Source organism: Mesorhizobium sp. M0106 (assembly GCF_040322715.1).
GTDB lineage: Bacteria > Pseudomonadota > Alphaproteobacteria > Rhizobiales > Rhizobiaceae > Mesorhizobium.
The window spans coordinates 1-55,240 of the sequence record NZ_JAMYUA010000035.1; the positions used below are offsets into that span (position 1 = coordinate 1).

A 55,240-nucleotide genomic window follows, 5' to 3' on the forward strand; every position below is an offset into this window, starting at 1 on the left:
CCCGGTGCGCATCCTCAAGACTCGCACGCAAAACCGCCGACGGGAATCCACATTCGGACTCGACCGTCACATTCATTCCACTAGCAATATCTAGCCCGTTAAAATATGGGCGGACCACGTCGGAATTTGGCCGACCATTTATATTCAGCGGAAGCCTAAGCATTGCTAAAGCAGTTTTACCATTGATATCAAATGGGCCAGTCTTTTGAACCCCTATAAACGCAACACCGACATTCTGTTTTAGTGTCTTAGCTTCAACGATATTTAGTTCAGAGGTTAGATCACTCCGAATTATGGAAACCGGAAGTCCGTTAAGGTGCTTGGTATCGTTGGCGTTTCCAAAGCAAATCAGACTAACTCTGACGGAGGCGCCGTCAACAATCCAAGGTTCGTCCGACCAAGCCTCAAAAATTGTCATCTCATCGACGATACGATCGAGAACTCGTCGGTTTCTCCCGCCTCGAATGGAATTGGTAGCAACGAGGCCAACACGACTTGACTTGCCATTGGCGACTTGGCTTCTGGCCTTTTCGAACCACCAGCAAACCAAATCAGAAAATCGATCAACTTTTCGATCATATAGGTCTCTGATGAGTTCTGAGTATCCGTGACCCAAGCCACCGTTCATGCGCTTAACACCCAGAAACGGAGGATTGCCGACTATAAACTCTGATTCAGGCCACTCTGCTTCAACAAAGCGACATGCTTGCATTGCGTCGATCTCGCCTTCAACGGGTGAGGTTGTACCTACGCTGTCCTGTGCTGCGACTTCAGTCACCAGCGCATCCCTGCACTCGATGTTGCTCAACCGTCGCAGAATCGGATCGTCTTTGGCAAAAATGGCATTCCGGATTTTCCACTGAATGTAACCGATCCAAATCGTGGTGCGCGCCAGTTCGGCAGCGAGTGGATTTTGCTCGATGCCTCTCACAATCTCAGGTCCGACCAGCAGCAACGTATTGGAAAGCCCCATAGCCTCGGTTTCGAGTACCACTCGGTTCTCAAGGTCCTTTATTTCATGGAGTGCGAGATAGAGGAAATTTCCTGAACCGCATGCAGGATCTAGTATACGCACTGCCCGCAATCGTTGAAGAAAGGCTTCGCGGATATTTTCAGCTGCGGCCCTCAGCTTTTGAGTTGCCTTGTCCGCGGCTCTGACTTTTTCCCGTGTCCACCCGACTGGAGAAATGACATTCGCTTTATCGGCAATTTCCGCAATCCGAGCTTTCACTATTTCCCACTCGGCCAGAAGTGGCCGCACTACTACCGGCTTGATGATCATCATGATCTTTTCTGGGTCGGTATAATGGGCGCCGATCTGTGCCCGCTTGTCGGGGTCCAGAAATCGCTCGAACAAAGTGCCGAAAATGGTTGGGTCTATCTGGTCCCACTCCATCGTGCCGAGCGCCACGAGCAAATCGATCTCACCATGATGGAGTTCAAGTGCCCGCCGTCCATCAAACAGCCCACCATTGAAACGCGCAATCTCCTCGACACCATGAAAGCCGCCCGTTTCCATGGCTTCGAAAAGTTGATCCAGCATGGCCTTGGCCTTGTCGGGCCGTTTCGACGCCGACTTGAGCAGTTTCGTAAAATAATCCTCGGGCAGCAGTCTCACATCCTCGGCGAAGAAACAGAAGACGAGCTGGTTTACGAAATGGGCTACGGCCACACGGTCCGCGTTACGATGCTGCAGTCGCTCCACGATCGTGAAAAATTTCTCAGCCGCCTCGGCGGTCAGCGCGGCTCGCGTCCGCTGCGGGCGCAGCTTAGCCGGATCGTGGAAGGCCGCGTGCAGAATCCCGCGCTTTTCGACGTCGAGCAGGTCTTCCAGCGATAGCGTGTAAGTCTTGGGGACCGTATTGGTCCACGCAGTGACGATCTTGAAATGCTCTGTATCACAGGCAATATGGAGCGGCGGATTTTCCAGTGCCGAAGCATAGCGGGTAAGCTGTTCCAATGCCTGGTCAAGATTGCGCTTCCGCTTTTTGTACTCCCAAGCGAAAAATCCGCGCTTCCAGACATCTGCGAAACCGTCGCCACCGCCGGTCTTTGTCAGACCTTTTTCGAAGGCGTATTCCTTGCCTGTCCGGTCAGCTTCGGTCGGTGTCGGATGATCGAACAGATGGCACAGATCAATGAAATGCTCCTGAGCCGAGGCACGCTCGGTCAGATTGTTGCCTTTCCATTTGCGGATAAATTCATGTGGTGTCATGGCCCGACATAAGCCGATTCAGTGCGTTGCGTCACGCAATGTTATTTTACCTAAGCCTCCAACGTCGCGAGCCGACAGATAACCCCAGCCCACCTCACCCTGAATGCCGTCCGATTTGCGAAAGACAGACCGGGGCAGTTCCTCCGCCCTTCGCTATGGCTCCGGGCGTTCGTCGCTCGAAGGTCAAACGGTTGGCTTTCGTCCGCCTCCTCCCCACCCAACCGTTTCTTAATGTGTCTTCGCTACACCCAATCCCTGTAAATTGGCGGAAAACGGAGAGTATTGGGTGCGCTTTTCCGCGGCGACGACAGCCGGGCGGTTCCTGCCGCAGCGCCTTGCGCTGCGCATCAGGCCGCTGCTTGGCCTGATCGATGCCGTCCTGTTCAGCGCCGGCGCGCGCGGCGAGGCCGGCCGCATGTCGCTGATCGCCTTTTCGGTCCGCATCGTCAGCGCCGTCATCGCCTTCGTCAGCCAGGTCTTGATGGCGCGCTGGATGGGGTCGTTCGAATACGGCATTTTCGTGCTCGTGTGGGTGACGATGGTCATTGTCGGCAATCTCGCCTGCCTCGGCTTCCACACCTCGATCATCCGCTTCATTCCCGAATATCGCGAGCGCGGCATGATGGCCGAACTGCGCGGCATCGTGCGGGCCAGCCGGCTGTTCGTGCTGGTTGCCTCGACGCTGATCGCCGGCCTCGGCGCGCTCGGCGTCTGGCTGCTGTCGGCCTATATCGAAAACTATTATGTCGTGCCGTTCATCCTCGGCATCATCTGCCTGCCGATGATCGCCATGTCCGACCTGCTGCAAGGGCTGGCGCGGGCCAATTCCTGGGCGCTGTTTGCGCTGTCGCCGACCTTTCTGGTGCGGCCGCTGCTGATCCTGGCGTTCATGGCGCTGATGCTCTTGGCGGGCTATGCGCCGGACGCCAGAACGGCGATCTTCGCCGCCATCGCCGCCACCTACGCCACCACGCTCGGCCAGCTTATCGGCGTGACGTCGCGCATCGACAAAAGAATTCCGGCCGGACCGATGAAATTGCATTTCGGCCAATGGTTCATCGTCTCGCTGCCGATCTTCCTGGTCGAGAGCTTCTTCTTCCTGCTCACCAATGCCGACGTGCTGATGGTCGGCGCCTATCTCCATCCCAACGACGTCGCCGTCTATTTCGCCACCGTCAAGACGCTGGCGCTGGTGCATTTCGTCTATTTCGCGGTCAAGGCCGGCGTCGCCCAGCGCTATGCGCAGTTCACCCATGGCGAGCCGCAAAAGCTCGCCGCCTTCGCCCGCGAAACCGTGTCGTGGACCTTCTGGCCGTCGCTGGCGATGGCGCTGCTCGTGCTGGCCCTGGGCGAGCCGATGCTGACCCTGTTCGGCCCGGAATTTTCCGCCGGCTATCCGCTGCTGTTCGTGCTGGTGTTCGGCGTCGTCGCGCGGGCCGCCGTCGGCCCTTGCGAAAGCCTGCTCACCATGAGCGGCAACCAGAATATCTGTGCCGCTGTCTATGCCATGACGCTGGCCTTCAACATCGCGCTTAGCGTCGTGCTGATCCCGCTCTTCGGTCTGTGGGGCGCGGCGATGGCCACCGTCTTCGCCATGATCTTCGAGGCCGGCGCGCTGTCCTTTACGGTCTGGCGCAAGCTCGGCATCGCCATGGTCATTTTCGTGCCCGCCAAAGGAGCCGCCTGATGGCTGCCGTCCCCTTGCTCGAGGAAACCAGCGGCGGCCCGGCCGGCGCCATGGTGTCCGGCCTTGCCGGGCTTGCCCGCGAAGCCGATCCCGCCCATGTCGAGATCCTCGCCAACAACCGGCCCGAGCGCAAGCTTGCCATCTATCCGGCCTCCGCCGGCTTCGACCTGGTCGAGGAGCTCGACTATCTCTGCACCCGCACGATCGAGCCCAACGTCTTCTTCAATCCGCGCTTCCTGGCGCCGGCCATGCCCAGACTGGAGGACCGCGAGGTGCGGCTGGCCGTCATCCGCGACGGCGACCAGTACCGCAACCGGCTGCGCCTGCTGGTGCCGTTCTCGGTCGAGCGGCCGGCGGTGCCGCTCGGCGTTCCCGTCATGCGCACCTGGTCGAGCCCGTTCGGCCCGATCGGCACGCCCCTGGTCGACCGCGACGATCCGATCGGCGTCATCGAGGATTTCTTCGCGATGCTGTCCAGGCCGCATCTCAAGCTGCCGAAGGTCTTCGTGCTGCCCGACATAAGGCTGGATGGCCCGGTGGCGAGCCTGCTCGCCAGCGTCGCCGAAACGCGCGGCCTGACGCTGGTCACCACCGGCAAGGCCGAGCGCCCGGTGCTCGAAAGCGAGCTCGACGGCGAGGAATATCTGAAAGCTTCGCTGCGCGCCCACCATTATCGCGAGTTCCGCCGCCTGAAGCGCCGCCTCGCCGACCTCGGCCGGCTGGAACATCATGTTGCGCGGGGGCCGGACGAGATCCGCCATGCCATCGAAAATTTCCTGACGCTGGAGGCTGCCGGCTGGAAAGGCCGCGAGCGCACCGCCATGGCCATCGACCGCTACCGTGCCGCCTTCGCCCGCGAGGCGGTGTACCGGCTGGCCGAGCAGGATCTCTGCCGCATCCATTCGCTGACGCTCGACGGCCGCACCATCGCCTGCCTGGTCGTCTTCGTCGAGGCCGGCGTCGCCTACACCTGGAAGACCGCCTATGACGAGACGCTCGCTGCCTATTCGCCGGGCACGCTGCTGATGATCGAGGTGACCAGGCAGCATCTCGACGACCCCAACATCATGATGACCGATTCCTGCGCGGTGCCCGACCATCCGGTGATGAGCCGGCTGTGGAGCGAACGCAAGCCGATGGGCACGCTGGTGATCGGGCTGACGCCGGACGCCGACCGCCCCGCCCGCCAGGCGGCGTCGCAGCTTCACCTCTACCGCGAAACCCGCAACATGGCGCGCCTGCTGCGCAACCGGATGAGGAGCCTGCTGCGCCGGCGCTAGTGTATGGGGTCCAAAGTGGGCCCGACTGTCCGTCTCCGCACCGTCGGCTCTCTCGGGCCTAGGTCGTCAGGGTTAATTCTCCCGATCAGTGGAAAGGATTAGCATCGACGCAGTCCCAACCGGGATGAGGCGATCAATTACGGCCGCGCGTCCAGCATCACTGCCGCCTCGGTCCTGCACGGCCAGAAGAAAAAATCTGGGAGGAATGCATGATGAAAACAACTCACCTCAGGCGTGTCGGTGTCCTCACCTTGGCAGGTCTCGTTGGCGCGTGTCTGAACGCCGCCACTCCTCGGGCGGCCGAACCCGACAAAGCCGAGATCGATGCCCTGCGTAAATCGCTGTCCAGGTATGAAGACTACAAGGTTGCCATTCGCGAGCTTTATCTATCGACGGTAGGATGCGTCTTCTACAGCGGCGAAAAGGTAGAGGGGGCGATGGACTACCCGAAGGGCGCAATGGGCATCCATTTCGTCAACGTCACGACTGTCGGCCCGACCGCGGATCCGACGCGCCCCAATGTGCTGATCTATGAGCCGGTCGGCGGCGAATTGCGCCTGGTCGGCGCGGAATGGCTCGTGCCCTTGACGCCGGACACAAAGGAGCCGCCGAAGCTCTTCGGCCAGACATTCCAGGGGCCGATGGAGGGGCATTATCCGCTCATCCCGAAGGAGTTCCACCACTACGACCTTCACGCCTGGCTGTTCAAGGACAACCCGCTCGGAATGTTCAGCCCGACGAACCCGGACGTGAAATGCGACAACTATCCGTTTCCGATGCCTGAGCAGCCGACCAAGATGGTGCCGGGGCCGATGTAATAGCGGCCGGGCTACGATCCGAGCCTACCAGGAAATGCAGCCGGACCTCAAAGGCGTTATCCCAGAGGACGCTCCTGGGATAACGTCCAACCAAAAGTCCGTGCTCGGACCTTCGGACTCGTTTTGCCGTTTTGGCAATCACGACACTGCCGCGAATTCACAAAGGCGTTCCAAGGAGCCGACCGCGAAACGACGGAGGACCAAGTGAGAAGTCTGATCCGGACAGGATTGTCCGCAGCCGTTTCGGGTACGATCGTCAGCTTCGCCACGACAGTTGCATTGGCCCTGCCTGCCAGGCGGGAAGGCAAAGGCGCCCTGCAGCCCACGAATGCGACCAGCCACTGGCTCTATGGCGAGCAAGCCGCGTCGGTGCGGCGCGGCGACGTGGCGCACACGCTCGTCGGCTATGGCACGCATCACGCTTCCTCCATGTTCTGGGCATTCCTTTTCGAACTATGGCTCGCCTCGAGGCCGCCGCGTCCGTCGCTTCTGATATTTCGCGATGCGTTGGCGGCAGCGGCCATTGCCGCGGCGACAGATTATGGCTTCGTGCCGAAGCGGTTGACGCCAGGTTGGGAGACGATGCTGCCGAAGCGATCTATCGCGGCGACTTTTGCGGTGATGGCGGTCGGTCTAGCGATGGGCGGCATGATCAACAAGGAATTGCGCCGGCAGCATTAGGGACAGGGATTTGAGACAGATGCTTCGCACGGCGCGTTCACATCATCGCGACGGGCGGATCGCCGCGCTCGTCCCATTCTGCGGCATCTCCACCTCATCGGGAACCTTTCTCAAGGGACATGGTTCCGAATGTGCGGCGAAAGCGTGCTGCTCATTCCTGCTATCGCCAAGGAGATTCGACCATGAAGCTTCGCGAGTTGTTGGATCAAGTAAAGGACCTGCCGCCGGACACCTTGGTCTGTGCCGCCGAAATCGATGAAGCCTTTGCAGTCAACGTTGTTGGCGTTGAAGCTGTCGAGAGCGCCAGAATCCAAAGCCGCAAACCGGATGGCACCGAAGCTGTCGAACTCGCCAACGGGACCGACAAAGTCATCGTGATCCGCTGGTGAAAACCGGGGAAGTTGCGTTCAACAGCATGATGTTCCGCTCCACTGTGGGGTGCTGAATTGCGAATGCTGGCAGCGTATCGATGGCGGCGGTCGCCTATGGCTTGGTGGGCATGGCTTGGACGAAAGCCGCCATTTGGCGTTCGAGCGCTTTGAACGCGCTGCCGCGCCAGCTCTCGGCCATGGACGCCGATTTTGGATCAGGGAAAATTTCCTCTTCCCCTCGCGCCATGCCGTCCAGGATGCCTTTCGCGACGCTCTCCGCGGAACTCTTCGGTATATCGGCGTCTCTGCTCATGTCGGTGTCTATGGGACCGGACAGGACTGCATGAACGCTCACGCCACGAGCGCCGGCGAGAGCACGCAGCGATTGCGTCATGGAAAACGCGGCGGCCTTCGACAGTGAGTAGGACGGAATAATCGGGAACGGAACGAGAGCCGCTTCCGACAGGATGTTGACCACGGCGCCGCGCGAATGCGTGAGCAGCGGCAGGAATGCGTGGGTTACGCCATGCACGCCGAGCAGGTTGACGGCGAGGTGTCGCTCGAGCGCAGCACGATCGCCAAGATCGTCGTAGAGCCCGATGCCGGCGTTGTTGATGAGGACGTCGAGAGACCCGATCCGCTCGACAGCCGCCCCAATCTGCGCCGCGTCGGTCACGTCCAGGATCAGCGGCGTGACGCGCCAATCCGCGTGGGCCAGCGGTTTGCGCGCGCCGGCATAGACGCGCTTGGCACCCCGCCTCAATATTTCCTCGACCAGCGCCTTGCCGAGGCCGCGATTGGCCCCGGTCACGAGAACGGCTTTGTTTGTGACTTCCATTGATTTCGGCACGGCGATCTCTCCTCCTCTTGCATAAATGCAAGCCATTCGTTCTTGCATCATGCAAGTAGGGTATGATTTTCTGTTCCCACGCTTGGACGCCGTCTCCCCCGTTGCATTGCTCCAGGGCAGCCGGCGCCGTGACCAGGCGAACCTTGCAACTAGGACCCGACTTCCAATGTCGTGTAGGAGATCGGCGAAGGCCGCTCCAGGAAGGCGCCGGTTATTGCCGAAACGAAATTCTTCGCGTCCGCCGAGCGTAGAAAAGCGTCGCGCTCCTGCTTCGATGCCCAGCGCTCGACGCAGATGGTAACGTTGGGCTCGGCCTCCGAGCGAAAGACGCTATAGTCGATGCATCCGCTTTGCTTGCGGGCCGCCCCCGCCACGTCCCGCAGGGCATTCCGCACCTTGCTTTCGATGCCGGGCTTCGCCGCTGCCGTCGTCATGACGATCATCCCGGCGCCATCGCCTGCCGCCTTGCGCTCGACGGTGCGGGTATCCTCGCTTTGCGGCACGACCGTTGGGTTGGCGTTCTCTTCGCCCTTGTTGGGTTGCCCCTTGCCCGTCGAAATCAGCTCGCGGAGACTTGCGACATAGAAGCGCCACGAGTCATGGCAGACATCGTAGCATTCTTCGCTCGGCTTCAGCCCGACATGGGTGAAACGCAGCTCGGTCCCCTTTTCGGTCGGCGCGATTTCGAAGACCACGTCCGTGCCGGTCCACTCGGTCGCATCCCTGACGAAGTTGAAGTAGTTCAGAACGACGTGCCAGACGACCTTCTTGCCGGGCACAAGCTCCGTGACCTTGAACGTGCCGCGGTGGATATCCTTGAAATGATAGTAGAATATCGCACCGAGCTTGTTGGTATCGCCATCGATATCTTCGGACCACCAGGCGCGCGGATTGATAACCGCCGCAAAAACCTTTTCCGGGCTTTGCTCGACGACAAATGACGTCGTGTAATCTTCTTCCTTTTTCATGACATATCTCCTGTCTGGATCTGATTGGCTGATGGACACCCGAAATCTCGGGCGATGAAGTGGAGCGACGCTCTCTCGACCTCTGTCGCTTGCATCATGCAAGCACAATGCATACTTGCATGATGCAAGTCAATAGGGTATGTTCACACCATGCTTGGTCGTCTCTATGAAAAACAAAACTGCTCGGCCTCACGCGCCCTGGAGCTGGTCGGCGAGCGCTGGAGCCTGTTGATCCTGCGCGACGCGATATTCGGCGGCTGCACGCGCTTTTCGCAATTCCAGAAGAGCCTGGGGATCGCCACCAACATCCTGGCCAAGCGCCTCGAGGATTTCGTCGAGGCCGGCCTGATGGACCGTCGCCCGGGTGCCGCCGGCGAGCAGGCCGAATACGTCCTGACCCGGAAGGGGCTGGAATTCAAAACGGTCATTATCGCGCTGACCGAGTGGGGCGACAAATGGGTGCGGCCCGGACCCATCGTCTACTGCGACCAATCCGACGGCAAGCCGGTCGAGGTGCAATTGCGTCGCGCCGGCAATGGCAAGCGGGCCGACTTCGCCGACGTCGTGGCGGCCCTACGCTAGGCACGGCGGCGGCTCCGGCCCGCAGCACGATCCAAGACGAAGCTGTTTCGCATCGTGCCATAATGCCCGCATATCTCACCTCCCGAGGTTGCATCTGTAGGCCGGGTCTGGTGGGTAGTTCGCGGGAGGAAACATGTCCGTCGGGCAGCGATCGACTTTGCGGCAACGTCTTTTTTGCGGGACCGCGGCACGCCTGATCGCGTGCGGTGAGAAACGCCAGATTGCGCTTGGGGCTGGTCCGCGTCAGCGGAAGCTTGGGCAGCTTGCGGCAACAGGCAAGACGCAACCATTCGGTGGCCGTCGAGGGCGTCGTGGACGATCCCACCCACGCCATTAGGTTCAATAAGAAGTGGGAGGGAATTTAAAAAGTGGTGCCCCTAGCCGGGATCGAACCAGCACTCCTTGCGGAACTCGATTTTGAGTCGAGCGCGTCTACCAATTCCGCCATAGGGGCTCAGGCCGGGCGGCCTGGATGGGCGCGGACTATACGGTTGGAGGCCTGTTCGTCAACTGGCCAATTCCCGAGAACCTATCTAGCCCAAGCCTAGGCTTTCGATTTCGTCGTTGGAGGCTTCGGTCCATAGTGGGCATCTCAGCCCGTTTGAACCCTTCTACCGCAACAGCGGCCACAGAATGCCGATGAATACCGACGCCCCATCCATGAGCCAATGCGCCGTCGCCAGCGGCAGGATGCGGCGCACGCGCAGGTACACGAGGGTGATGAATGTCGAATGCGCGATTGGTGCCAAGAGCCGGTAGAGCATGAAGTGTGGGTCGAACGTCAGCGGCATCACCGCATGCTGAAACGACCAGGAAAACGCTACGACGGCAACGGCAAATCCCGTGCTTCCCGACAAGACTTGGAAACGCGGCAGAAGATAGCCGTTATAGGTGGTCTGCTCCGTAATGCCCCAGACCAACGGAAAGATCAGCACCCCGTAGAGCGCAGGCAAGAGCGGCAAAGGTCCGTATATTTGCGGTGCGTCAGGGTTGCCATAGACCAACAGGCTGCTGGCGGTGATCCCAGCGTAGATGAAAACGAGGCTCGGGAGGATGAGCGCAACGCCCAACAACAGATCGCGCCCCAAGCGGTTGCGATCGAAACCGACCAAATCGAGCAACGTGATGCCCTCGCGCCGCGCAAGGCACCAAAGGAGTCCAAGGCAGCCCGCGTCGATCAAGCTGCCATACACCGGCAGCCAAGCCCCTGCGTCGCGCCAGGGCGTCGCCGAACCGTGCGCAGCGTACACGGCCGCAACCAGGCCCTGCGCGGCAACAGCGAAAGCCGACCGCGCGAACAACATCAGGGCGGGGCCGGACCATGTCAGCGCGCCGGCAGATCGCCGCTCGAGAATGGCGGCACGGGAGTTCGGGATTATGGCTTCGCTCATGATCGATGAAGTTGGGATCGGCTTCCGAACGTTATGGTGGAAACGAGTTCAGCCAAGTCCGGTTTCCGGAGTGAAAGCAGAATGTATCGAGCCGGCCATGAGCAAAACATCATCACCGAGGGCGGCTCACATCTCCTCGAGAGCGTCGGCAATATAGCCGCCGGTCTGAAGCTTCCACAGTCGGGCATAGAGCCCGTCGCGCTCCAGCAGCGCCGATGGTTTTCCCTCCTCGACGATGCGGCCTTTGTCGAGGACGACGATCCGGTCCATCCTGGCAATCGTCGACAGGCGATGGGCGATGGCGATCACAGTTTTGCCTTCCATCAGAAGAGCGAGCTTGTCCTGGACCGCCGCCTCGGCCTCGCTGTCCAATGCGGACGTCGCCTCATCGAGAACCAGGATTGGCGCGTCCTTGAGCAACACCCGGGCGATCGCGACGCGCTGACGCTGGCCGCCGGAAAGTTTTACCCCGCGGTCGCCGACGAAAGCGTCGTAGCCGGTGCGGCCTTCGCCATCTCTGAGATCGGCGATGAAGCCGTCGGCCTCGGCCAGCATCGCGGCGCGCTCCAACGCCTCCGGCGGGGCATCGGGCCGGCCATAACGGATGTTGTCGCCGACGGAGCGATGCAGCAGTGAGACGTCCTGGGTGGCGACGCCGATGCTCTCCCGAAGGCTGGCCTGGGTCACGCTACGGAGATCCTGCCCATCGATCAGGATCGCGCCGCCCTTCAGCTCGAAGAACCTCAGGAGCAGGCTGACAAGGGTCGACTTGCCGGCCCCGGAGAGGCCGACGAGCCCGACCTTCTCGCCTGCGCGCACGGTGAGCGACAGGTCTTCGATCACCCGTTGCCCCTCGCGGTATTCGAACTGGATGTTCTTGAACTCGACTTCGCCGGCCGTGACCTCGAGCGGCTTGGCGGTCGGCGCGTCTTTTATGGTCGGCGGCGTCGTCACGACCGGCATTGCGTCGCGGATCGTGCCCACCGCCTGGAAAATCTGCTGGCCCATCTGCAGGAAGGCACGGGAGTTGGCATTGAGCCGCTGCACGATGGCGATCGAAGCGGCGAACTGACCAACCGTGACGAAGCCGGCGACAAATCCCCAGAGCCCTATGGCAACGTTGGTGAGAAAGAGGGCAACGTTGAGCAGGACGACGCCCATATCGGTCATCAGATAGATGCGCCTTTCGCGCTGCTGGGTCTCGATGGCGTTTTCCATCACGGTCCGCATCGCGCCCGCCTCGCTGTCTTCCGCCGCAAACAGCTTGACCATCTGAATGTTGCTGTGGAGGTCGGTCATGGCGCCGACCACGAGGCTTCGCCCCCGCGCCGAGCGGCGCGACCGCTCGGAATATTGGGGTACCGCCACCACCGCAATGGCGATGTTGGCGGAGATCCAGAGGAAAACCGGAAGCGCAAGCGGCCAGGACAACGCGCCAAGCAGAACGAGCGAACCGACGAGTTGCACCAGAAACAGCGGTATTCTGTAGAAGGCCACGACGATCTGCTGCTGCACGGCGGATGCGACTTGCGAAATGCGCGACGCCACCTGACCTGCGAAGAGGTCGTGGAAGAAGGCAAGATCCTGACGTTCCACCGCCTTGTGGCCCTGCCACTGCATCGCCGCCGGCATGCATACGGCCACCGTCTGCGAGTTCAGCGCATTGCCCACGAAGATGAGCAACGGCAGCACGGGGAAAACCAGCACGCCGAGCACGACCAGCGTCGGCCAGTCCTCCTGCAGGAAAACCGCCGCGCCCTTCGCGCTCACCCCATCGACGACGAACGAGGCCCCCCAAATCGTCGCAAGGTTGATCCCCTCGACCGCCATCATCAGGACGGTAATGGCCGCAAGGGTGCCGCGGAACATCCGCGCAAAATGCAGGAGCAGTGCAAACGGCCCGCTCGCAGGCAGCGGCGCGGGTGGAATATCCAGCGGACGGATGAGCTTCTCAAAGGCGCGATAAATGAAATCAGACAACGACATGGCGGCGCAAAGGGCGAAGCAGGGAGAGAGGATGCGACAGGAATCGCCGGTATTTAAACACGGATCGTGTTCGGCCGGAAAACCCACGATGTAATTGGAAACTGCCTTGACGCACTTCAGGCAGGCAAGTGTTCGACGCCATGGCTTGCTCGTCAATCAACTGGCCAAATCCCGACATCTGGGCTCGCTCAAGCCTCAGCCTTTCGATTTCGTGAAGCAGCTGCCATTGTGCAGCGCGGAAAATCTTTCTAGACAGGCGGCGCATGTCATTGAAGCGCACCTTGTCCGACGAGGTTGATGCGGGGCGCTTCCAAGTCTTGTTTGTACATGTCGTGATCCCAAGACCGCTTCTGGTTTGGGCGTGCATTAGGAGTGCCGATGCTTCGCGGACTTTACGACTGGACCTTGTCGCTGGCGGCGAGCAAATCCGCCGAATGGTGGCTGGCCTTCATCGCCTTCGTCGAGAGCTCGGTGTTCCTGGTGCCGGCCGACGTCCTCTATCTGCCGATGGCGCTGTCGCGGCCGGATCGCGCCTATCGTTACGCGCTGGTCGCCACCGTCGCCTCGGTGCTGGGCGGCATCGCCGGCTGGTTCATCGGCCATTATGCCTATGATGCGGTGGCGCGGCCGATCCTCGAATTTTATGGCAAATATGACGAGTTCGAAGCGATGCGCGTCTCATCGGGTGTCGGCTTCATCATCCTGATGCTGGTCACCTCCGGCCTCGCCCATCTGCCGCCGATCAAGGTTGTGACGATCCTGTCGGGCGTCATCGGTGTTCCTTTGCTGCTGTTCATCGTGCTGGCAATCGTGGCGCGCGGTGCTCGCTTCCTGTTTCTCGCGTGGCTGTTGCGCCGCTATGGCGAGCCGATCCGCCACTTCATCGAAAAGCGCCTTGGCCAGATTGCAGGCGCCGCCGCCGCTGCCCTGATTTTGCTCTATATTGTCGTCAAATACGCCGTCTGAACGGCATCGAACCGAATGGACTGAGTCCGATGACAGCGACCGTGAATGCCGATACCGGACGCCAGCGGCTGCGCACCGCCCTGTTTCTCGCTGTCGCCATGGCCGCCACGGTCGGCTCGGCGCTGGCCTTCCAGTATCTCGGCGGCTACATCCCCTGCAAGCTCTGCCTCGAGCAGCGCACGCCTTACTACGTCGGCGTGCCCTTGATGCTGCTGGCGGTGCTTGCGTCGGCTCTTCACGCGCCAGCCTGGGTAAGCCGTGGCCTGCTGGCTATTGGCGGCCTGCTGATGCTCTACGGCGTCTATCTCGGCGTTTATCACTCCGGCGTCGAATGGGCGTGGTGGCCAGGCCCGACCGATTGCACCGCAGCCGCCGGGCCGGTGGACACCGGCGGCAAGGGCGTGCTCGATGCGCTCGACAAATTCGTCCCGCCCTCCTGCGACAAGGCGGCGCTCCGCATCCTCGGCCTGTCGCTGGCCGGCTGGAACGCCATCGCCAGCTTTGTCCTGACGGTCGTAGCCTTCCGCAGCGCCTTCGCCCGCGACTGAGCGGCACAACGCAGAGTTCGTCCAGAAATTCGTCAGGCCGGAGTGCATGACGTGGCTTTCGAGAACCGGAGCGGAGCGTACTAGCTAAAGTACGTGAGCACCGGAAGCGCGGAAAGCTGCGTCAGGCGACCGGCATGGCGGATTTCTGCCGAACTCTATGGTTCGAGTTCGACATCCCAGTACAGATAATCCATCCAGCTTTCGTGTAGATGGTTGGGCGGGAACAGCCGGCCGTTATTATGCAAATCATGCACCGTCGGCTGGTAGGGCTTCTGCAGCGGCCACATCTTGGCGTGGGCCGGCATCATGCCGCCCTTCCTCAGATTGCAGGGCGAGCAGGCAGCGACGACATTCTCCCAGGTCGTGGCGCCGCCGCGATGGCGAGGAATGACATGGTCGAACGTCAGATCGTCCGGCGTGCCGCAATATTGGCATTGGAAACGGTCACGCAGGAAGACGTTGAAACGGGTAAACGCCGGATGCCTCGACGGCTTCACGTAAGCCTTCAGGCTGACGACGCTCGGCAGCTTCATCGAAAAGGTCGGTGAAGAGACGGCGTGTTCGTATTCGGCGACGATGTTCACCCTCTCGAGGAACACCGCCTTGATGGCATCCTGCCAGGACCAGAGCGACAGGGGGTAATAGCTGAGCGGACGGTAATCCGCATTCAGCACCAGCGCTGGAAGCCCATCCGGAGATACGGCAACCGTCACGTCGTTGACCTCCTTCACCCTAGAACCGGTCGACGCGGATACTGTAAGCCCGACATGACAGGGATGTGAAGCGGATTGTCGATCATGCCGGGTCTCAAAAACGCATGATTTCAATGCTTTTTTGCGGATTCAGGCCGGAGGCGCGGCATCCCTGCCCTTCAATTCGCGATAATAAGCCCAGAAAAGCCGCGATGCGACACCGCGCCACGGGCTCCATGATTCGGCAAGCCGGATCAGCATTTTCTCCGGCGGACGCGGGTCGATGCCGAGCGCATGGCCGACCGCGCTCTGCAATGCTACGTCGCGCGCCGGAAAGATATCTGGGTGTCCGGCGGCAAACAAAAGGTAGACTTCAGCCGTCCACGAGCCGATGCCCGGCACCTTGGTCATGGCCGCGATCGCCTCGCTTGCATCGAGCCGGCACAGGTGATCGAGGTCGAGTCCCTCGGCCACCGCCCGGGCGACGGCAACCAGGCCGCGCTGCTTGGGCCGCGACAGCCCGGCCTCGCGAAAGATCGCCTCGTCGGCGGCAAGTATCGCCTGCGGCGTCAGCGGATCGAGCAGTCTCGTCAGCCGGCCGAAGATGGCATCGGCGCTCGCGCGGGACACTTGTTGTGAAACGACGATCGAGGCAAGGCTCCTGAACCCCGGCTCCGACAGCCTGAGCGGCACCTCGCCGGCCATGCCGCGCACTTTTTCCAGGCGTGGGTCGAGCAAGCATAGCCTATCCAGCCCTTGCGCAATGTCGTCGAGACTGGCGATGCGTTGCATGTCTGCTTGTTCCAAAATCAAAAGTGCCGCACGCTTCGTCACGTGTCCCTCTGGACGCACGACGCCACCGGCGCAAAGTAGCAATTGGCGAAAGCGCCACACAACCCGATTGCCGCCGGACAATGACACTGCTGACATTCCGCTTCGCGCCGAGCCCGAACGGCGAACTGCATCTCGGCCATGCCTATTCGGCGCTGCTCAATCAGAAATTGGCAAAGGCGGCGGGCGGACGCCTGCTGCTGCGCGTCGAGGATATCGACACGACGCGCTGCACGCCGGAATTCGAGGCAGGCATTTTTCGCGACCTGAAATGGCTGGGGCTTGGCTGGGAGGAACCGGTGCGCCGCCAGTCCGAGCATTTTGCCGAATATCGGGCGATGCTCGAGCGGCTGATCAAGGAAGAACTTGTCTACCCGGCCTTCATGAGCAGAAGTGAGATCCGCGCCTTTATCGCCGACAGCGAGAAGCGTGGCCGCGACTGGCCGCGCGACCCGGACGGCGTGCCGCTCTATCCCGCCGCCGACAAGGCGTTGACGGCGAGCGAACGCGAGCGGCGCGTCGCCGAAAATGTGCCATTTGCCTGGCGGCTGGACGTCGATGCGGCAATAGCGCGCGCCGGCAAGGACCTGTCATGGGCCGAATACACGGACGAGACGCTCTCCGCGACGCGTCGTGTCGAAGCCCATCCGCAGGATTGGGGCGACGTGGTCGTGGCGCGCCGCGAAATCCCGACCAGTTATCACCTCGCCGTCACCATGGACGACGCGCTGCAGGGCGTCAGCCATGTCGTGCGCGGCCAGGACCTTTATTCCGCGACCAGCGTGCAGCGGCTGCTTCAGCAACTGCTTGGCCTGCCGCAGCCGGCCTATTTTCACCATCGCCTGATCCTCGGCCCGGACGGACGAAAACTGTCGAAGAGCCTTGGCGATACCGGCCTTGCCGCCCAGCGTAAGGCGGGCGCATCGCCCGCCGATCTCAAGTGGCTGGTCGGTCTCTAGACTAGACCGGTGAGCTCGCGGCCATCAACGGCGCTCCTTCAATTCAAATGACTCTATGGATCAACCGTTTGGTTTTGCTTGCCGGCCCGAACGGCATTAAGCAGTCGCCGCAGTCGATCCCTCACCCGAATTCATCGCGGCCTCCGGAAATGCACAGCCTCAAGCGGTTCATCCCCGCCTCTTTCGTCGTCCTGTGGGCGACCGGCTTCATCGGCGCGCGCTATGCCATGCCGTGGGCGGAGCCCTTTACGTTCCTGGCCGCGCGCTTTGTCCTGGCCGCAATCCTGCTTGTCGCTTTGATGGCCGCACTTGGTTCGAGCCGCGCCACCCGCGATGAGGCGCTGCACGCGACCGGTGCCGGCATCCTGATGCATGGCATCTATCTCGGCGGCGTGTTCTGGGCAATCCACCGGGGCATGCCCGCCGGACTTTCAGCCCTGATCGTCGGCCTGCAGCCGCTGATCACGGCAGTGCTCGCCGGCCGGCTTCTCGGCGAGGCCATCCTGCCGCGCCACTGGGCCGGTCTCGGCCTCGGGTTGATCGGCGTGGTGATCGTGCTTTGGCCGAAGCTCGGTGCGCTCGGCGGCGGCGTGACGGCCGAGACACTGGGCGCCTCGCTGGTCTCGGTACTCGGCATGAGCGCCGGCACCATCTGGCAGAAGCGCTTTGCTTCCGGCGGCGATCTGGTGGCTGCCACGTTCTGGCAATATGTCGGCGGCGCATCGGTGATGGCTCTGGCCTCGCTCGCCTTCGAGACCCGAACGGTCATCGTCAACGGCGAACTGATCTTCGCCATGGCCTGGCTCGTGCTGGTGCTGTCGATCGGAGCCATCTTCCTGTTGATGGTGATGATCCGCGACGGCGAAATGTCGAAGGTCGCCTCGCTGTTTTACCTCGTGCCGGCTGTCACCGCGGTCATCGCCTGGGCATTGTTCGGTGAGCACTTGAGCCCGCTCCAGATCGCCGGCATGGCGATCGCGACGCTCGGCGTCGGGCTGGCGACGGCTCAGCCGCCGACGCGGGCACGCGCCTCTAAATAGCGGCTGATCGCGGCGTTGAGCTCGCCACCGAGGATGAAGATCGCTGAGACGATATAGAGGAACACGACGGCGATCATGATCGAGGCGAGGCCGGCATAGGTCGTCACATAGGACGAGAAATGATCGAGATAGGCGGCGAAGATGGTCGACCCGATGAGCCAGCCGACCAGCGTGAAGATGATGCCAGGCACGATCGAAACGAAGCGGCGCTTGCCGGCCGGCAACCAGAAATGCACGGCGAACAGGCCGCCGATGATGACTACCGAGGCGATGACGTAACGCCACAGCGTGATCGTGCCCATATAGGGTTTTATCCATTCGAAATGCGACTCGGCCAGCCGTGCCAGCAATGGCGCGAAGACCAGCAGCACGCTGATGGCCAAAAACCCGGCCGTCGCGATCAGCACGAAGATGATGCTCTGCACCCGCCGGTAGATGATGCCGCGCGTTTCCGAGACACGATAGGCCCGGTTGAGCGAGGTGCGCAGCGCCTCGATGCCGTTAGAGGCGAAATATCCGGCAAGCACGATACCGTAGGTCAACAGGTCACTGCGCCGGACGGTAAGCACGTTGAGCACCTCGCGCGCGATCGGTTTGGCGATCTGCTCGGGCCATGTGTCGAACACAAGGTGCACGGCGGTGTCGGCGAAAGCCTGCGCGCCGAAAAAACTCGCCAGCGTCGTGGCGAAGATCAGGAAAGGAAAAAGCGCCATCAGCGCGGTGATCGCCAGATGGCTGGCCATTGCCCAGCCGTCGTCGGTGTTGAAGTGGCCGAGCGCGTCGTAGAGGACGCGTTTGAGGGCTACGATCTTCCGCAACAAGAACCGCGTTCCCTTCGATTGTCCCGACGCCGCGAATATGGGAAGGGTTTGCGGTAAATGACAACCCTAGGTCAAACCACCAGTCCTCCCGGAGAAGAGTTGCGCTCCATCATTGTCACAGGTGCCTCTTCCGGTATAGGCGCCTATTGCGCCCATGCTCTTAAGAAGGAAGGCTGGCGGGTGTTCGCAACGGCCCGAAAGCCCGAAGATATCGCCGCGCTCGAGGCCGATGGCATCGAGGCCTTTTATCTGGACTACACCGAGTCCGGATCGATCGAGGCGCTGGTGGCGTCGGTGCTGGAACGGACCGACGGCCGGCTCGATGCGCTCTTCAACAATGGCGCCTACGGACAGCCCGGCGCCGTCGAGGACCTGCCGGTCGAGGCTTTACGGCAGCAGTTCGAGGCCAATGTCTTTGGCTGGCATGACCTCACTCGCCGTGTCGTACCGGTGATGCGCCGCCAAGGCCATGGTCGTCTCGTTCATTGCTCGTCGATCCTCGGCCTGGCGCCGGTGCCTTTCCGCGGCGCCTACTCGGCATCGAAGCACGCTATCGAAGGGCTGATGCTGTCCCTCTACCAAGAACTCCTCGGCAGCGGAATCCATGTTTCGCTGATCGAGCCGGGGCCGGTGAAATCGAAGATCGCCAGCAACAGCCTTGCGTGGTTCCTGGCGAATATCGATCACGAGAAGTCCGTTCATCGCCTCGCCTATGCGGCGCAACTCAAACGGCTGCGGGCCGGCGGCAGCACATCGCGGCTGAAGCCCGGGCCGGAGGTGGTTTATTCCGCCTTGCATCATGCGCTTCTGTCGCGGCGCCCGCGCCCGCATTATGTGGTAACTGTGCCGGCCAGGATCGGCGCGATCCTTAAACGCATCCTGCCGTCATCGGTACTCTACCGTCTGCTCGCCAAACGCGCCTGAACGCAATCCAACCTGGAACACACCATGGCAACCGTCTTCAACATCCTCGCCGTTCTCGTCATGGTCGCCGTGGTGATCGTGCTGATCCGCGGCCTCATCAACATGATGCGCGGCGGCTCCAGCATGACCTCCAACAAACTGATGCAGACGCGCGTGCTCTTGCAGTTCGTGGCCTTGGTGCTGATCATGCTGGCGGTGTATTTCACCCGTAAGTGACGCAGCAGCCACCAGCCGGGAGGAACCCGTGGTCAAGCTCAACAAGATCTACACCCGCACTGGCGACGATGGCACCACAGGCCTCGGCTCTGGCGAGCGGCGGCTGAAATCCGACCTTCGCATCGACGCCTACGGCACGGTCGACGAGGCCAATGCCTGCATCGGCATGGCCCGCATTCATACCGCGGCAGTAAATCCGGCGATCGATGCGATGCTCGGCCGCATCCAGAACGACCTTTTCGACCTCGGCGCCGATCTGGCAGTTCCCGATAATGGCAAGCCGCTCGACTACGAGCCGTTGCGCATCATCGCCTCGCAGACCGACCGCATCGAACAGGATATCGATCTCCTCAACAAGGACCTTGAGCCGCTCAAATCTTTCGTGCTCAACGGCGGTACGCCGGCAGCGGCTGCCCTTCACCTCGCCCGCACGGTGGCCCGCCGCGCCGAGCGCATCATGGTGGCGCTGTCGCAAGATCCAGACGAGCACGTCAACCGCGAGGCGATAAGATACATCAACCGTGTCTCGGACTTTCTGTTCGTCGCCGCACGCGCGGTCAATGACAACGGAAATGCCGACGTGTTATGGGTTCCTGGCAAGAACCGCTGAAATCCGCCGAGCTGGGGACCTGATGTTCATCCCGCTTTACGACACCAACAGGCTGCGGCACATCAAGCTGCAATATGTGACCATCGGCCTGATCGCGCTCAATGTGTTGATCTACCTTATCACTACGCTTGGCGGTGAGGACTTCTCCAACGCCGCGGTGCTGGGCCTCGGCTTCATCCCGTCGGTCGTGCATGACAGCGTCGAGCTCGCTCCGCAATTCGTCGTCATTCCGGAGAGCCTGAGCTACCTGACCTATTCCTTCCTGCACGCAGATATCTTCCACCTCGGCGGCAACATGCTGTTCCTGTGGGTATTCGGCGACAATGTCGAGGATGCACTCGGCCACATCCGCTACCTCGTCTTCTACCTGCTTTGCGCCATTGCCGGCGCTTTCTTCCAGGGTCTGGTTGCTTGGGATTCGCAGGTGCCGCTGATCGGCGCGTCGGGCGCCATCGCCGGTGTGGTCGCTGCCTATCTCATCCTTTATCCGCGCGTGAAGGTGTGGGTGCTGGCCTTCGCCCGCATCCCGTTGCGTATCCCGGCCTTCATCCCGCTCATCCTGTGGATCCTGTTCCAGATCTTCATGTTTGCCCAGGGAGGCGAGGATCAGGTTTCCTGGGCCTGCCATATCGGCGGCATCATCGCTGGAGCCGTGCTGGTGCTTGTCTTGCGCAGCCGCGGCGTACCGCTACTCGCCGGCGCGGACGAGGAGCCGGCCGTGGTCGCCGGTCCGGCGCCCGTAGCCGTGGAGCCGGCGCCAAGCGACCCACAACCTGCGCAGCCGGCGCCGCGCTGGGGCCGGGGAAGCGTTTCCGGTCCGGACTGAACCGATTTGAGTGCTTCGCCGAGGATCCGAGTGCGCCCCGGATATTGACGCGCGGGATCGCCGCAACTACGGAACAGCCACCCTACTGGCGTGGCGAAGACCAGAATTCCGTCCGGAATGTCGGCTTTCGACAACTCTGAAGAGGTGCACGCTGCTATAGCGCGCCCGACGAGCGTGAAGAGACTATCGTGAAAGAGGTGACAGGCAAATGAAGATCCTTGTGCCCGTGAAGCGGGTTGTGGATGCGAATGTCAAGGTCCGGGTGAAGGCGGACGGTTCGGCGGTGGAACTCGCCAACGTCAAGATGGCGATGAACCCGTTCGACGAGATCGCGGTCGAAGAGGCGATCCGGCTGAAGGAAGCTGGCAGGGCCGAAGAGATCATCGTCGTGTCGATCGGGCCGCAGCAGGCACAGGAGACCTTGCGCACGGCGCTCGCCATGGGCGCCGACCGCGCCATCCTGGTCAAGACCGACGAGCAGACTGAGCCGCTGGGCGTCGCCAAGGTGCTGAAGGGCGTCGTCGAGGCAGAACAGCCCGGCCTTGTCATTCTCGGCAAGCAGGCGATCGACGACGATTCCAACCAGACCGGCCAGATGCTGGCCGCACTTCTCGGCTGGGCGCAGGGCACCTTCGCCTCCAAGATCGTGCTCGACGGTGACAAGGCCACGGTGACGCGCGAGGTCGATGGCGGCCTGCAGACGCTGGAACTGAAGATGCCGGCGATCGTCACGGCCGATTTGCGGCTGAACCAGCCACGCTACGCGTCTCTGCCCAACATCATGAAGGCCAAGAAGAAGCCGCTCGACGAGAAGAGCCCTGCCGATTACGGCGCCGACGTCAAGCCGCGGCTTAAAGTGATCAAGACCGAGGAGCCGGGCGGCCGCAAGGCGGGCGTCAAGGTCAAGAGCGTCGCCGAACTGGTAGACAAGCTGAAGAACGAAGCCGGCGTGCTCTAAGGAAATCCGATGAGGCCGGCCTGCAAACGGCCGGTTTCTCCGCTTCCGGTGCTCACGTACTGAAGTACGCTCCGCTCCGGTTCTCGAAACCAACCGTTTTCGGCTCGGCCTGACCGGATTTCAGGAGCCTCGGAGACGAAAGTCAGGAAAACATCATGGCTATTCTTCTGATTGCCGAACACGACAACGCTGCGCTTTCCGACCAGACCGCCAAGGCGCTTTCGGCGGCGCTGCAGATCGGTTCGGACGTGCATGTGCTGGTTGCCGGCAAAGGTGCCAAGCCGGCAGCGGACGCCGCCGCCAAGCTCCAGGGCGTCACCAAGGTGCTGCTCGCCGACGCCGACGAACTGACCGAGCGTCTCGCCGAACCGCTGGCGGCACTCGTCGTTTCGCTTGCTGAGCCATACGAGACGATCATCGCGCCGGCGACCTCGTCGGGCAAAAACGTCGCGCCCCGCGTGGCGGCGCTGCTCGATGTCGCCCAGATATCTGAAATCATCGAAGTCGTGTCGCCCGACACCTTCAAGCGGCCGATCTATGCCGGCAACGCCATCCAGACGGTGCAGTCCAGTGACGCCAAGAAGGTCATCACGGTGCGTACCGCTTCCTTCCAGGCAGCGCCCGAGGGCGGTTCCGCGCCGGTCGAGACGGTCCAGGCGGCGGCCAATCCCGGCCTGTCGAGCTTTGTCGAGAACAAGCTCTCCGAGACCGACCGTCCAGAGCTGACCTCGGCCAAGATCATCATCTCGGGCGGCCGTGCGCTGGGCTCCTCCGAGAAGTTCCAGGAGGTGATCCTGCCGGTCGCCGACAAGCTCGGTGCGGCGGTTGGCGCATCTCGCGCCGCCGTCGATGCCGGCTATGCGCCGAACGACTGGCAGGTCGGCCAGACCGGCAAGGTGGTAGCGCCCGACCTTTATATTGCCGTCGGCATATCCGGTGCCATCCAGCACCTTGCCGGCATGAAGGATTCGAAGGTGATCGTTGCCATCAACAAGGACGAGGAAGCGCCGATCTTCCAGGTCGCCGACTACGGTCTCGTCGGCGATCTCTTCGTCATTCTGCCGGAACTGCAAAAGGCGCTTTGACGCCTTCTGCCAAAGCGTATTAAATTCTGAGGGGTGGGGTAGACGAAGTCGCCCCGCCCTTTTAGTTTGCACTGCACAAAAAACGGGCCGCAAAGGCCTCGACGGGATCGGGTAATGAGCAAGATCGAGACGATCGGCATCATCGGCGCGGGCCAGATGGGTGGCGGCATCGCCCATGTGTCGGCGCTGGCGGGCTATAAGGTGCTGGTTTACGATATTTCGCCCGACCGCATCGAAAAGGGCATCGCTACGATCAGCGGCAACATGGCCCGTCAGGTCGGCTCCGGCAAACTCGAGGAAAAGCTGCGCAATGAGGCGATGGCGCGCATTTCGGCGGCACCGGCCATGGCCGACCTTGCGGGCGCCGATCTGGTGATCGAAGCAGCGACCGAGGACGAGACGGTCAAGCGCAAGATCTATGCCCAGCTCTGCCCGCAGCTCAACCCCGAGGCCATCCTGGCGACGAACACGTCATCGATCTCGATCACACGGCTGGCTTCGCAGACCGACCGGCCGGAACGCTTCATCGGCATACATTTCATGAATCCGGTTCCGGTGATGAAGCTGGTCGAGCTGGTGCGCGGCATCGCCACCGAGGACCAGACCTTCGAGGCGGCAAAAACCTATGTGAAGCAGCTCGACAAGACGATCACCGTCTCGGAGGATTTCCCGGCCTTCATCGTCAACCGCATCCTGCTGCCGATGATCAACGAGGCGATCTACACGCTCTATGAAGGTGTCGGCTCGGTCGACGCCATCGATACCGCCATGAAGCTCGGCGCCAACCATCCGATGGGGCCGCTGCAGCTTGCCGATTTCATCGGGCTCGATACCTGCCTGTCGATCATGCAGGTGCTGCATGACGGGCTGTCGGATTCGAAATACCGCCCCTGCCCGCTGCTGGTCAAATATGTCGAGGCCGGCTGGCTCGGCCGCAAGACCGGGCGCGGCTTCTACGACTATCGCGGCGAGCATCCCGTTCCGACACGCTGATCGCCTCGCTACCAGCGCACAAAAAGTCGTCCGCCGAGCGCCCCGAGCACGGCAAGGATGGCGACCGCGATCGTATACCAGGTGCCGACGAAAAGCGGCGAATCGTCAAAGCAATGAGCCGCATAGAAGGTCGCCGCCAGCCCGCCGGCAAGCAGGCCCGCGGCCGCACCGGCAGGCACCGGCCTTGTCGGCGCGCCATGGCGCAGCACCGCGAGAAAGACGGCAAGCGGGCCGATCCCGATCAACGGAATGAAGGTCAGGCAGATGACCATGTTCGTGCCGACCAGGCGCGTGCCCCAGTCGGACGCAGGCACGGCGAAGAGTTCGAGAATCACAGCCACAATCACCAGCAGCGGCGCGGCGACCATCCAGCTCACCGCCCGGCCGGTCGATGCACCGGGCGTCGACAGCCCACGCACCAGGACAAAGGCGCTGGCGGCAAGAGCAATCGTGAAGACGAATTTGGACAGGAACCGCATCGTGTGCATGGCGATCGCAATGTCGGGGCGCGGGCCGATCGTCAGCCAGAAAACCGCGGCCGCGATCACCATGGCCGCGCCGGCGGCAAGCCACCAGGCGGTGCCTAGCGGCAGCGCCTTGCTGCGGGCATCGGCGTCGAGCGCCTTGATGAAATCTTCGGTCCTCATGTTATTCCCGCCCCGCCCTGAACCGTTTGGCAATGGCGGCAAGCCCGCGGTGCAGTGACACCCGCACAGCCGTCTCGCTGATGCCGAATTTGGCCGCGGTCTCACCGATTGACCGGCCTTCGACCGATACGGCCGAGACGACGGAACGCTGTGCCGGCGGCAGGCTGTCGAGCGCCCGGTTGACGTCGCGCTCGCTCACCGTCTCCGATTCCGGCTCGGCAAAGGTCTCGGCGATTTCGTCGATCTCGATCTCGATCCGCCGACCGCGCCGCCGGAACGCATCGATCAGCTTGAAGCGGGCTATTGCATAGACCCAAGGCAGCACCGGCGCATCATGGCGCCAGGTGTGTCGTTTCACATGAATGGCCAGCAAGGTTTCCTGCACGACATCCTCGGGATCCACCCCGCCCTGCACGATCTTGCGCCGGGCAAAGCCACGAACGAGCGCGGCGATCCGGTGCAGAAAGTCGGCATAGGCCCTTTCGTCTCCGGCGATCGCGGCCCGCAGCAGCCGTGAAAGCTCGGCTTCGTCCTTGCCGCTCACAAGAGTTCACTCCCCGATATTCGCGTCTCGGCGCTGATTTGTTACGGGGCCGGCGAAATAATGTCCAAGGCAAATTAGCTGAGCATCACGAAAGTTTGCTCCTTTTGAGCGATTGAGTGGGTCAGCAATGTTGACTGCACCAGTCAGGTATTGGTAGGTGCAGCGTGCCAAGCCAAAGACCATCGAAATCGAGGACGACGCCATGAAATATGCTCTTTCCGCCCTTGCCGGTGCGACAGCACTTGCAATCAGCCTGATCGCCGGCCCGGCAATAGCAGAGGACGAGGGCATCGTCGTTTACAACGCCCAGCACGAAAACCTGACCAAGGCCTGGGCGGAGGGATTCACCAAGGAAACCGGCATCAAGGTTACCGTCCGCAATGGCGGCGACAGCGATTTCTCCAATCAGATCGTTGCAGAAGGCACCGCTTCGCCCGCCGATGTATTCCTGACGGAGAATTCGCCGGCCATGGCATTAGTCGAGGCGGCCGGCCTGTTCGCACCGGTCGACACCGAGACGCTGGCCCAGGTTCCGCAGGAGTACCAGCCGGCGAGCGGCAAATGGGTCGGCGTCGCCGCGCGCAGCACCGTCTTTGCCTACAACAAGACCAAGCTGAGCGCCGACCAGCTGCCCAAATCGCTGCTCGATCTCGCCGATCCGAGCTGGAAGGGCCGCTGGGCCGCTTCGCCCTCCGGCGCCGATTTCCAGGCGATCGTCAGCGCGCTTCTGCAGCTCAAGGGTGAGGCGGCGACGGCCGAATGGCTGAAGGCGATGAAGGAGAATTTTACCGCCTATAAGGGCAACAGCACGGTGATGAAGGCGGTCAATGCCGGCGAGGTCGAAGGCGGCGTGATCTATCACTATTACTACTACGGCGATCAGGCCAAGACCGGCGAGAACAGCAAGAACGTCGAGTTGCACTATTTCAAGCATCAGGATCCCGGTGCTTTCGTCTCGATTTCCGGCGGCGGCGTGCTGGCCTCGAGCAAGCACCCGAAGGAAGCGCAGGCTTTCCTGAAATGGGTCACCGGCAATGGCGGCCAGGACGTGCTGAAAACAGGCGATTCGTTCGAATACGCAGTCGGCAAAGGCGCCGAGTCCAATCCGAAGCTGGTGCCGCTGGCCGATCTGCAGGCGCCGAAAGTCGACCCGACGACGCTGAACTCGAAAAAGGTGACCGACCTGATGACGGCGGCCGGCTTGCTTTAGCCGGCGTTCGTCCTAAAAGGGCAACCGACTGCGCTCCTGTGGGAATTCGCTTTCCACAGGAGCGCTCTGTTTTCAAGATGGCATTTGCCTATGACCACAAGCTACCCGCGAGATTATCCGCCGCCGATCGTTTCCGCCTCCGGGCGGAGCTGGCGCAACGTCTGATCTGATGCAATCCGCGATCGATCTCGCACGCCCAGGCTTGCCGGCCGACGCCACGGCCGTGCGGGCACGTCGTTGGTCGGTCTCATGGATTGCGTTGGCTGCCGTCTTTGTCTCGCTTTTCGCGCTGCTGCCGCTTGCCTTCATCGTCTGGGTGGCGGTGCAGACCGGCTGGGAAACGGTGGCGGCGCTGGTGTTCAGGCCGCGCGTCGGCGAACTTCTGGTCAACACCAGCCTGCTGGTGGTGTTGGCGGTGCCGATCTCGATCGTGCTGTCGGTCATGCTGGCCTGGCTGACCGAGCGCAGCGATCTGCCGGGTGCCCGCCTATGGGCCTGGCTGTCGGTGGCGCCGCTCGCCATTCCGGCCTTCGTCCACAGTTACGCCTGGGTCACCATGGTGCCCAGACTGCACGGCCTGTGGGCCGGCGTGCTTGTGTCGGTCATCGCCTATTTCCCCTTCCTTTATCTGCCGGTGGCGGCGGCATTGCGCCGGCTCGATCCCGCTCTCGAGGATGCAGCGGCAGCCCTTGGTCTCGGCCCGTGGCGTGTGTTCAGGCGTGTCGTGCTGCCGCAGCTCCGGCTCGCTATTTGCGGCGGCTCCCTGCTGGTCGGCCTGCATCTCCTGGCCGAATACGGGCTCTATGTCTTCATCCGCTTCGACACCTTCACCACCGCGATCGTCGACCAGTTCCAGTCGACCTTCAACGGTCCCGCCGCCAACATGCTGGCCGGCGTGCTGGTGACCTGCTGCCTTGTGCTGCTCGGGCTGGAGGTGCTGGTGCGCGGCGAGGAGCGCTATGCCCGCGTCGGTTCGGGTGCTGCGCGCCAGCAGCAGCGCACGGGCCTTGGGCGCGCCACCATTCCTTGCCTGCTGCTGCCTGCCATTACCACGCTGCTGGCGCTCGGCGTGCCGTTCGCCACTATCGGCCGCTGGCTCATGGCCGGCGGCGCCGATGTCTGGCGGCTCGACGAGATCGGCCTGGCGCTTGGCCAAACGCTGTTCCTAGCAATTGCCGGCGCGCTGCTTGCCACCGTCGCGGCAATGCCGATGGCGTGGATTTCGATCCGCGCGCCCGGGTGGCTGCAACGCGTCCTGGAGGGCTGCAACTATATCGTCGGCGCGTTGCCCGGCGTTGTCATCGCCCTGGCGCTGGTCACCATCGCCGTGCGTATCGCCATGTCGCTCTACCAGACCCTGTTCACCATCCTGGTCGCCTATGCGCTGATGTTCCTGCCGCGCGCCCTGATTAGCCTCAGGGCGTCGATCGCACAGGCGCCGGTCGAGCTCGAACGCGCCGCCTCCAGCCTCGGCCGGTCGCCGCTCAAGGCGCTGTGGTCGACGACCATCCGCCTGTCGGCGCCGGGCGCCGCAGCCGGCATGGCGTTGGTCGCGCTGGGTATCATGAACGAATTGACCGCAACCCAGATGCTGGCGCCCAACGGCACCCGCACGCTGGCCATGGCGTTCTGGTCCTATAGCGGCGAGATCGACTATGCGTCGGCGGCGCCTTATGCCCTGATCATGGTGGCGATGTCGCTGCCTTTGACCTGGTTGCTCTACGTCCAGTCGAAGCGGATGGCCGGGCGATGAGCTTTCTCGAGCTGAGCGGCATCCACAAGCACTACGGGCCCGTCGCAGCACTTGCAGGCGTCGACCTCAGCGTGGCCAGCGGCAGCCGTACGGCAATCGTCGGGCCGTCCGGTTGCGGCAAGACCACCTTGCTGCGGCTGATCGCCGGCTTCGAGGCGCCGGACCAGGGCCGCATCGTGCTTGATGGCGAGGTGCTGGCCGATGGCGACACGGCCGTGCCGGCGCATCGCCGCGGCATCGGGCTGGTGGCGCAGGACGGCGCTCTATTCCCGCATCTGAGCATCGCCGCCAATATCGGCTTCGGCATGGGCCGTCACGAGGAAAAGCGCAGTGAGCGCATCGCCGAGCTCGCCTATGTCGTCGGGCTGGACAAAGGTATCCTGAAGCGCCGTCCGCACGAACTCTCCGGTGGCCAGCAGCAGCGCGTCGCGCTCGCCCGCGCTATGGCCATGAAGCCGCGGCTGATGCTGCTCGACGAGCCGTTCTCGGCGCTCGACACCGGCCTGCGCGCCTCGATGCGCAAGGCCGTGGCCGAGCTCCTTGAAACCGCCGGCATCACCACCATCCTGGTCACCCACGACCAGGCCGAGGCACTGTCATTCGCCAGCCAGGTCGCGGTGATGCGCGACGGCAAATTCTCGCAGGTCGGCACGCCGCGCGAGCTCTATTTCAAGCCGAAGGACAGGATGGTCGCCGAGTTCCTTGGCGACGCCATCGTCCTGCCGGCAAGGATCGCCGATGGCTTCGCCATCTCGCCACTCGGCCGCATCGCTGTCGACAGCTCGGAGCGGCGCGACGTCGCCCGCATCATGCTGCGGCCGGAGCAGGTGTTGCTTAAACGCACATCGCGTGAAGGCATGTCCGGCACGCCGGACATGCTGTTCGGCGAGGTGACGGAATCGGAGTTCGCCGGCTCGATGTGCACCATCGCGGTGCGTCTGTTGAACAGCCCCGATCCGCCCGACGCCGCCGCCATCGGCAATACGCCGTTGATCCTGCGCAAGCCGGGCATGGACGCGCCGGCGATCGGCGAGATCGTCCGGCTGACCGTGTCGGGCAAGGCGCATGTGTTTGCCTGAACGGTTTTGCGCAAGGCCGACTTCAATCGACCCGTTTGCCCGCCTGATCGAACCAATGCAGCTTTTCGGACCTGGCCACGACGCGCAATTGGTCGCCTGGCTTGGCGCTGGCGCGGCCTGAGACGCGCACCACGATGCGGCTGCCGGCTGCCACGCAATGGAGAAAGCTTTCGGCACCGACCGGTTCGACCGCTTCCACTGTTGCCGGCAGTGCGAGCGCGCCGGCCGGCGCCTCTGCCGCGAAGGTGATGTCGGCGTCCTCCGGACGAAAGCCTAGTGTCACTGCCTTGCCCTGTCGGGGCGCCAAGCCAATCACAGTACCGTCCGCCAATACCGAGCTTGGGGAGGCCCCTGTGAGCGCCAGCAGATTCATCGGCGGTGCGCCTATGAACGAAGCGACGAAGGTCGAGGCCGGTTTCTCGTACACATCAAGCGGCGCGCCGGTCTGCTCGACCAGGCCGGCGTTCATGACGACGAGGATGTCGGCCAGCGTCATCGCCTCAAGCTGGTCGTGCGTGACATAAACCGAGGTGACGCCAAGCGAGCGCTGCAGATTCTTGATCTCGATGCGCATCTGCCCGCGCAATTTCGCATCGAGGTTGGACAGCGGTTCGTCGAACAGGAAGACCTTCGGGTTGCGCACGATGGCGCGACCCATGGCGACGCGTTGGCGCTGACCGCCGGAAAGCTCGCGCGGGCGCCGGTCGAGCAGCGCCGAAAGCTCCAGCACCTTGGCAGTCGAGCGTACCCTGCTGTCGATCTCGTCATTCGGCGTGCCGCGGTTGCGCAGGCCATAGGCCATGTTGTCATAGACCTTCATATGTGGGTAGAGCGCGTAGTTCTGGAACACCATTGCGATGTCGCGCTCGGTCGGGCCAATGGCGTTGACCACCTTGCCGTCGATGGCGACTGTACCGGCAGAAATCGTCTCCAGCCCGGCGATCATCCTCAGCAGCGTAGACTTGCCGCAGCCGGAGGGGCCGACCAGCACGCAAAGCTCCTTGTCGGGAATGGCGATGGAAACGCCCTTCACGGCCTCGACGCCGCTGGGATAGATTTTCCTGACATCCTTCAGATCCACGGTCGCCATCGGCTTCTCACTTTTCGGATTCGACCAGACCGCGCACGAACCAGCGTTGCATCAGCACGACCACCAGGATCGGCGGCACGATGGCCAGCATTGCCGTGACCATCACCAGGTGCCATTGGGTGTCGGCATCGGCGAAGGAAACCATCTTTCTCAGCGCGATGACGATGGTATTCATGTCGTTGCTGTTGGTGACGAGCAGCGGCCAAAGATACTGCGTCCAGCCATAGATGAAGAGGATCACGAACAGCGCGGCGATGTTTGTCCGCGACAGCGGCACCAGAATATCGAAAAAGAAGCGCCATGGCCCGGCACCGTCGACACGCGCCGCCTCCACCAATTCGCCCGGTATGGTCATGAAGAACTGGCGAAACAGCAGCGTTGCGGTGGCTGAGGCGATCAGCGGGACGATCAGGCCGGCATAGGTGTCGATCATGCCGAGATCGACCATCACCTTGTAGGTCGGCAGGATGCGCACCTCGACTGGAAGCATCAAGGTGATGAAGATCAGCCAGAAGAAGGTCATGCGCAGCGGAAAGCGAAAGAACACGATCGCGTAGGCCGACAGGATCGAGATGAAGATCTTTCCCACCGCAACGCCGAGCGCCATGATCATGGTGTTGAGGAGCAGCCTGCCGACGCTGACCCCGCCGATACGACCGATGCCGCCGAACAGCGCCTCGCTGTAATTGTTCCATAGCTGGCCGCCGGGCAAGAGCGGCAGGGGCGGCCTGAGGATCGTTTGCAGCGTGTGCGTCGAGGCAACGAAGGTGTAGTAGATCGGAAAAGCCACGATCAATAGGCCGAGGATGAGCACGGCATGGGCGATGAAGGTGCGGAGCGGGGACTGGCCGATCATCGCTGCCCTCAGCCGTAATGGACTTTGCGTTCCACATAGCGGAACTGGATCGCTGTGAGCGCAATGACGATGGCCATCAGGATGACCGACTGCGCCGCCGAATCGCCCAGGATCAGATTGACGAAGCCGTCATTGTAGACCTTGTAGACCAGCGTCTCGGTCGTCTTGCCCGGCCCGCCGCCGGTGACGGCATGAACGATGCCGAACGTGTCGAACAGGGCATAGACGGTGTTGACGACCAGCAGGAAAAAGCTTGTCGGCGCAAGCAGCGGGAAGACGATGGTCCAGAAGCGCTTGGTTTCGCCGGCGCCGTCCATGGCCGCCGCTTCGATCAGCGTTTTCGGCACCGCCTGCAGGCCGGCGACGAAGAACAGGAAGTTGTAGCTGATCTGCTTCCAGGCAGCAGCCGACACCAGCAGGATCATGGCGTGGGTGCCGTTGAGTAGCGGGTCCCATACGATGCCGAGGCTTCTCAGCAAATAGGCCAACGAGCCGATCGAGGGATTGAACAGGAAAAGCCAAAGCATGCCGGCAATCGCCGGCGCCACGGCGTAAGGCCATATCAACAGTGTGCGGTAGAGGCCTTTGCCGCGCACGGCCTTCTCGGCCATGACCGCGAGCAGCAGGGCCACAACCATGGCAACGATCGCGGTCGCAAGAGAGAACACTACTGTGACCTTGATCGAGTTGAGGTAGGCCGGATCGGCCAGCACCTTCCGGAAATTGGCAAACCAGACAAACCGGCTCCTCAGCCCGAACGGGTCTTGCCTGAGCATCGACTGGTAAAGCGCCTGACCGGCCGGCCAGTAAAAGAAAACCAGGGTGATGGCGAGTTGTGGCGCCACCAGCAGGTAGGGCAGGACCTTGTTGGGAAAGACGACGCGTGGAGACAGGCTGATTTCCCTCGCTATCCAGGTATCGCCCACGCGAGCTCGCGCGGGCGATATTCCAACCGACTAACCGAGATAATCCCGTCAGTTCTCCAGCGCTTCCTTGATCGCGGCGTTGCCGCGCGTGAACGCATTGTCGAGCGCCTGCTGAGCGGTTTGTTGGCCGGCCAGCATCTTCTCCAGCTCCTCGTTCTGGATATCGCGCACCTGCGGCAGATTCGGCAGGCGCACGCCCTTCGAGTTGTCGGTCGGCGCCTTGCCCGTCATCTGCAGGATGGGTGTCTCGCGGCCGGGGTTTTTGTCATAGAAGCCTGATTTCTTAGTCGCCTCGTATGCCGCAAGCGTCACTGGCAGGTATCCCGACTTCTGGTGCAGATATTCCTGCACATCGGTCTTGGACAGATAGGCAAAGAAGGCCGCGACGCCCTTGTATTCCTCGTCCGACTTGTTGCCGAACACCCACAGGCTGGCACCACCCGGCGTCGTGTTCTGTGGTGCGCCCTTGGCGTCGGTATCATACGGAAGCTGGCCGATGCCATAGTTCATGCCGGACTTGACGATATCGCCGAGGCCGCCCGACGATTCGGTGAAGATGCCGCATTCGCCGGCGAGGAATATCTGCTTGGCTTCGGAGGTGCGTCCGCCATATTTGAACGTGCCGTCCTTGGCCAGGTCAGCTAGCGCCTGGAAGTGGTTGACGAAAATCGGCGCATTGATCTTGAGTTCGACATCACCGCCGGCCAGGCCATTCTGCTGGGTGGCCCAAGGCACGTCATTCCACGCCGCGAAATTCTCCAGGTGGATCCAGGTCAGCCAGGTCGAGGTATAGCCGCAAGGGGCGGCGCCGCTCGTCTTGATCTTCTTGGCAGCTTCCCACACCTCGTTCCACGTCTTGGGCGGATTGTTCACGTCGAGGCCTGCCTTCTGGAAGATGTCCTTGTTGTAATAGAGGATGGGCGAGGAAGAGTTGTAGGGGAACGATAGCATGGTGCCGTCCGGCTTCGAATAATAGCCTACGATGCCGGGCAGATACTGGCTCTTGTCGAAAGTCATCCCGGCGCCGGTCATCACATCGGCCACCGGCTTTATCGCACCCTCGGCCGCCATCATCACGCCGGTGCCGACGTCGAACACCTGGAGGATATCGGGCGCCTGGCCGGCGCGGAAAGCGGCGATGCCGGCATTCAGCGTCTCCGGATAGGTGCCCTTGAACACCGGAACGAGCTCATAGTCGCTCTGGCTGGCGTTGAAATCCTTGGAGATCTTGGCGACGACCTCGGCGTTGGCGCCGGTCATGGCGTGCCACCAGCTGATCTGCGTGACGGCGAAGGCGGAGGTGGTGGAAAGCAGGGTCAAGGTGGCGGCGATACCGGCCGCAAAGCCGAAGAACTTCATGTTTCATCTCCCGTTTGTCATTGGCGAAAGGGGGCACCTCCGCAAAGCCAATATGTGGCGCTGATGACAATCGGACAACGGTTTTATTGCGGATCAATGAACATCACTCCTTCCTAAAGTGCACTCGCTACCGAAACCGGGCGCCAGAAATCACATCGCCGTCTTTTCGGCGCAGCGGCTTCGGTTTTCCCCCGAAAAGACCCGCCTCATGGCCCGCGGGTTAACCATTCGTTAAAATCTCCAAGAACTAATCAGTCACACCTCCGCTGTTAGTTTTGGCAGACCGAGTGAACCAGGATGCTGACGGTCTATAATTGTATTGTAAGTCAGCACGATCCGAGACTGGTTGCGCTTGCCGCACTCGTCTGTGGAATTTCTTGCTTCTCAGCGGTTAATCTCCTTAAGCATGTCGGCCGATCGACCGAGCGAAACCGGCTTGTCTGGCTGATGATCGCCGCGGCCTCGACCGGGTTCGGCATATGGGCGACGCATTTCATCGCCATGACCGCGTTTACGCCGGGAATACCGAACGCATACAATCCGGGATTATCCGCCTTTTCGCTTGCCGCCGCCGTTATCATGACCGCGCTTGGCATGTGGGTCGCCACCTTGCGCCGCGGCATCGACCATTTCCTCGTCGGTGGCGCCATTCTTGGCGGCGCCATCGCGACGATGCACTACATCGGCATGGCAGCTTTCGAGGTCGAAGGCCGGGTCGTATGGAACCTGCTCCTTGTCGCGATATCGCTTCTGGCCGGCGTGACCCTCGCGGCACTGGCGCTCCTTGTCGTCTTGCGCCGTCCGTCAGCGCTCGCGACTTTCGGCGGCGCCGCGCTGTTGACGCTGGCGATTTGCAGCTTGCATTTCATCGCGATGGCCGCGGTGTCGATCATTCCGGATTCCTCGATTGAAATATCCGAACATTCCATCGAGCCCATTTCCCAGGCCTTTGCCGCAGCGGTCGCCAGCCTGATAATCCTTGTGCTATCGGGTGCCGCTCTGTGGATCGACCTGCGCTTTCACCGCCAGAAGCTCGAGGCCGATCGCATGCACGATCTCGCCAATGCGGCGGTGGAAGGTCTGATGGTTTGCGATGGCACCCGCATTGTCAGCGCCAATGACAGTATGGCGAAGCTGACCGGAACAGCGACAGCCACCCTGAACACGATGCAATTCGGCGAGCTTTTCGACGGACAGAGCGCAGCCGATATGTCCGGCTTCGGCGAACAGGCGCAGGAAGCGAAGTTAAGGGGCAGTGAGGGGGCGAGAATTCCTGTCGAGCTGATCGCCAGGAAAATCACCTACTGCGGCAGGCCTCATACGGTGCTTGCCGTTCGCGACATCCGTGAGCGCAAGAAGGCAGAACAAGAGATCCTCCGCCTCGCGCATTTCGATCCGCTTACCGGGCTTGCCAATCGGCGGAGCTTTTCTTCCCGGCTGGAAGCAGAATTCGCCTCGATGGATCGTGGCGGCAAGGATGGACATCTGGCGCTCCTGCTGCTTGACCTTGACCGGTTCAAGCAAGTCAACGACCTCTATGGCCACGGGGCCGGCGATGCTATGCTGCAGAAGCTGGCGCACTGCATTTCCGGCATCCCGCGCCACGGACAGATGCTCGCGCGTCTCGGCGGCGATGAATTTGCCATCATAGCTCCGAACCTCCCCGACCCCCTGGCCGCAGGCCGGATAGCCGAGGACTTGCTGGCGGCGATCCGAGAGGAAAACAGGGTTTCGGTCGGCTCCGGCCTCGTCTCGGCCAGCATCGGCATCGCCTTCTTTCCGCTGGATGCCGAAGACCAGGCCGGCCTGATCAGCCATGCCGACACGGCACTCCATCGCGCCAAAACCGAAGGCCGGGACACTTATCGGTTCTTCGAGATGGCCATGGGCACCGCGGCCCGCGACAAGCGCGTGATGGAGCATGAATTGCGCCAAGCGATCGCCCGCAAGGAGTTCCACCTCGTCTATCAGCCGCAGAAGTGGATCCGCGGCGGCAGGATGATCGGCTTCGAAGCCCTGGTCCGTTGGCAGCACCCTGAGCGGGGTGACATTTCTCCGGCTGTTTTCATCCCCGTGGCCGAGGACAGTGGCGCTATCGCGCAGATAGGCGACTGGGTGCTGACGACGGCTTGTAACGATGCTGTTCGCTGGACAAACCCGCTGATGGTCGCCGTCAACGTCTCCGCCGTGCAACTTCACAATCCGAACTTCAGCCGCAAGGTGCACGACGCATTGACGAGATCCGGCCTGGCCCCCGGCAGGCTCGAACTGGAGATCACCGAAACGGCCCTGGTGAAGGACATGCCGCGCGCGCTGGCAACCTTGAGGCAGGTCAAGGCGCTTGGCGTGCATGTGGCGATGGACGATTTTGGCACCGGCTATTCTTCGCTGTCCAACCTCAGCGCCTTTCCCTTCGACAAGATCAAGATCGACGGGTCGTTCATCAAATCGGTCGACAAGAACGCGCAGTTCGCGGCGATCGTTCGCGCCGTGCTGGGGCTTGGACGCGGTCTCGGCCTACCGGTTCTGGCAGAAGGCATCGAGACGCCGGGTGAATTGCAGTTCCTGGACGCCGAGGCTTGCGAGATCGGGCAAGGCTACTACCTCGGCAAACCGGCTCCGATCGAGACATTCGGGGAACTGACGGGCGTGGCCGCTCCGGCAATCCGCACCGCCAGCCGACGCGGCGCAAGCATTGCCGTGCTCAAGCCGCGCCTGCGCACGGTCTGAGCCTATCCCGGCTGAAGCGCCGCCTCGACCAGACGCTTGGCATCCGGCCCCGACCATTCGGCCGGGCCATTCATATGGGCGATCAGGCAGCCTTGCCCATCGATCAGCATGGTGACCGGCAGACCGAGCGCCAGGCCGCGCGTCTTGACGTCGTTGAACAGCGCCATCGTGGCATCGCGATAGTAGCCGAGCGACTTGACGCCGGTGTCCTCCAGGAACTTCTTCGGTTTGGCATCGTCGCCGGCATCGACGTTGACGGCAACAACCTGAAACGCATCGCTGCCCATCTCCTTCTGCAGCGCATCGAGCGCCGGCATTTCGGCGCGGCAAGGTGCGCACCATGTCGCCCACAGATTGAGCAGCACCGTCTTGCCGGCATGATCGGCGATCGTCGTCGGCTTGCCGTCGGGGCCGTTGAAGGCGAGGCTTTTCAGCGATTGCGGCGGATCCGCCGGCAAAAGCGCAGCAACCTGGCCGGTGGCAGCAGCGGCGATCTTCTTGGCACGGTCGGTCTTGGCGGCGCAGGCGACGTCGTCCTTGCCGCCGCCGGCGGCCACTTGCGCGGGCGCCTTGTTGCCAGAACTGCTCTCCCTGACATATACCGCGACCGCACCGGCCAGCACGCCCGCAACCAAAGCGGCGAGGATGAGACGCAAAGCCGGGAAAAATCTATTGCCGTCTGCCATTTTTCAAAAACTGCTCCGGAGCACGGGTTATAGCGATGAACGACAAGAAGGCCAGCAACCAGATGTGGGGCGGACGTTTTGCCTCGGGTCCGGCCGCAATCATGGAAGCGATCAACGCGTCGATCTCGTTCGACCGCAAACTCTATGCGCAGGATATTCGCGGCTCGATCGCCCATAGCCAGATGCTGGCGCAAACGGGTATTATTTCGGCGGCCGATCAAGAAAAAATCGCTCACGGGCTGAACACGATCCTCGCAGAGATCGAGGCCGGCACCTTCGAGTTCTCGACCAGACTGGAAGACATCCACATGAATGTCGAGGCCCGTCTGGCCGATTTGATCGGCCCCGCCGCCGGCCGCCTGCATACCGCCCGCTCGCGCAACGACCAGGTGGCGGTCGACCTCAGGCTGTGGGTCAAGGACGAATGCTTTCGTGTCGCCGAGGCGCTGAAGGGCCTGATCACGGCGTTCCTGGATCGGGCCGAGGAGCATGCGGCAACGGTGATGCCGGGCTTCACCCACATGCAGGCGGCGCAGCCGGTGACCTTCGGCCACCACTGCATGGCTTATGTCGAGATGTTTGCACGCGACCTGTCGCGCGTCCGCGATGCGATTGAGCGGATGGATGAAAGCCCGCTCGGCGCCGCCGCCCTTGCCGGCACCAGCTTTTCCATCGACCGGCACCAGACGGCGAAGGCGCTTGGCTTCCGCGAGCCGATGCGCAATTCGCTCGACAGTGTTTCGGACCGCGATTTCGCGCTCGAGTTCCTGGGCTTGGAGGCGATCTGCGCGACGCATCTGTCGCGGCTGGCCGAAGAGATCATCATCTGGTCGACGCCGCAATTCGGCTTCGTCAGGCTATCGGATAGTTTCTCGACGGGTTCGTCGATCATGCCGCAGAAGAAGAACCCGGACGCTGCCGAACTGGTGCGCGGCAAGACCGGCCGCGTCACCGGCCATCTCGTCGGCCTGCTGACGGTGATGAAGGGCATGCCGCTGACCTATGGCAAGGACATGCAGGAAGACAAGGAATCCGTCTTCGACGCGGCCGAGACGCTCGACCTGATGCTGGCGGCAATGACGGGCATGGTGCGCGACATGACGGTGAACACTGCTGCGATGAAAAAGGCGGCCGGCGCCGGCTATTCGACTGCGACCGACCTCGCCGACTGGCTGGTGCGCACGCTCGGGCTGCCGTTCCGCGAGGCGCACCATATCACTGGCCGGGCGGTGGCGCTGGCCGAGGACAGGAAGATCGGGCTCGACAGGCTTTCGCTGGAGGATCTGCAGTCCATTCACCCCGGTATTAGCGCCGACGTGTTTTCGGTTCTTGCCGTGCAGAATTCTGTAAAGAGCCGCACGAGCTTCGGCGGCACCGCGCCGTCCGAGGTGCGCAAGCAGATCCGCTACTGGAAAAAGCGGCTCGCCAAGGCGTAAGACGCGGGGTGCAATGGCCGCAAAACTCGGCTAGAAGCGGCTGCGGGCAACAGTTTCGGACGGATGGCACGATGACCGGAAGCAGGATTTTGGTGACGCTGACGCTGCTGGCGGCAATGGCCTCCGTTGCGGCCTGCGGCAGGAAGGCTGCGCTCGACACGCCGTACGCGGCAGCCGTGCAGGCCCGCAAGGACGCCGAGAAGGCCAAGCAACCTTTGCCGCCGGAGCCGGAAAAACCTGTCGAGGACAAGAAATTCATCCTCGACCCGCTGCTCTGATTTCGGACCAATCTCGTGAACCATTTCGACTACCGCGACGGCGCGCTGCATGCCGAGGACGTGGCGATATCAGACATCGCCGCCAGCGTCGGCACGCCGTTCTACTGTTATTCGACGGCGACGCTGACCAGGCATTTTCGCGTCTTCACCGAGGCCTTTGCCGGGCTCGATGCTCTCGTCTGCTATGCCATGAAAGCGAATTCCAACCAGGCCGTGCTGAGGGTGCTGGCAAGGCTCGGCGCCGGCGCCGACGTGGTCTCGGAGGGCGAATTGCGCCGCGCTTTGGCGGCCGGCATCCCGGCAAGCAAGATCCTGTTTTCGGGCGTCGGCAAGACCGCGCGCGAAATGGATTTTGCGCTCTCGGCCGGCATTCTCTGTTCCAACGTCGAATCCGAACCGGAGCTGGAGCTGCTGTCGGCCCGCGCCACCGCGCTGGGCAAGATCGCGCCGATCTCGCTGCGCATCAATCCGGATGTCGACGCCAGGACGCACAAGAAGATTTCGACTGGGAAGGCCGAGAACAAGTTTGGCATTCCGTGGCAGCATGCGCGGAAGGTCTATGCGCGCGCGGCTGAGCTGCCGGGCATCAAGGTCACCGGCATAGACACCCATATCGGCAGCCAGATCACCGAATTGCAGCCCTTCGACGACGCCTTTGCGCTGCTGGTGGAGTTGGTCGGCGCCTTGCGCTCCGACGGTCATGCCATCGAGCATATCGATGTCGGCGGCGGCCTTGGCATTCCCTACCGCGTCGACAACAACCCGCCGCCTTTGCCCGATGCCTATGCCCAGATCGTCAGGAAGCATGTTGCCAAACTTGGGCTGAAAGTGATGTTCGAGCCAGGCCGGCTGATCGTCGGCAATGCCGGCATCCTGGTCTCGCAGGTGATCTTCGTGAAGGAGGGCGACGCCAAGAACTTCCTCGTCGTAGACGCCGCGATGAACGACCTGATCCGGCCGACGCTTTACGACGCTTTCCACGACATCAGGCCGGTGGCGCAGCAGCCGGCCGCTGCACCACGCATGAAGGTCGACGTCGTTGGCCCGGTTTGCGAGACCGGCGACTATCTCGGGCTCGACCGTGACCTGCCCCGGCTGAAATCCGGCGACCTGATCGTTGTCTCCACCGCCGGCGCCTATGGCGCCGTTCAGGCCGGCACCTACAATACCAGGCTGCTGGTACCGGAAGTGCTGGTCGACGGCGACCGCTTCCACGTTGTGCGCCCGCGCCAGACCTATGACGAGCTGATCGGACTGGACTCGGTGCCGGACTGGTTGGAGTAGAACTCTGCAGCTACAGCCGGTGCTGAATGAGCGCCCTGGTCTCGGCGATTCTGTCCTCATTCCGGCGATAGAATATCCACTGCTTGATGCGCTTGCTGCGCAAAAGCCCTGCCTGGGTGAGCACGCGCATATGCTCGCTGAGCGTTGCCTGGGTGATCCCCAGCTTTTCCGCGATCAGCAGCGCGCAGACGCCGTCCTCGACCAGATCGCCGTCCGTCTGCGGCGGAAAATGCGCGCGCGGGTCCTTCAGCCAATCGAGGATCTGCAGCCTGCGCTCGTTGGCGATTGCTTTGAAAACGTCGACCTCTTGCATTTAGGAACTTTGCCAAGTTACTAAGTAATGTCAACTCTGAATGTCAACTCTGGGAGTGAAAGCATGCTGCACGGCCACACGATCACACGCCAGCGCATTGCGGCGATAGAACCCCGCATCCGGCCCTTCGTGCGCCACACGCCGGTGCTACGCGTCGACATGGCCGATTTCGGCCGCCCGCCTCTGCCTGTCGACCTGAAGCTTGAGTGCTTGCAGCATTCCGGCTCATTCAAGGCACGTGGTGCGTTCACCAATCTCCTCGAACGGCCGGTTCCTGCGGCCGGCGTCGTCGCCGCATCGGGCGGAAACCACGGTGCCGCCGTCGCCTATGCCGCCATGCGGCTCGGCCACAAGGCGACCATCTTTGTTCCCGAAGTGAGCCCGCAGGCCAAGCTGGACCGCATCCGCGGCTACGGCGCCGAGCTGATCGTCGGCGGCGCCCGTTATGCCGAGGCGCTGGCCGCCAGCGAGAGCTTCGCCGAAAAATCCGGCGCGCTGCAGATCCACGCCTTCAACCAGGAGGAGACGCTGGTCGGGCAAGGCACGCTCGGCCTCGAGATCGAGGCCGACCTGCCCAAGCTCGACACCCTGCTGGTCGCCGTCGGCGGCGGCGGGCTGATCGGCGGCATCGCTGCTTGGTTTTCCGGCCGCATCAGGATAATCGCGGTCGAGCCGGAGGGTGCGCCGACGCTTCATCGCGCCTTCGAGGCGGGCCGACCCGTCGACGCGCCGGCTGAGGGCATCGCCGCCGATTCGCTCGCGCCAAGGCGTGTCGGCGAAATGATGTATCCTATCGCCGAGGCATTCGTCGAGCGCTCGATCCTGGTCGGCGACGACGACATTATCGCCGCCCAGGCGGCGCTGTGGGACCGCGTGCGAATCATCTCCGAGCCGGGCGGTGCGGCCGCCTTCGCGGCGCTCCTGTCCGGCCGCTACGCACCGGCTGCAGGCGAGCGCGTTGCCGTACTGGTCTGCGGCGCAAACGCTAATCCGGCGAAATTCTGACAATATCCGGGGCATTATTGTTCACGTTTTGGGGAACCGCCTCGCCTTCGCCGTGTTTGTTGGTATCCTTAGGGAGATGTGCATCCGCTTGGACGCACGAAGTACGCGCTAAGATTTTAGGTCTTCGCATCGTGCTTCCCGAAAATCGACTTTTCGGGCCCATGCGATAGACTCGTGAGGCCTGGGCTATCCCGCCCGGCCAGGAAGGGCCGATGACACAACGACCCATTTTCACCAGCGATCGCAGTCTGGCCAGGCGCCTTGCCTTGAGCCGGCTGGGGACGCAGGTCTCGATAATCGTCGAACGCGGCTGGCCATTGCTGCTGCCACTGATCATCGTCGCCAGCCTGTTCCTCAGCATTTCGTGGCTCGGCCTGTTCCCATTTTTGCCCGATCTGGCGCGGATCGGTCTTATTACGGCATTCGGCGTCGCAGCGCTTGCCGCACTCTATCCACTGCGTTTCTTCCGCACGCCATCCAGTGCCGAGGTTGACCGCCGCATCGAGGCGGCCAACCGATTGCTGCACAGCCCGGTGCAGGTCCAGACCGATCGCCCGAGCGGCAAGGAAAGCATTTTTTCGCAAGCCCTGTGGCGCGAGCATCAGCGGCGCATGGCGGACCGGCTGGGCGAGCTTGGCGGCGACGTGCCGCGCACACGCGTGCCGGAACGCGACCCGTGGGCGCTGCGCGCCGTTGCCGCGCTTTTGTTGGTCACTGCCTTTGCCTTCTCCTTCGGGCCATCGGGCGGCAGGCTGAGCGACGGTTTTGTTGCCCGTGCCGCCCGCGACGTCGTGCCGCCGCGCATTGATGCCTGGGTGACGCCGCCGGCCTATACCGGCAGGCCGCCGGTATTCCTGAACGCCCCGGTCCTGGCCAACAACGCCACTCAAGCGCCGCCGACCTTCACGGTTCCGGAGGGCAGCGATGTGTCGCTGCGCGTCACCGGCGGTTCGGGCGAGGAAACGCTGAGCTACGCCGACACCGGCGGCAACACCCGCGCCATCGATCCGACAGGGCCGCAAGCCGCCAAGACTGAGGCAAGTCCGGCAACGCCTTCCACCGTGCGCCAGTTCAGCGGCAAGTTAACGGCCGACGGCACGCTGACGCTGCAGTCCAGCGACGGCGAGCTCGGCCGCTGGGCCTTCGCCATAATTCCCGACAAGCCGCCGCAGATCCGCTTTGTCGGCGAGCCGAAGCGCGCCGTCAACGGCGCCTTCGAACTCAACTACCAGATCGACGACGACTATGGCGCGGCCTCCGCCAAGGCGGTTTTCGCATTGGCCGATCCGCAAGCGCCCAACGCGCATCCGCTCTATGGCCCGCCGGAAATGCCGCTGACGTTGCCGCGCCGCGGCGGCAAGGCCAATGCCGCTAAGACGACGAAGGACCTGACCGACCATGTCTGGGCAGGTGGCAACGTCAAGCTGTCGCTTGTCGCCACCGACGGTGCCGGACACACGGCGACCAGCGAAACCAAGACGCTGGTGATGCCGGAGCGGCCATTCTCCAACCCGTTGGCGCGGGCTGTGGTCGAGCAGCGCCGCATACTGGCGCTCGACGCCTATGCCAAGGACCGCGTGCTCGACCTGATGGATGCAATCACGCTCAGGCCGGAAGACACGTTCGACAACATGGCGCACTACCTCGCCATCATGAGCGCCCGCACCCGGCTGAAGATGGCAGACAGCGACGACCAGTTGCGCGACGAGGTCGCTTACCTCTGGGAGATCGCGCTCGGCATCGAGGAAGGCAATCTGTCGGCGGCCGAGAAGCGGCTGCGCCAGGCGCAGCAGGCGCTGCAGGATGCGATCAAGAACGGTGCCAGCGACCAAGAGATCGAGAAGGCGATGAAGGAACTGCGCGAGGCGATGAACCAGTTCCTGCAGGAATTCGCGGCGCGGGCGCAGCAGAATCCGAATGCGCCACAGATGCAGCAGAACGGTCAGGAACTGCGCCAGAGCGACATCGACCGCATGATGGACCAGATCGAGAACCTGGCGAAATCCGGCAATCGCGACCAGGCGCAGCAATTGCTGTCCGAGTTGCAGGACATGATGAACAATCTGCAGGCAGGCCGCCAGCAGCAAGGCGGCCAGCAAGACAGCGAGATGCGCCAGCAGATGGACAAGCTGGGCGAGATCATGCGGCGCCAGCAGGAGATGATGAACGACACTTTCCGCATGGACCAGATGCAGCGCGGCCAGCAACAGCGCGGGCAGAACCGCGACGAGCAGCTCGGCGAGAACGGTGAGCCAGGCCCGATGGGCGAAGAGGGCAAGCCCGGCCCGGGTGACGACCGCGATCCGCTCGGCCGGCCGAACCCGATGACGCCGCAGGAATTTGCTGACGCGCTGAAGCAATTGCAGGAAGGCCAGGGCAAGCTGCAGAGCGAACTCGATCAATTGAGGAAGAGCCTCGAAGGCATGGGCCTCGACCCCAATGAGGGGTTTGGCGAGGCCGGCAAATCCATGGGCAATGCCGAACAGGCGCTCGGCGAGGGCGAAGGCGACCAGGCCGTCGGTCACCAGGGCCGCGCATTGGAAGCCTTGCGCAGGGGCGCCAAGGACATGATGAAGCAACTGCAGGCGATGCAAGGCGACCAGGGCGGCAACGGCCAGGGCGGACGACAGCAGAATGCCGACCGTGACCCGCTGGGGCGGCCCCGCACCAGCGAGGGTCCCGATGACGGAAGTTCGGTGAGAGTGCCCGACGAGATAGATGTGCAGCGTGCCCGCCAGATCCTCGAAGCGATCCGCAAGCGGCTCGGCAACGCACTCAGCCCCGATATCGAGCGCAGCTATCTGGAGCGGTTGCTGGAGCTGAAGTAAGGCTGCCCCCCAATATTCGGAAGATCGCCGTGCGGTCCGTGGAGGCCGCCACCGCCGGACTGAGCGGCACGTTTTAACGGTTGGTGAACGCCTCGCGGATCGCCTCTTCCATGCCGTCGATGGCCTCGCCGGAAGCGTTCGGATTGCGCCGCAGCACCACGTTCGAGGAATCGATGTCGCCGAACCCGTCGGCGGCCGCAAGCTCGCGGCAGCCGGCCGGGATGTTGCTGCGCGAGATCGGCGCGATCGCCAGCCCGGAGGTGACGGCGAGCCGCAGGCCGCCATTGGTATCGCTGGTGTAGGCGACACGATAGGCAAGATCGCGCTGTTCCAGCGACTTTATCGCGAAATCCTTGCACCAACCGGCACGGTTGTAGAGCGCGATCGGCACCGGCCGCTCCTCATGCATGTGATGCAGCTCCGACGTCACCCATACGGTCGGGTCATGCATCAGCACCTCACCGCCTGACAGATCCTGCCATTCGAACACCACCGCCAGATCGAGCTCGCCGGCGGCGAGCGCCGCGATCTGCGCACCGGAATGCGCGTAGCGGACGGTGATGTCGACCTGAGGATGGCGCTTGGCAAAGGCGCCGAGTGCCCGCGACAGGATCGCGTGGCCATATTCCTCCGGGATACCGATGCGCACCGGCCCGCCAAGCGGCGCCGCGACCATCGATGCCGCCGTCTCGTCGAGCAGTGAAACGATGCGCCTGGCGTTGGCGATGAGTTCGCCGCCGCGCTGCGTCAACGCTACACCGCGCGACCCGCGCTCGAACAGGCTGTCGCCGATCATGCCTTCGAGCCTCTTCATCTGCATCGAGACCGCCGACTGGGTGCGGCCGGCCCGCTCCGCCGCTTTGGTGAAATTGCCGGTGTCGGCGACCGCCACGAAGGTGCGCAACAGGTCGCTGTCGAGATTGGGTCGCATGTGCCCGCCATAAGAAAATCTGATTGCTGGCATCATTCCAATTCGTTTGCAACATGTCAAACGGCGGACGATAGTCGGCTTACCCATTGGATATGCGGCCGCGAAATCGGCTGCGGACCAATCAAAAGTCCTCACTCGTACCCGCTGCCCGAAACGGTGGCGGGTTCTTTTTACCCGGATGCAGGCCTGCTTTCGGCCGCGCACGCGGGAGACAGGAGCGCCTATGCAGAATCGGCTTGTGCTCGGCATCCTCAGCCTCTGTCTCGGCGTGCTGGTCTTTTCGCTGCAGGACCCGCTGGTCAAGGCGGTGTCGAGCCACTATCCGGTCACCGAGGTGATGGCGATCCGCTCGATCGTCGCCCTGCCGATCCTGGTTTTCCTTGTCCACGCCGATGTCGGATTGCAGGCGATCCTGTCGAAGCGGTTCGGCATGCTGACGATGCGCGCCTTCATCCAGTTCACCTCCTACACGGCCTACTACCTGGCAATCGCCGCCCTGCCGCTGGCTGACGCGGTGGCGCTCTATTTCATGGCGCCGCTGTTCATCATGGCGTTGGCCGGCCCCTATCTCGGCGAACGCGTGTCCTGGCAGGCGCTCGCCACCGTCCTGGTCGGCATGCTCGGCGTGCTGGTGATGGTGCGCCCGGGCGCCGGTTTGTTCGACTGGGCAGCGCTGCTGTCGCTAGGTTCGGCTCTGCTCTACGGTTTCTCGCAGCTGATGGCACGCAAGATCGGCGACACCGAATCCTCGACTGTCATGGCTTTCTATCAGAACGGCGCCTATCTGGTCGGCGCCGCCTTGGCGGCGGCATTGTTTTGGCTGGCAGGCATTGACCACGCCGTGCATCCGAGTCTCGAATTCCTCGTCCGGCCATGGGTCTGGCCGGCGACGCCGGATCTCCTCAAGATGGGGGCATGCGGCTTCGTTGCCTCGGCCGGCATGATCCTGTTGTCGCAGGCCTACCGGCTGGCGCCCGCCAACAGCGTCGCCACCTTCGAATACACCGGTATCATCTGGTCGCCGCTATGGGGTTTTCTGTTCTTTGCCGAAGTGCCGCGACCAGCGACGGCGGCAGGCGCAGCCCTCATCATCGGCGCCGGCCTGTTTGCGCTCAATGCCAGCCGGCGCCGGAGCGGCGCGCCAGCCATTACGGCGACCTGCGACCCCGCCTGAAGGCGGTCGGCCTTGGGCTTAGGCGAAGCAGGCGAGCGCCTGTTCGACGCGGGCGCGGATTTCAGCCAGCGTGAACGGCTTTTGCACGACGTCGAGAATAATGCCGTCCAATTCCTCGGCGCGCTCGCGCTGGTCGGCATAGCCGGTCATCAGCATGATCTTCATCGCCGGGAACTGCGCTGCTGCCGCCTTGGCCATCTCGATGCCGTCTATTTCCGGCATGCGGATGTCGGACAGCACAAGGTCATAGCTCCCTTGCGCCGCCCGGATCAGAGAAAGGCCATGTGCGCCGTCGGCGGCAACAGTGACATTGTGCCCGGCGCGCTCGAGCGCGCGAGCGGCGAGAGTGCGGACGGATTCATCGTCCTCGACGATCAGGAGCTTTGCCATGGGCAGGATATTTGGCGAGGAAAAGTTGATGTTTCCTGAAAGCCAGGAAGGCCATGAGGCCTTTTCAAAATTCGCTCCGGCGAGGCATATGACGTGGCTTTCGAGAACCGGAGCGGAGCGGACATTCAAGTCCGTGAGCACCGGAAGCGCAGAAAACCGCGTCAGATGACCGCCGGAGTAGAATTTTCAAAAGGCCTCAGGCGTCGCCCTTGACGATGCCGACGAACGGCAATTCGCGAAACGCGTGGGCGACGTCCATGCCATAACCGACGACGAAATAATCGGGGCAGTCAAAGCCGACATAGTCGGCGTTGAGTGTGGTCTGGCGGCGCATGCGCTTGTCGAGCAGCACGGCGATGGCACAGCTCCTCGCGCCGCGCGACAGCATGAGGTCGCGGGTGAAACTCAGTGTCTTGCCGGATTCCAGAATGTCGTCGATCAAAAGCACATCGCGGCCGGCGACCTCGTTGTCGATGTCGCGCAGCACCCTCACCTCACCGCTGGTCGTGCCGGCGCCATAGCTGGAGATGAAGATGAACTCGACCTCCGGCGACAGGCCGACATCGTGCATGGCACGGATAAGATCGGCGGCGAAGATGAACGATCCCTTCAGCACCGAGATTACCAGAAGGTCGTGGTAGTCGTGCCCGGCGATCTCCTTGGCAAGTTCCAGGTTCCGCCGCGCGATGGCGGACGCCGAAAACAGGACTTCGATGTCCTTGCCGCGCACAACTGGCATTGGCTGCCCTTCCAGAAATGATCGCCTTGTAGGCGAAGCCGACCGAAACGGTCTTCAATCTGTTTCTAGGCATGTCGAGCCGGCTGGCAAGGCCAAATCTTTCGCAGGACGCCCGCGAACGGTCGGGTGTCCGCAGCGCGTCGCGGATCGTTTATCTGGTGACCTGTTGATTTTCTGGCGCCGCTCTAACGAACCAGCGCATGGCCGCCCGAAATCCAGAAGGCGGCAAAGACGGCACCGACGCCGACAATCCAGAAGATCGGCCCACCATGCACCCACAACGGCCGTTCGACGGCGGTTTCGGGCTTGCGCAACATGTCCATGCCTTCGATCGAAGGCATGGAAATCATGCGCGCAGGCGGTGGCGCAAAGTCTGGACGTGTAAAATGGCGGGGCAGCACCTCATAGTCGGCATCGATGACCTCGGCGGTCACGTCGCGCATGATGCGTTCCGGCTCGGCGGCCGGATCGGTCATGATTTCGCCGGAAACCGGGCGCGCGGTTCGATCCTCAGCCATCATGGCCCAACACTACCGCACCTGTTCGCTGTTCGTTTCTTTTGGGTAAACGGAAATGGTTAACGCTTCCCCACCGGAACCCCTGTGACTCGCTCGAAAAGCCCCCAAATTAACCGTCGGTTAACCATGCCGGCCGATGGTCTTTCCACAGAAAGGGCTGGCATCTTGCCGCCGAGAATTTTAGGTCGTCGAAAGTGATCCGCTTCGAAAATGTCGGCCTCCGCTATGGCATGGGTCCGGAGATTCTCCGCGACATCTCCTTGCACATTCCGGAGCGCTCCTTTCAGTTCCTGAGCGGACCTTCAGGCGCCGGCAAGACGACGTTGCTGCGGCTTTTGTTCATGTCGCTGAAGCCGACGCGCGGCCTGATCACCATTTTCGGCAAGGACCGCTCGCGCATCTCGCGTACCGAATTGCCGCATCTGAGACGACGCATCGGCGTGGTGTTCCAGGATTTTCGCCTGCTCGACCATATGACCACCTACGAGAACGTGGCATTGCCGCTGCGCGTGCGCGGCCGCGAGGAGGCGACCTATCGCACCGACGTCACCGAGCTGCTGAAATGGGTCGGCCTCGGCGAGCGCATGCATGTGCTGCCGCCGGTGCTGTCTGGCGGCGAGAAGCAGCGCGCCGCCATCGCCCGGGCGTTGATCGAGCAGCCCGAGATCCTCCTCGCCGACGAGCCGACCGGCAATGTCGACCCGCCGCTGGCACGACGCTTGCTGCGGTTGTTCATCGAGCTCAACCGGCTGGGCACCGCCGTGGTGATCGCCACACACGACCTCGGCCTGATGGAACAGGTCGACGCACGGCGAATGATCCTGGCCGGCGGAAGGCTGGACATCTATGACTGAGCTCTCCGTCGAACATTTCGAGGGTCACGACGCCGCGGCGGCAAAGCCCCGCGTCCAGCGCAAAATGGCGCCGATCGTGCCGGCGCAGAACATCGCCGGCCGGGCGCTGGTGCTGGTCATCGCCATCATGACGTTTCTGTCCTGCCTGACGTTTGGCGCAGTCACGCTGGTGCGTGACACCGCCTCCGTCTGGGAGAACCAGATCTCGCGCGAGGCGACCATCCAGATCAAGCCGGTCGACGGCCTCGACATGGAGGCCGCACTTGCGCTGGCCTCGCAGATCGCCGGCGAATTCCCTGGCGTGAAAAGCGCCCGGATCGTCGACCGCGAAGCGACGGCCCGGCTGCTCGAGCCTTGGCTGGGCTCGGGCCTGAACATCGATGAGCTGCCGGTGCCGCGCTTGATCATCATCACCATCGAGGAGAATAGTCCGCCCGATTTCGCCGCACTGCGCGCGGCGATCACGCCGAAGCTGCCGAGTGCCTCGCTCGACGATCATCGCACCTGGGTCGACCGGCTGGTTGCCATGGCCCGCACCACGGTAACGATCGGTATTGCAGTGCTGGCGCTGATGCTGTCGGCGACGGTGCTGACCGTGGTATTCGCAACGCGCGGCGCCATGGCCGGCAATGGCCACATCATCGAGGTGCTGCATTTTGTCGGCGCCGAGGCGCGCTTCATCGCGCGCGAATTCCGCCGGCATTTTCTGGTCACCGGCATGAAGGGCGCCGCGGCAGGCGGCGCCGCGGCGATCCTGGTCTTCATCGTCTTCTCCTGGTGGTCGTCACGCAACATGGCAACGCCGCAGGCCGACCAGGCGACCGCCCTGTTCGGCAATTTCGCCATCGGCTCGGCGGGTTATCTCGGGGTCGCTGTCATGGTGCTGGTGATCGGCGCGCTGACGGCGGCAACCTCCCATTTCACCGTGGTTACCTATCTCAGCGACATCGACATTCGCCAGCCGGACGCCGGCTAAAGGAAAGATCGATCACGGATGGAAACGCATCGTCACGAAAATTGCATTTTTTTCCTACCAAAGGCCGTATTTCGGGATTAACCATTTCATGATGGACGTTCGGGACTCGACCGATACCGCTGGATGCATGCCAGTGCTGGTTGCGCGCCCGCCTGTATTCGCCGAGCCTGATGAATTTGCCAAGCCGGATCAGTTCGCCAAACATGGGCGGCTGCTGGCAGCCCGCTCCTTGCGCATCTCGGCTCTCCTTCTGCTCGCCTTTATGGCGCTGTTTGTCGCCGGCTTCGGCTGGTTCGCCAATACCGTTAGCCGCCTGACTACGCCCGCCAATCCGGCAAGGGCCGACGCTATCATCGTGCTGACCGGCGGCCAGTCGCGCCTCGACGCTGCGATGGGCCTGCTTGCGTTAGGCAAGGGCGAGCGGCTGCTGATCAGCGGCGTCCATCCCTCCGCCAGCCGCCGCCAGCTTCAGGCCGCGACCGGCGGCGACAAGAGGCTGTTTTCCTGCTGCGTCGACATCGACCGCGCCGCGCTCGACACGATCGGCAATGCCGAGGAAAGTGCCAAATGGGTCGAGGACCATGCCTACGGCACGGTCATTCTCGTCACCAATAATTATCATATGCCGCGCAGCTTGCTGGAAATGGGCCGGCTGCTGCACGGCGCCAGGCTCGAGCCCTATCCGGTGGTCAACACCAACCTCGAGAATGGCGGCTGGCTGACCAAGCCGGAAGCGCTGCGCGTGCTGTTCACCGAATACAACAAATACCTGCTGGCGCTGGCGCGCGGCATCATGCCGGTGAAGCAATCGCCCAACGGCGTCACGCTGGCCGACGCCGCGGGCGGAAACTGAACGGCACCGGCACTTTTATTCCCTAGCTCTTATTCCCTGGCTGCTGCATCTGATCGCAAGCGTGCGATCTCCTGTTCGAGCCGTTCGATGCGCTTGTGGCGTTCGCCCAGCGCCGCCGCCACGTCGGCAGCTTCGAAACGCTGCGGGATGTGCTGCGAGCAATTTGAATCCCAAGCCGAAACCGTAAACAGGATAACCTGCTCGGGTCGCGCCTTATAGTCTTGCGGCATCAGCTTTGCCGTCAGCTCGGCATCGCCCTCGACGACGCGCGCCCTGCCCCAGATCTTGATGCGCTGCCGGTGCGCATAATCGATCAGGAATAGGAAAGCCTGTGGGTTGTCGCTGAGGTTGCCCTGGGTGATGAACTGCCTGTTGCCGGAAAAATCGGCAAAGCCGATCGTCCGTTCGTCGAGCACCTTGAGGAAACCGGCAGGCCCGCCGCGATGCTGGATGTAAGGCTGCCCGTCCGCATTGGCGGTCGACAGAAAGACGCTGGTCTGCGCCTCGATGAAGGCGGCGAGATCGGGCGTGATTACCGCCTGCCAGCCGCCACGCTCCTCGACACGGGCATAGGCCTGGCGCGAGCCCTTGCGCGCCTGAATCGCCTTCACCGTCGGGGTGAAAGCAACATCGCTGGTGTGAGCGTTCATGGAAGCCTCCTCAAGCGCCGAGCTGCGCTGCATTGCTAGTAAGGAAATAGGTCCTTCCATCTTCGAGATGCAGATGCCATATCTGCAATCTATCCTTCCGTTTTTCGGGAGGGCAAATTTTCGGGAGAGCTATGGATCGCCTCCAGTCCATGTCGCTTTTCGTTGCCGCGGCGGAGACAGGCAGCCTCTCGGCTGCCGGGCGCCGCTTCGGCATTCCGCTGACGACGGTCAGCCGCAAGGTTTCGGACCTGGAGCGGCATCTGAAGACACGGCTGTTGAACCGCACGGCGCGGCAGCTGTCGCTGACCGATGCGGGCCATGCCTATCTCGCCGCGTGTCGTCGCATTCTCGACGAGGTCGGCGAGGCCGAGCGAATAGCCGCCGGCGAATACAGCGCCCCGACCGGCGAACTGATCGTCACTGCGCCGATCGTCTTCGGCCGCCTGCATGTGCTGCCGGTCATCACCAGCTTCCTCTCCGTCTATCCTGAGGTAGGTGTGCGGCTGACACTCGCCGACCGGATAACCCAGTTGGTCGAAGAGCACATCGACCTCGCCGTCCGCATCGGCGAGCTTGCCGATTCGAGCCTGATCGCCACCCGCCTGGGTTCGATCCGCCGCGTCGTTTGCGCGAGCCCGGCCTATCTCGCCGAGCACGGCACGCCGAAAACGCCGCAGGAGCTTGCAGCACACAGTGCCATCACCTTTGAAGGGCTCACCGCCGCAGCCTGGAGCTTCGCCACCGGCAAGACCGAAGTCAGCGTGCCGGTCCGCTCCAGGTTACGGGTCAACACGGCTGAGGCAGCGATCGATGCGGCGATTGCCGGCGTCGGCGTGACGAGGCTGCTTTCCTACCAGATCGCCGCCGCAGTCCGGTCGGGTAGGCTGCGCCCGGTGCTTCAAGAGTTTGAGCCAGACCCATGGCCGGTGAGCCTCGTCCATGCCGGCCAGGGGCTACTGCCGGTGAAGCTGCGCGCATTCCTCGACTTCGCCGCCCCGCGCCTGAGACAGCGCCTGCTGCAGGCGGCGTGGCAAACGTGACGAAGACGGCCCATCGCAAGGCCGGGCCGATCGCCCGCCTCGCAGCGTTTCCTTTTTGCCGGCGCTTGGTGTAACCAACGCACACCTCCTCACCGGGCACTTGCTGTATGCTGTATTTCCGCTCGCTGGCGTTCAATCTCGCCTTCTACCTCAATTTGATCGTCCAGATGATCCTCTGGACCCCGTATTATTTCCTGTCGCCACGCCATCGCGCCTGGTTCGTGCCGAAATTCTGGTCGCGCACCAGCATGTGGCTCTACGACAAGATCGCCGGCACCAGAAGTGAGATCACCGGCCAGGAAAACCTGCCTGACGGCTCCTTCATCCTGGCGCCGAAGCACCAGTCCTTCTGGGACACGATCGCTTTCCTGCCTTATCTCGACGATCCCGTTTACATATTGAAACGGGAGCTGACCTGGATCCCGTTCTTCGGCTGGTACATTTTGAAGATGCGGATGATTCCTGTCGACCGCGGCAGCCGCTCGAAGGCATTGAAGACGGTGATCGCCGCGACCAAACAGGAATTGGCGCGCAATCCGCGCCAGCTGATCATCTATCCCGAGGGCACCCGCCGCGCGCCGGGCGACGAACCGGTCTACAAATACGGCATCGTCGAACTCTACGCGCAACTTGGCATTCCGGTGGTGCCGGTCGCTCACGTCGCCGGCCTCTATTGGCCGCGCCGCAAATTCCTGCGCTATCCCGGCACGATCAAGGCGCGCTTCCTGCCACCGATCCCGCCCGGCCTCGGCAAGGACGAATTCATGCAACGGCTGATCGGCGAGACGGAGGCCGCCTGCGACCAGCTCCTCGTCGAAGCGGCGCAGACACCGAACCCGCCGCCGATGCCGCCGACGGCGGTGAAACGGCTTGGTGAGCTGGACGCGAAACCTGAATTGAAAGACTGAGACACCCACCGCGGATGCCAGAAAGGCTCACGGCAAGGCAGCCAGGGCGGCTGTTGCAACCAGCGTCACGGCAAACACCAGATTGATGATCCGCGACGCCAGCGGTTTGCGCAGCAAACGTGCAAAAGCCGCGCCGGCGAGAAGCCACAAGAGATGAATGGCAACAATCATCAAGGCGAGGACCGCCAGCTTGGCTGAAATAGCAAGACCGCCGGCGCCGGAAGACGCGCCGGCAAACACGGCGGCAATCGCCACATAGGCTTTCGGATTGGCAACGGCCAGAAGGAACCCGCCCAGGAAAGTGGGAAGCGCCGCCCCACCAATGCGTGCCGCCCGTGGCGGCGCCGTCGCAATCTTGAACGCCAGATAGAGGATGTAGGCTGCTGACGCGACCGCCAACAGCGCTGCGAGCTTCGGCAGCGCGGTGAGAACGGCCATGATGCCCGTCGCCACCACCAAAAGCACGAGGACCGTCCCGACAACGATTCCCGAGGCATAACGGAGCGAATCGCGCAGGCCGAACGCGGCGCCGATCGCGGTGACACTTATCGCCGGCCCTGGGCTGCCCATAACGATGGCCGATGCCAGCACAAGCGCCAGCAATTGCTGCCATAGCTGCTGATTGAGAAGACCCTGTCCGGCCATGCGGCGTCCCTGCATCCTGTGACGAGGCAGGGACGGTAGGGCAAGGCAGCGGCGCCGGTCTTGAACGATCGTGCGCGGCTATGCGCTGGCCTTGTCGAGCTCGGCGATATCGTCCGGGCTGAGCTGCAACGACGCGGCATGCACCAGGCTGTCGAGCTGGTCGAGCGTCGTCGCGCTGGCGATCGGAGCGGTGACGCCGGGCCGTGCCATGACCCAGGCAAGCGCCACTTCCGCCGGCTTGGCCGAATGTCTGGCTGAAACGGCATCGAGCGCTGAGAGAATGCGCATGCCGCGGGTGTTGAGATAGCCTTTCACACCGCCACCGCGCGGGCTTTTGCCGAGATCGGCCTCGCTGCGGTACTTGCCGCTCAGAAACCCTTTGGCGAGGCTGAAATAGGTGATGACGCCGATGTCCTCGGTCACGCACAGATCGCGCAGCGGACCATCGAAGGACGAGCGGTCGTAGAGATTGTATTCCGGCTGCAGCACCTCGTAGCGCGGCAGGCCGCGCAGGCTTGCTACGTCGAGTGCGGCCCGCAACTGGGCGGCGTCGACGTTTGAAGCGCCAGCATAGCGGATTTTGCCCTTGTCGAGCAGTTTCTGGTAAGCGCCGAGCGTTTCCTCATAAGGGGTCGCCGGGTCGGGCCAGTGCGACAGATAGAGATCGACGCTATCGACCTGCAGCCTCTTCAGCGAAGCATCGATGGCCTTTTCGATATAGGCGGCGGACAGGTCCCTCTTGCCCTGTCCCATATCCGAACCGACCTTGGTGATGACGACAACCTTGTCGCGATTACCACGGTTCTTCATCCATCGGCCGATGATGGTTTCGGATTCGCCGCCCTGGTGGCCGGCAATCCAGCGCGAATAGGAATCGGCCGTGTCGATGGCGTTGAGGCCAGCGTCGACAAAGCGGTCGAGCAGGTCGAACGAGGTTTTCTCATCGGCTGTCCAGCCGAACACATTGCCGCCCAGAACCAATGGCGCGATGGACAGGTCGGTGCGACCGAGACGACGTTTCTGCAAGGCTGATCTCCATGGTGATTCATGCTGGGGCGGGTGGGAGCCGCCGACCGGGCTAACCTATGTCGCACCTTGGCAACGTCAAACGCATAGCCTCTTTTCCAGCCCGCCGGCGCTTCACAAAACCGCGACCCGCCGCGCCGTGTCGGGCTTCAAGACGCTGTCCCGAATTTCCAAACCAGTACCCTCTGAGGAAACAATCTGGCAAGTTTAGCAC

General features: G+C 62.5%; 55 protein-coding genes and 1 tRNA gene. 32 read left to right on the forward strand and 24 right to left on the reverse strand.

Annotation, left to right across the window (positions count from 1 at the left end):
• On the reverse strand, positions 1-2,215 hold a 2,215-nt coding region (locus NKJ55_RS26270), incomplete at its 3' end, for a DNA methyltransferase (protein WP_352452429.1).
• A gap of 286 nt (positions 2,216-2,501) precedes the next feature.
• On the opposite strand from NKJ55_RS26270, the gene NKJ55_RS26275 reads away from it, so the two are divergent.
• The 5 genes from NKJ55_RS26275 (at position 2,502) to NKJ55_RS26295 (ending at position 7,070) form a co-directional block, all read left to right on the forward strand.
• On the forward strand, positions 2,502-3,902 hold the full coding sequence (locus NKJ55_RS26275; RefSeq protein ID WP_352452430.1) for a lipopolysaccharide biosynthesis protein: 1,401 nt from the start codon (positions 2,502-2,504) through the stop codon (positions 3,900-3,902).
• Complete coding sequence (locus tag NKJ55_RS26280; RefSeq protein WP_352452431.1) at positions 3,902-5,182, forward strand: GNAT family N-acetyltransferase; 1,281 nt, start codon at positions 3,902-3,904, stop codon at positions 5,180-5,182. The genes NKJ55_RS26275 and NKJ55_RS26280 overlap by 1 nt, the downstream gene beginning before the upstream one ends.
• A 209-nt stretch (positions 5,183-5,391) precedes the next feature.
• Positions 5,392-6,000, forward strand: coding sequence for a hypothetical protein (locus NKJ55_RS26285; RefSeq protein ID WP_352452432.1), 609 nt, complete (start codon positions 5,392-5,394; stop codon positions 5,998-6,000).
• A 204-nt stretch (positions 6,001-6,204) separates the two neighbouring features.
• Complete coding sequence (locus tag NKJ55_RS26290; RefSeq protein WP_352452433.1) at positions 6,205-6,681, forward strand: hypothetical protein; 477 nt, start codon at positions 6,205-6,207, stop codon at positions 6,679-6,681.
• Between the two features lie 182 nt (positions 6,682-6,863).
• Complete coding sequence (locus NKJ55_RS26295) at positions 6,864-7,070, forward strand: hypothetical protein (protein WP_023677964.1); 207 nt, start codon at positions 6,864-6,866, stop codon at positions 7,068-7,070.
• A 94-nt stretch (positions 7,071-7,164) separates the two neighbouring features.
• On the opposite strand, the gene NKJ55_RS26300 is transcribed toward NKJ55_RS26295, so the two are convergent.
• Together NKJ55_RS26300 and NKJ55_RS26305 are read right to left on the reverse strand one after the other, a co-directional pair.
• Complete coding sequence (locus tag NKJ55_RS26300; protein ID WP_352452434.1) at positions 7,165-7,902, reverse strand: SDR family NAD(P)-dependent oxidoreductase; 738 nt, start codon at positions 7,900-7,902, stop codon at positions 7,165-7,167.
• A gap of 149 nt (positions 7,903-8,051) precedes the next feature.
• Positions 8,052-8,870 (reverse strand): antibiotic biosynthesis monooxygenase, encoded by an 819-nt coding sequence (locus NKJ55_RS26305; protein ID WP_352452435.1) that lies wholly within the window; start codon positions 8,868-8,870, stop codon positions 8,052-8,054.
• 150 nt (positions 8,871-9,020) lie between these two features.
• Here NKJ55_RS26305 and NKJ55_RS26310 point away from each other — a divergent pair, with 150 nt between their 5' ends.
• Positions 9,021-9,452 (forward strand): winged helix-turn-helix transcriptional regulator, encoded by a 432-nt coding sequence (locus NKJ55_RS26310; RefSeq protein ID WP_352452436.1) that lies wholly within the window; start codon positions 9,021-9,023, stop codon positions 9,450-9,452.
• 369 nt (positions 9,453-9,821) lie between these two features.
• Here the strand turns inward: NKJ55_RS26310 and NKJ55_RS26315 are convergent.
• From NKJ55_RS26315 to NKJ55_RS26325, 3 genes are all read right to left on the reverse strand, one after another.
• Positions 9,822-9,906: transfer RNA gene (locus tag NKJ55_RS26315), tRNA-Leu, on the reverse strand.
• Between the two features lie 157 nt (positions 9,907-10,063).
• Positions 10,064-10,843: a CPBP family glutamic-type intramembrane protease gene (locus NKJ55_RS26320; protein ID WP_352452437.1), complete on the reverse strand. Its 780-nt coding sequence runs from the start codon at positions 10,841-10,843 to the stop codon at positions 10,064-10,066.
• 126 nt (positions 10,844-10,969) lie between these two features.
• On the reverse strand, positions 10,970-12,829 hold the full coding sequence (locus NKJ55_RS26325; RefSeq protein ID WP_352452438.1) for an ABC transporter ATP-binding protein: 1,860 nt from the start codon (positions 12,827-12,829) through the stop codon (positions 10,970-10,972).
• A gap of 378 nt (positions 12,830-13,207) precedes the next feature.
• Here NKJ55_RS26325 and NKJ55_RS26330 point away from each other — a divergent pair, with 378 nt between their 5' ends.
• Both NKJ55_RS26330 and NKJ55_RS26335 read left to right on the forward strand, forming a co-directional pair.
• Positions 13,208-13,795 (forward strand): YqaA family protein, encoded by a 588-nt coding sequence (locus tag NKJ55_RS26330; RefSeq protein WP_023677958.1) that lies wholly within the window; start codon positions 13,208-13,210, stop codon positions 13,793-13,795.
• Positions 13,796-13,824: 29 nt separating this feature from the next.
• Positions 13,825-14,343: a disulfide bond formation protein B gene (locus tag NKJ55_RS26335; RefSeq protein ID WP_352452439.1), complete on the forward strand. Its 519-nt coding sequence runs from the start codon at positions 13,825-13,827 to the stop codon at positions 14,341-14,343.
• A 155-nt stretch (positions 14,344-14,498) separates the two neighbouring features.
• Here NKJ55_RS26335 and NKJ55_RS26340 read toward each other — a convergent pair whose 3' ends face one another.
• Positions 14,499-15,056 (reverse strand): HNH endonuclease, encoded by a 558-nt coding sequence (locus NKJ55_RS26340; RefSeq protein WP_023677956.1) that lies wholly within the window; start codon positions 15,054-15,056, stop codon positions 14,499-14,501.
• A gap of 129 nt (positions 15,057-15,185) precedes the next feature.
• Positions 15,186-15,827: a DNA-3-methyladenine glycosylase family protein gene (locus tag NKJ55_RS26345; RefSeq protein WP_023677955.1), complete on the reverse strand. Its 642-nt coding sequence runs from the start codon at positions 15,825-15,827 to the stop codon at positions 15,186-15,188.
• A 122-nt stretch (positions 15,828-15,949) separates the two neighbouring features.
• Here NKJ55_RS26345 and gluQRS point away from each other — a divergent pair, with 122 nt between their 5' ends.
• Both gluQRS and NKJ55_RS26355 read left to right on the forward strand, forming a co-directional pair.
• Entirely contained in the window at positions 15,950-16,825 is an 876-nt protein-coding gene (gluQRS, locus tag NKJ55_RS26350) for a tRNA glutamyl-Q(34) synthetase GluQRS (RefSeq protein ID WP_352452440.1), read from the forward strand.
• A 149-nt stretch (positions 16,826-16,974) separates the two neighbouring features.
• Positions 16,975-17,865: a DMT family transporter gene (locus tag NKJ55_RS26355; protein WP_023677953.1), complete on the forward strand. Its 891-nt coding sequence runs from the start codon at positions 16,975-16,977 to the stop codon at positions 17,863-17,865.
• Here NKJ55_RS26355 and NKJ55_RS26360 read toward each other — a convergent pair.
• Complete coding sequence (locus NKJ55_RS26360; RefSeq protein WP_292656768.1) at positions 17,832-18,686, reverse strand: YihY/virulence factor BrkB family protein; 855 nt, start codon at positions 18,684-18,686, stop codon at positions 17,832-17,834. The genes NKJ55_RS26355 and NKJ55_RS26360 overlap by 34 nt on opposite strands.
• A gap of 57 nt (positions 18,687-18,743) precedes the next feature.
• Between NKJ55_RS26360 and NKJ55_RS26365 the strand changes: the two genes are divergently transcribed.
• From NKJ55_RS26365 to NKJ55_RS26395, 7 genes are all read left to right on the forward strand, one after another.
• A complete protein-coding gene (locus NKJ55_RS26365; protein WP_352452441.1) occupies positions 18,744-19,610 on the forward strand; it encodes an SDR family oxidoreductase in 867 nt (288 codons plus the stop codon).
• A 24-nt stretch (positions 19,611-19,634) separates the two neighbouring features.
• The gene (locus NKJ55_RS26370) at positions 19,635-19,826 is read left to right on the forward strand and encodes a twin transmembrane helix small protein (protein ID WP_023677950.1); all 192 of its coding nucleotides are present in this window, start codon (positions 19,635-19,637) and stop codon (positions 19,824-19,826) included.
• A gap of 28 nt (positions 19,827-19,854) precedes the next feature.
• Positions 19,855-20,436 (forward strand): cob(I)yrinic acid a,c-diamide adenosyltransferase, encoded by a 582-nt coding sequence (locus tag NKJ55_RS26375; RefSeq protein ID WP_023677949.1) that lies wholly within the window; start codon positions 19,855-19,857, stop codon positions 20,434-20,436.
• A 22-nt stretch (positions 20,437-20,458) separates the two neighbouring features.
• On the forward strand, positions 20,459-21,262 hold the full coding sequence (locus tag NKJ55_RS26380; protein WP_352452442.1) for a rhomboid family intramembrane serine protease: 804 nt from the start codon (positions 20,459-20,461) through the stop codon (positions 21,260-21,262).
• 208 nt (positions 21,263-21,470) lie between these two features.
• Positions 21,471-22,220 (forward strand): electron transfer flavoprotein subunit beta/FixA family protein, encoded by a 750-nt coding sequence (locus NKJ55_RS26385; protein WP_352452443.1) that lies wholly within the window; start codon positions 21,471-21,473, stop codon positions 22,218-22,220.
• A gap of 155 nt (positions 22,221-22,375) precedes the next feature.
• On the forward strand, positions 22,376-23,305 hold the full coding sequence (locus tag NKJ55_RS26390) for an electron transfer flavoprotein subunit alpha/FixB family protein (protein WP_352452444.1): 930 nt from the start codon (positions 22,376-22,378) through the stop codon (positions 23,303-23,305).
• Positions 23,306-23,419: 114 nt separating this feature from the next.
• Positions 23,420-24,298 (forward strand): 3-hydroxybutyryl-CoA dehydrogenase, encoded by an 879-nt coding sequence (locus NKJ55_RS26395; RefSeq protein WP_023677945.1) that lies wholly within the window; start codon positions 23,420-23,422, stop codon positions 24,296-24,298.
• A gap of 8 nt (positions 24,299-24,306) precedes the next feature.
• On the opposite strand, the gene NKJ55_RS26400 is transcribed toward NKJ55_RS26395, so the two are convergent.
• Entirely contained in the window at positions 24,307-24,945 is a 639-nt protein-coding gene (locus tag NKJ55_RS26400) for an NrsF family protein (RefSeq protein ID WP_352452445.1), read from the reverse strand.
• 1 nt (position 24,946) lies between these two features.
• Positions 24,947-25,489 (reverse strand): sigma-70 family RNA polymerase sigma factor, encoded by a 543-nt coding sequence (locus NKJ55_RS26405; protein ID WP_023677943.1) that lies wholly within the window; start codon positions 25,487-25,489, stop codon positions 24,947-24,949.
• 202 nt (positions 25,490-25,691) lie between these two features.
• Between NKJ55_RS26405 and NKJ55_RS26410 the strand changes: the two genes are divergently transcribed.
• The 3 genes from NKJ55_RS26410 to NKJ55_RS26420 all read left to right on the forward strand — a co-directional run bounded on the left by NKJ55_RS26410 (position 25,692) and on the right by NKJ55_RS26420 (position 29,531).
• The gene (locus tag NKJ55_RS26410) at positions 25,692-26,699 is read left to right on the forward strand and encodes an iron ABC transporter substrate-binding protein (RefSeq protein ID WP_352452473.1); all 1,008 of its coding nucleotides are present in this window, start codon (positions 25,692-25,694) and stop codon (positions 26,697-26,699) included.
• 169 nt (positions 26,700-26,868) lie between these two features.
• Complete coding sequence (locus tag NKJ55_RS26415; protein WP_352452446.1) at positions 26,869-28,452, forward strand: ABC transporter permease; 1,584 nt, start codon at positions 26,869-26,871, stop codon at positions 28,450-28,452.
• Positions 28,449-29,531: an ABC transporter ATP-binding protein gene (locus tag NKJ55_RS26420; protein WP_023677939.1), complete on the forward strand. Its 1,083-nt coding sequence runs from the start codon at positions 28,449-28,451 to the stop codon at positions 29,529-29,531. Before NKJ55_RS26415 ends, NKJ55_RS26420 begins: the two co-directional genes overlap by 4 nt.
• Positions 29,532-29,553: 22 nt before the next feature.
• On the opposite strand, the gene ugpC is transcribed toward NKJ55_RS26420, so the two are convergent.
• The 4 genes from ugpC to ugpB all read right to left on the reverse strand — a co-directional run bounded on the left by ugpC (position 29,554) and on the right by ugpB (position 33,762).
• On the reverse strand, positions 29,554-30,621 hold the full coding sequence (gene ugpC / locus NKJ55_RS26425; protein WP_352452447.1) for a sn-glycerol-3-phosphate ABC transporter ATP-binding protein UgpC: 1,068 nt from the start codon (positions 30,619-30,621) through the stop codon (positions 29,554-29,556).
• Between the two features lie 7 nt (positions 30,622-30,628).
• On the reverse strand, positions 30,629-31,477 hold the full coding sequence (gene ugpE, locus NKJ55_RS26430) for a sn-glycerol-3-phosphate ABC transporter permease UgpE (protein WP_352452448.1): 849 nt from the start codon (positions 31,475-31,477) through the stop codon (positions 30,629-30,631).
• An 8-nt stretch (positions 31,478-31,485) separates the two neighbouring features.
• Positions 31,486-32,370, reverse strand: a complete 885-nt coding sequence (gene ugpA / locus NKJ55_RS26435; protein WP_352452474.1) for a sn-glycerol-3-phosphate ABC transporter permease UgpA — start codon at positions 32,368-32,370, stop codon at positions 31,486-31,488.
• A gap of 81 nt (positions 32,371-32,451) precedes the next feature.
• Positions 32,452-33,762 carry a sn-glycerol-3-phosphate ABC transporter substrate-binding protein UgpB gene (gene ugpB / locus NKJ55_RS26440; RefSeq protein WP_352452449.1) on the reverse strand — a complete coding sequence of 437 codons (1,311 nt, stop codon included), beginning with the start codon at positions 33,760-33,762 and terminating at the stop codon, positions 32,452-32,454.
• Positions 33,763-34,059: 297 nt separating this feature from the next.
• On the opposite strand from ugpB, the gene NKJ55_RS26445 reads away from it, so the two are divergent.
• Positions 34,060-36,492: a bifunctional diguanylate cyclase/phosphodiesterase gene (locus NKJ55_RS26445; protein WP_352452450.1), complete on the forward strand. Its 2,433-nt coding sequence runs from the start codon at positions 34,060-34,062 to the stop codon at positions 36,490-36,492.
• 2 nt (positions 36,493-36,494) lie between these two features.
• Here NKJ55_RS26445 and tlpA read toward each other — a convergent pair whose 3' ends face one another.
• Positions 36,495-37,178, reverse strand: coding sequence for a thiol:disulfide interchange protein TlpA (tlpA, locus tag NKJ55_RS26450; protein ID WP_023677933.1), 684 nt, complete (start codon positions 37,176-37,178; stop codon positions 36,495-36,497).
• 35 nt (positions 37,179-37,213) lie between these two features.
• On the opposite strand from tlpA, the gene argH reads away from it, so the two are divergent.
• The 3 genes from argH (at position 37,214) to lysA (ending at position 40,176) form a co-directional block, all read left to right on the forward strand.
• Positions 37,214-38,614 (forward strand): argininosuccinate lyase, encoded by a 1,401-nt coding sequence (gene argH, locus NKJ55_RS26455; protein ID WP_352452451.1) that lies wholly within the window; start codon positions 37,214-37,216, stop codon positions 38,612-38,614.
• Between the two features lie 71 nt (positions 38,615-38,685).
• Positions 38,686-38,892: a hypothetical protein gene (locus NKJ55_RS26460; RefSeq protein WP_352452452.1), complete on the forward strand. Its 207-nt coding sequence runs from the start codon at positions 38,686-38,688 to the stop codon at positions 38,890-38,892.
• Positions 38,893-38,907: 15 nt separating this feature from the next.
• On the forward strand, positions 38,908-40,176 hold the full coding sequence (gene lysA / locus NKJ55_RS26465) for a diaminopimelate decarboxylase (RefSeq protein ID WP_352452453.1): 1,269 nt from the start codon (positions 38,908-38,910) through the stop codon (positions 40,174-40,176).
• 10 nt (positions 40,177-40,186) lie between these two features.
• Here lysA and NKJ55_RS26470 read toward each other — a convergent pair whose 3' ends face one another.
• On the reverse strand, positions 40,187-40,489 hold the full coding sequence (locus NKJ55_RS26470) for an ArsR/SmtB family transcription factor (protein WP_023677929.1): 303 nt from the start codon (positions 40,487-40,489) through the stop codon (positions 40,187-40,189).
• Between the two features lie 63 nt (positions 40,490-40,552).
• Between NKJ55_RS26470 and NKJ55_RS26475 the strand changes: the two genes are divergently transcribed.
• Both NKJ55_RS26475 and NKJ55_RS26480 read left to right on the forward strand, forming a co-directional pair.
• Positions 40,553-41,494 carry a threonine/serine dehydratase gene (locus NKJ55_RS26475; RefSeq protein ID WP_352452454.1) on the forward strand — a complete coding sequence of 314 codons (942 nt, stop codon included), beginning with the start codon at positions 40,553-40,555 and terminating at the stop codon, positions 41,492-41,494.
• Positions 41,495-41,706: 212 nt separating this feature from the next.
• A complete protein-coding gene (locus tag NKJ55_RS26480) occupies positions 41,707-44,322 on the forward strand; it encodes a TIGR02302 family protein (protein WP_352452455.1) in 2,616 nt (871 codons plus the stop codon).
• Positions 44,323-44,395: 73 nt separating this feature from the next.
• Here the strand turns inward: NKJ55_RS26480 and NKJ55_RS26485 are convergent, their stop codons facing one another.
• Positions 44,396-45,253 carry a LysR family transcriptional regulator gene (locus NKJ55_RS26485; RefSeq protein WP_352452456.1) on the reverse strand — a complete coding sequence of 286 codons (858 nt, stop codon included), beginning with the start codon at positions 45,251-45,253 and terminating at the stop codon, positions 44,396-44,398.
• Positions 45,254-45,476: 223 nt separating this feature from the next.
• On the opposite strand from NKJ55_RS26485, the gene NKJ55_RS26490 reads away from it, so the two are divergent.
• Positions 45,477-46,427 (forward strand): DMT family transporter, encoded by a 951-nt coding sequence (locus NKJ55_RS26490; RefSeq protein WP_352452457.1) that lies wholly within the window; start codon positions 45,477-45,479, stop codon positions 46,425-46,427.
• 18 nt (positions 46,428-46,445) lie between these two features.
• Here NKJ55_RS26490 and NKJ55_RS26495 read toward each other — a convergent pair whose 3' ends face one another.
• The 3 genes from NKJ55_RS26495 to NKJ55_RS26505 form a co-directional block, all read right to left on the reverse strand.
• Positions 46,446-46,817, reverse strand: a complete 372-nt coding sequence (locus tag NKJ55_RS26495) for a response regulator (RefSeq protein WP_352452458.1) — start codon at positions 46,815-46,817, stop codon at positions 46,446-46,448.
• A 196-nt stretch (positions 46,818-47,013) separates the two neighbouring features.
• The gene (hpt, locus tag NKJ55_RS26500; RefSeq protein ID WP_254816654.1) at positions 47,014-47,556 is read right to left on the reverse strand and encodes a hypoxanthine phosphoribosyltransferase; all 543 of its coding nucleotides are present in this window, start codon (positions 47,554-47,556) and stop codon (positions 47,014-47,016) included.
• Positions 47,557-47,741: 185 nt separating this feature from the next.
• Entirely contained in the window at positions 47,742-48,032 is a 291-nt protein-coding gene (locus tag NKJ55_RS26505) for a hypothetical protein (RefSeq protein WP_352452459.1), read from the reverse strand.
• A gap of 236 nt (positions 48,033-48,268) precedes the next feature.
• Here NKJ55_RS26505 and ftsE point away from each other — a divergent pair, with 236 nt between their 5' ends.
• From ftsE to NKJ55_RS26520, 3 genes are all read left to right on the forward strand, one after another.
• Positions 48,269-48,928 carry a cell division ATP-binding protein FtsE gene (ftsE, locus tag NKJ55_RS26510; RefSeq protein WP_023677923.1) on the forward strand — a complete coding sequence of 220 codons (660 nt, stop codon included), beginning with the start codon at positions 48,269-48,271 and terminating at the stop codon, positions 48,926-48,928.
• Positions 48,921-49,904 (forward strand): cell division protein FtsX, encoded by a 984-nt coding sequence (locus tag NKJ55_RS26515; RefSeq protein WP_352452460.1) that lies wholly within the window; start codon positions 48,921-48,923, stop codon positions 49,902-49,904. Before ftsE ends, NKJ55_RS26515 begins: the two co-directional genes overlap by 8 nt.
• Positions 49,905-50,166: 262 nt before the next feature.
• Positions 50,167-50,757 carry a YdcF family protein gene (locus tag NKJ55_RS26520; protein WP_502898855.1) on the forward strand — a complete coding sequence of 197 codons (591 nt, stop codon included), beginning with the start codon at positions 50,167-50,169 and terminating at the stop codon, positions 50,755-50,757.
• A gap of 29 nt (positions 50,758-50,786) precedes the next feature.
• On the opposite strand, the gene NKJ55_RS26525 is transcribed toward NKJ55_RS26520, so the two are convergent.
• Positions 50,787-51,407, reverse strand: a complete 621-nt coding sequence (locus NKJ55_RS26525) for a pyridoxamine 5'-phosphate oxidase family protein (RefSeq protein WP_352452461.1) — start codon at positions 51,405-51,407, stop codon at positions 50,787-50,789.
• 131 nt (positions 51,408-51,538) lie between these two features.
• Here NKJ55_RS26525 and NKJ55_RS26530 point away from each other — a divergent pair, with 131 nt between their 5' ends.
• A complete protein-coding gene (locus tag NKJ55_RS26530; RefSeq protein ID WP_352452462.1) occupies positions 51,539-52,447 on the forward strand; it encodes a LysR family transcriptional regulator in 909 nt (302 codons plus the stop codon).
• Between the two features lie 107 nt (positions 52,448-52,554).
• Positions 52,555-53,355: a lysophospholipid acyltransferase family protein gene (locus tag NKJ55_RS26535; RefSeq protein WP_352452463.1), complete on the forward strand. Its 801-nt coding sequence runs from the start codon at positions 52,555-52,557 to the stop codon at positions 53,353-53,355.
• Positions 53,356-53,382: 27 nt separating this feature from the next.
• On the opposite strand, the gene NKJ55_RS26540 is transcribed toward NKJ55_RS26535, so the two are convergent.
• Positions 53,383-54,000, reverse strand: coding sequence for a LysE family transporter (locus tag NKJ55_RS26540; RefSeq protein WP_352452464.1), 618 nt, complete (start codon positions 53,998-54,000; stop codon positions 53,383-53,385).
• 78 nt (positions 54,001-54,078) lie between these two features.
• Positions 54,079-55,026: an aldo/keto reductase gene (locus NKJ55_RS26545; RefSeq protein WP_352452465.1), complete on the reverse strand. Its 948-nt coding sequence runs from the start codon at positions 55,024-55,026 to the stop codon at positions 54,079-54,081.
• Between the last annotated feature and the right edge of the window lie 214 nt (positions 55,027-55,240).

Excerpts from the sequence above, each read along its gene's own strand:
- NKJ55_RS26280 (WP_352452431.1), top strand. The coding sequence starts at position 3,902 with ATGGCTGCCGTCCCCTTGCTCGAGGAAACCAGCGGCGGCCCGGCCGGC.
- NKJ55_RS26285 (WP_352452432.1), top strand. The coding sequence starts at position 5,392 with ATGATGAAAACAACTCACCTCAGGCGTGTCGGTGTCCTCACCTTGGCA.
- NKJ55_RS26295 (WP_023677964.1), top strand. The coding sequence starts at position 6,864 with ATGAAGCTTCGCGAGTTGTTGGATCAAGTAAAGGACCTGCCGCCGGAC.
- NKJ55_RS26305 (WP_352452435.1), bottom strand. The coding sequence starts at position 8,870 with ATGAAAAAGGAAGAAGATTACACGACGTCATTTGTCGTCGAGCAAAGC.
- NKJ55_RS26310 (WP_352452436.1), top strand. The coding sequence starts at position 9,021 with ATGCTTGGTCGTCTCTATGAAAAACAAAACTGCTCGGCCTCACGCGCC.
- NKJ55_RS26320 (WP_352452437.1), bottom strand. The coding sequence starts at position 10,843 with ATGAGCGAAGCCATAATCCCGAACTCCCGTGCCGCCATTCTCGAGCGG.
- NKJ55_RS26325 (WP_352452438.1), bottom strand. The coding sequence starts at position 12,829 with ATGTCGTTGTCTGATTTCATTTATCGCGCCTTTGAGAAGCTCATCCGT.
- NKJ55_RS26330 (WP_023677958.1), top strand. The coding sequence starts at position 13,208 with ATGCTTCGCGGACTTTACGACTGGACCTTGTCGCTGGCGGCGAGCAAA.
- NKJ55_RS26335 (WP_352452439.1), top strand. The coding sequence starts at position 13,825 with ATGACAGCGACCGTGAATGCCGATACCGGACGCCAGCGGCTGCGCACC.
- NKJ55_RS26345 (WP_023677955.1), bottom strand. The coding sequence starts at position 15,827 with ATGCAACGCATCGCCAGTCTCGACGACATTGCGCAAGGGCTGGATAGG.
- gluQRS (WP_352452440.1), top strand. The coding sequence starts at position 15,950 with ATGACACTGCTGACATTCCGCTTCGCGCCGAGCCCGAACGGCGAACTG.
- NKJ55_RS26355 (WP_023677953.1), top strand. The coding sequence starts at position 16,975 with ATGCACAGCCTCAAGCGGTTCATCCCCGCCTCTTTCGTCGTCCTGTGG.
- NKJ55_RS26365 (WP_352452441.1), top strand. The coding sequence starts at position 18,744 with ATGACAACCCTAGGTCAAACCACCAGTCCTCCCGGAGAAGAGTTGCGC.
- NKJ55_RS26370 (WP_023677950.1), top strand. The coding sequence starts at position 19,635 with ATGGCAACCGTCTTCAACATCCTCGCCGTTCTCGTCATGGTCGCCGTG.
- NKJ55_RS26380 (WP_352452442.1), top strand. The coding sequence starts at position 20,459 with ATGTTCATCCCGCTTTACGACACCAACAGGCTGCGGCACATCAAGCTG.
- NKJ55_RS26385 (WP_352452443.1), top strand. The coding sequence starts at position 21,471 with ATGAAGATCCTTGTGCCCGTGAAGCGGGTTGTGGATGCGAATGTCAAG.
- NKJ55_RS26390 (WP_352452444.1), top strand. The coding sequence starts at position 22,376 with ATGGCTATTCTTCTGATTGCCGAACACGACAACGCTGCGCTTTCCGAC.
- NKJ55_RS26395 (WP_023677945.1), top strand. The coding sequence starts at position 23,420 with ATGAGCAAGATCGAGACGATCGGCATCATCGGCGCGGGCCAGATGGGT.
- NKJ55_RS26400 (WP_352452445.1), bottom strand. The coding sequence starts at position 24,945 with ATGAGGACCGAAGATTTCATCAAGGCGCTCGACGCCGATGCCCGCAGC.
- NKJ55_RS26410 (WP_352452473.1), top strand. The coding sequence starts at position 25,692 with ATGAAATATGCTCTTTCCGCCCTTGCCGGTGCGACAGCACTTGCAATC.
- NKJ55_RS26415 (WP_352452446.1), top strand. The coding sequence starts at position 26,869 with ATGCAATCCGCGATCGATCTCGCACGCCCAGGCTTGCCGGCCGACGCC.
- NKJ55_RS26420 (WP_023677939.1), top strand. The coding sequence starts at position 28,449 with ATGAGCTTTCTCGAGCTGAGCGGCATCCACAAGCACTACGGGCCCGTC.
- ugpC (WP_352452447.1), bottom strand. The coding sequence starts at position 30,621 with ATGGCGACCGTGGATCTGAAGGATGTCAGGAAAATCTATCCCAGCGGC.
- ugpE (WP_352452448.1), bottom strand. The coding sequence starts at position 31,477 with ATGATCGGCCAGTCCCCGCTCCGCACCTTCATCGCCCATGCCGTGCTC.
- ugpB (WP_352452449.1), bottom strand. The coding sequence starts at position 33,762 with ATGAAGTTCTTCGGCTTTGCGGCCGGTATCGCCGCCACCTTGACCCTG.
- NKJ55_RS26445 (WP_352452450.1), top strand. The coding sequence starts at position 34,060 with ATGCTGACGGTCTATAATTGTATTGTAAGTCAGCACGATCCGAGACTG.
- tlpA (WP_023677933.1), bottom strand. The coding sequence starts at position 37,178 with ATGGCAGACGGCAATAGATTTTTCCCGGCTTTGCGTCTCATCCTCGCC.
- argH (WP_352452451.1), top strand. The coding sequence starts at position 37,214 with ATGAACGACAAGAAGGCCAGCAACCAGATGTGGGGCGGACGTTTTGCC.
- NKJ55_RS26460 (WP_352452452.1), top strand. The coding sequence starts at position 38,686 with ATGACCGGAAGCAGGATTTTGGTGACGCTGACGCTGCTGGCGGCAATG.
- NKJ55_RS26470 (WP_023677929.1), bottom strand. The coding sequence starts at position 40,489 with ATGCAAGAGGTCGACGTTTTCAAAGCAATCGCCAACGAGCGCAGGCTG.
- NKJ55_RS26475 (WP_352452454.1), top strand. The coding sequence starts at position 40,553 with ATGCTGCACGGCCACACGATCACACGCCAGCGCATTGCGGCGATAGAA.
- NKJ55_RS26480 (WP_352452455.1), top strand. The coding sequence starts at position 41,707 with ATGACACAACGACCCATTTTCACCAGCGATCGCAGTCTGGCCAGGCGC.
- NKJ55_RS26485 (WP_352452456.1), bottom strand. The coding sequence starts at position 45,253 with ATGCGACCCAATCTCGACAGCGACCTGTTGCGCACCTTCGTGGCGGTC.
- NKJ55_RS26490 (WP_352452457.1), top strand. The coding sequence starts at position 45,477 with ATGCAGAATCGGCTTGTGCTCGGCATCCTCAGCCTCTGTCTCGGCGTG.
- NKJ55_RS26495 (WP_352452458.1), bottom strand. The coding sequence starts at position 46,817 with ATGGCAAAGCTCCTGATCGTCGAGGACGATGAATCCGTCCGCACTCTC.
- hpt (WP_254816654.1), bottom strand. The coding sequence starts at position 47,556 with ATGCCAGTTGTGCGCGGCAAGGACATCGAAGTCCTGTTTTCGGCGTCC.
- NKJ55_RS26505 (WP_352452459.1), bottom strand. The coding sequence starts at position 48,032 with ATGACCGATCCGGCCGCCGAGCCGGAACGCATCATGCGCGACGTGACC.
- NKJ55_RS26515 (WP_352452460.1), top strand. The coding sequence starts at position 48,921 with ATGACTGAGCTCTCCGTCGAACATTTCGAGGGTCACGACGCCGCGGCG.
- NKJ55_RS26520 (WP_502898855.1), top strand. The coding sequence starts at position 50,167 with ATGGCGCTGTTTGTCGCCGGCTTCGGCTGGTTCGCCAATACCGTTAGC.
- NKJ55_RS26525 (WP_352452461.1), bottom strand. The coding sequence starts at position 51,407 with ATGAACGCTCACACCAGCGATGTTGCTTTCACCCCGACGGTGAAGGCG.
- NKJ55_RS26530 (WP_352452462.1), top strand. The coding sequence starts at position 51,539 with ATGGATCGCCTCCAGTCCATGTCGCTTTTCGTTGCCGCGGCGGAGACA.
- NKJ55_RS26535 (WP_352452463.1), top strand. The coding sequence starts at position 52,555 with ATGCTGTATTTCCGCTCGCTGGCGTTCAATCTCGCCTTCTACCTCAAT.
- NKJ55_RS26540 (WP_352452464.1), bottom strand. The coding sequence starts at position 54,000 with ATGGCCGGACAGGGTCTTCTCAATCAGCAGCTATGGCAGCAATTGCTG.